Source organism: Arsenicibacter rosenii (assembly GCF_001870735.1).
Taxonomy (GTDB): domain Bacteria; phylum Bacteroidota; class Bacteroidia; order Cytophagales; family Spirosomataceae; genus Arsenicibacter; species Arsenicibacter rosenii.
Genome location: NZ_MORL01000002.1, coordinates 57672 through 114476 on the forward strand (window position 1 = coordinate 57672; position 56805 = coordinate 114476).

Sequence of the window (56805 nt, forward strand, 5' to 3'; positions counted from 1 at the left end):
GTGGCCACCAACGCTTTTGGCATGGGTATCGACAAACCCGATTGCCGGGTGGTGATTCATGTCGATCCGCCCGACACGCTGGAAGCTTACTATCAGGAGGCTGGCCGGGCAGGGCGCGACGGACAGAAAGCCTATGCTGTGTTGCTATACAATCCCAATGACCTGACAACGCTTATTCACCGGACAGAACAGCAATATCCGTCGATTGATCTGATCCGGCGGGTATATCAGGCCTTGGCCAATTTTTTGGGTGTTCCGGTTGGCAGCGGGCAGTTTACGAGTTATGATTTTGATCTGCAGCAGTTGGTCAGCAAGTTCAACCTGCCGGCTCAGGAAACGCACTATGCCCTGAAACAATTACAACATGAGGGCCTGATCGAACTCAGTGAGGGCTATTACCGGCCGTCGCGGGTGATGATGTCGGTCGATAACCGGCAACTGTATGATTTTCAGTTGAAAAATCCGCATTTCGATTCGTTTATCCGGCTGTTGATGCGGATGTATGGCGGAGAGCTGTTCACCGATTTTATGACAATTTCAGAAGGAGCCCTGGCGCGGGCCTTTCTCATTTCGGAGCAGGAGGTGACCAATGTGCTGGAGCAACTCAATCAGCGGGCGATTCTGGTCTATGAAAAACAGAAAGATAAACCGCAGCTGACCTACCTGACGCCCCGCATCAATGCCGAGCAACTGGTTATCGATGCCGCAGCCCTTGCCGGGCGTAAGCACCGGGCGCTGTCGAAGGTAAAGGCGGCTATTGACTATATACAGCACCCGCAGCAATGCCGTACCCGCTTATTACAGACTTATTTCGGTGAATTACCGGATGAGGCATGCGGCGTATGTGATAACTGCCTGAAGCTAAAGAATAAACAGCACAGTGTTGATACCATCCGGGAGCAGGTGCGGGCTTACATCGTACAGGCTGCGACACGCGGCGTATCGCCCAGGCAGCTGGCCGACCAGTTTGCGGCAATGGATACTGATTTACTGGCCCAGGCCGTCCGGCAACTGTTGGCCGATGAACAGATCGGGTATAATGAAGGTGGGAATCTGGTGGTATTAACTCACTGAAAATGGCCCGAAGGCCGGCGATCTTAACTGTACGAAGTCGTCAGAATCGCCGGCCGGTCTGGTTGGTAGAGCGGGCGTTCCTGCTCTTCCTGCCATTTACGGAGCCAGAAACGGTATTTTTTACGGCCATAGTCAATAAAACCGGGAATCGATGTGGCATCGATCGCAAAGAGCCGGTAGGGCTTCTGTTTCATTACCCCGACGAAAATAAACCGGAACCGGCGCGTATCTACCCACGAGCGCACGCCCGCATCAGCGTGGCGCAGACTGTCCAGATAAAAAGCGGCCTGCCGGTCATAATCGTAGGTATAACAGCTTTCCAGAAACTGGGCCTGTGTCCGGGCCGAAGTGGTTTTAAAGTCCAGAATCAGGGCATTTTGTCGTTTGGGGCTCGTATACACCAAATCCAGCCTTGCCTTACAATCAACCTGACTGACCGGATCGGTAAACAGAACAACGTATTCGCGCAGGGCTTCGCCCATGTGCGCACGCCGTTTTCGGGCCTGTTGCAGGTAGCGTTTGCAGAAACTATCGTTATAAATCGTTTCCATGAGCGTACTCAGTTGCCGGGTTTCGTTCGGAGCAATGTCGGGCAGCAGCTCACCCATAACATCGCCGATGGTTTCCGGTTCGAGCAGGTGCTGGTGGAAAGCCCGCCCGAAGGCTTTTGCTTTTTCCGACGAAAACTGCGCGGAGGGTAGCGAACCGTAGCCCAGATGTTCTTCTTTCAGCCGTGTCAGGTCTGAGTTGGAGACCCGTGGCAATGCCCGGTAATCGGCAGATGTGCCGGTAAATACGGGTGAACTATCAAATTTACTAAGCATGGCGTTTTGATGAGGGTACAAAAAAGTGCTGCCCGGCCGGTTAGGCCGGTTCAGGCAGCACAGGATGGGTGAACCGGATTAATTGCCCGTTGTTACCGGAATCTGGATGGCGTCGGTTTCATCGCCGAGGTTGGCAAAGGGATTGTAATAATTAAATGCCGTTTTGATGTTGGCAATATCGGTCAGTGTTTCCTGCCGGAAGATTTTGTGCTCCTGCGCAAACTGCTTTAGTTCGGCCGTACGCTCAGGTGTACCGAGTTTATAGGAGAACGTAGCAATATGGTAAATGCCTTTCGGCTGGATCTTGTTATTCTCTTTCTTCTCTGCTACCGCCGTAATCACCACATCGGCCAGTGTCAGGTCGTCGTAATAGAGCGGCTCAATCAAACGGAAAATGTTATCGACGGAATAACCATGGAAGAGGACCGCTGACACACAATTTTTATCATCCACGAAAAAAATTTCTGCCCAGTTTTTTGTCCCCATATTCAGGATATTGTCGGTAAAGATGCGCCACGCAATCGGCTGAAACGTAAGGCTATTTCCCAGTTTTTCGGCCCCGTTGATGTTAAAACCGCCTTCTTTCGCATCGAACCGGTACTGACGCGGATGACCCTCAAGGTATTTAAAGTGACGGTTTTTTTCCGCTGAGACAATTTCTATTGTACCATTTTGAAATTTTTGATAAGGATTTACGGCCTGATCATTTTGATTTGTCTCAATTGTGTTTTTGTTTTGCATGTTCATTAGTATTTGTTGTTTACTGTTCAAGCAGGGGGCCCACGTTGCGGTCCCTTTTGCCTTTTATAGCGGTCTGCTTTGTGATATAAATTTACATAGAAATGTGTAAAAAATCAACGCGTCAGCCAAAGTTTTTCAGGCCGTTAAGGAGGGTGCATTTTTGCGCTTAAAAAGGGCTCATGGGCCATTTTAAGCGGGTTTACAGGAACTATTCCGGAAACTTGTCGGCGAGCCGGCTGATATACATAAATGTGTGTAAGGCTGGTGAATCAATTATGGCGATTGAAACGCGTTTACAGCAGCTTATTGATGCACTGGATCTCAGCGTACTGGAGTTTGCCCGGCATCTGGGCGAACACAGGGGCGAAAAAATATACCATATTCTGCACGGGCGGCTGAAACCGCGCTTTGAAACGCTCGAAAAAATCTTACAGGCTTTCCCGCAAGTCAACGGCGACTGGCTGATCCGGGGCGAAGGACTGATGTTTAAGTCCTACCAGCCATCGCCATCGGCCGCCATCACAACCGAAGAACGAATCCGCAACGTAGAATTCCTGCTCTTCCAGCTCAATGAACGGGTAGCGCTCCTGCAGCAAACGCTCGATGAACTACGCAGGGAATCAAACAAGCCATAGCGTTTGGTAGTTATAGAGAAAACTACCAACGTCATGGAAAACGAAAATAAATCATTTGACCCTCAGGACGTCGATAACGAGTATTACTCAAAAGACCCTTATCAGCACGGCGACTCGGACTATGGCCGGGTAAGCGAAGGTGTTGGCAATAACTCATATAAAAGCGCTACATCCGGCATGGACATGGACACGGAAAATCAGGAGTATATTGCTGAAACACGTGAAGCCAACAAACATGAAGGTAATCCGGCTTTACCAACCGGCGAGACGATCGCTACAGGGACTATGGAGTGGGATGTAGATGCCGAAGCCGTAGAACGCGGGCACAACAAACCCCATCCGGTAATTAGTGACGAGGCCGCTAAGAAATTCAGCGAAATCGCCGAAAACCCGTCAGATGATGCTCTCTTTCACCGGGCCGACGCGACCTATCTGGAACAAGGCGACCACCCGGGCGAAGGCTATGACCCGCATCACATGGGGTATGACGCAGAGAACAAGGACAAAGAGAAAGAATAGGCACAAAGAGCCAATAGATAATTGTTGAACCGATTAAGGCGGCTGGAGAGCGATCTTCAGTCGCCTTTTTTTTGCAGATTTTCGTAAACTTGCTCAATAATTCATTTATACCGCAGCAGAGCGTATCGCAGCAGATTACGGGAGCAGGAGACATCTGTTTTTGTCAGAATGATAGATTTTGCAGGATTATTTAGGCTAAGTTCTTCTATTTCCAATAATAAATTCTGTCAATCCTGTAATCTTGTCAAAATAACGCCTCATCAGGTATATTTACGATTCAAACAAGTACGAACTTGATTATCGAGACCCGCGCCTATGCCCGAGCAGGGTTACTGGGCAATCCTTCCGACGGTTTTTTTGGTAAGACCATTTCCATTTCTGTCCGCAACTTTGGCGCGTCGATCACGCTATACGCCTCACCGGAACTGATTATTGAACCACAACCGCAGGACACCAACGAATTCAGGAGCGTATATCACCTGCGCGATGCCGTGAGTACCCTGGGTTATCATGGCGGTGTTCCGTTGCTTAAAGCGGCCATCAAGAAGTTTGTCGAATACTGCGAGCAGCAGGATATCCGGCTGCATAACCGTAACTTCTCGATCCGTTATTCAACATCGATCCCCCGTCAGGTAGGGTTGTCGGGTTCCAGTGCAATCATTGCTGCGGCCTTCCGGGCATTAATGCAGTTCTATCAGGTAGAAATTCCGCTTCCGGTACTTCCTAATCTGGTAATGGCCACAGAAACAGACGAGTTAGGGATTACGGCCGGTTTGCAGGACCGCGTGATTCAGTGCTACGAAGGCTGTGTGTACATGGACTTTGACCGGCCGATTATGGAAGCACAGGGGCATGGTAACTACGAGCCGATTAACCCCTCATTGCTGCCGAAACTGTATGTTGCCTATAACACCGATCTGGGCAAGCAATCGGGCCGTGTGCATAACGACGTTAAATCGCGCTGGCTGAAAGGCGAGGAGCTGGTCGTTGCCACTATGGCTGATATTGCGGACGTGGCGCGGCAGGGGCGTGAGGCTATTCTGACTCAGGACATCGAATTGCTGCACCAGCTGATAAACCGCAATTTCGACCTTCGGACAAAGATTTATAACATCAGCGACCGGAATATGTCGCTCATCAATACCGCACGGGCATGCGGCGCGTCGGCCTCCTTTACCGGTTCCGGCGGGTCAATTATCGGTCTCTACCGCGACGATGCGATGCTGAACCGGTTGTTTGTTGAACTGAAAAAAATTAACGCACGCGTTATCAAACCGTACATTAGCTAACGAGTAGGCGGTCAGGCCGCAGGCACTCATTTACGCATAATCATGATAAAAAAAGCTGTAATTCCGGCGGCTGGTTTAGGCACCCGTTTTTTGCCGGCGACCAAAGCACAGCCGAAAGAAATGCTCCCTATTATTGATCGGCCAACGATTCAGTATGTTGTTCAGGAAGCGGTTGACTCGGGGATTGAAGATATCCTGATCATTACGGGCAAGGGAAAACGGGCTATCGAAGACCATTTTGACCGGAACTTTGAGCTGGAAAACCGGCTCGAAGAAAAAGAAGATCAGCTGTTGCTCGACGAAATGCGCCGGTTGTCAGACATGGCGAACCTGCACTATGTCCGCCAGCGCGAGCTCAACGGCTTAGGCGATGCCATCCGGTATGCCCGCCATCATGTCGGGAACGAGCCGTTTGCGGTTCTGCTGGGCGATACCATTATGGATTCGGTCATTCCGGTGACGCAGCAACTGATTGATACCTATGCCCAGTTTGGCGGATCGGTCATTGCCGTTGAAGAAGTGCCACACGACAAAGTAAACCGGTATGGTATCGTAGGTGGGCGGCCGCAAAGTGACCGGATTCTGGAACTGGACACGCTGGTGGAAAAACCATCGGTCAGCGAAGCGCCGTCGAATCTGGCCATTGCCGGGCGTTATATTCTGACACCCGAAATTTTTGATGCCCTGGAGCAGACAGAAATCGGTAAAAACGGCGAAATCCAGCTGACCGATGCCATGCGTATTCTGCTGAAACGCGAAAATATCTATGCACACCGGATTGAGGGTAAACGCCATGATATCGGCAATAAGCTTGATTTCCTGAAAACAACGGTTGAATTTGCCTTAAAACGCCCTGAGTTTGCCAAGCCGTTTATGGCCTATCTGAAGCAGGTTGTCGCACAGGCGGAATAAAGTATATACCAACGGCAGGGTTGCGTTCGTTCTGCCGGAAACGTAACTGAAATAACTCTTCTTAACAATAATCGGTAAATTATGAAAATGTTAAAGTTGACAACCCTTGGTGTGGTTGCTTTGATGCTCAACGTACAGGCAGGAAACGCGCCTGAAAAAGGCAAATGGGAAAAACTGTTTGATGGCAAAACACTCACGGGTTGGCATACGTATCTGAAGGCAGGACAGCCTGTTTCGGACAAGTGGAAAGTAGAAGATAACGCAATTGTACTGACCTCTGGCGGAGCCGGCGATCTGGTAACGGATAAAGAATATGGCGATTTTGAACTGGAAATCGAATGGAAAATTGCTGAAAAAGGCAACAGCGGTGTGATCTTCCACGTCAACGAAGATCCTAAGTATCGGGCAACGTATGCCACCGGCCCTGAAATGCAGGTGCTTGACGATGAGCGCCACCCGGATGCAACAAAAGGCCGTGACGGTAACCACAAAGCCGGTTCGCTATATGACCTGCTGCCCCCATCGGACTTCTCCGTTGTTAAACCAGCCGGTGAATGGAACAAGGCCAAGCTCATCATCAAAGATGGCAAAGCAGAGCAGTATCTGAACGGTAAGAAAGTGGTTGAATACCCGACGACCGGCCCTGAGTGGGACAAAATGGTCGAAAACAGCAAGTTCAAAGGCTGGCCGGGCTTCGGTAAGTTCCAGAAAGGCCACATCGCCCTTCAGGATCACGGCGACAAAGTGTGGTACCGCAACATCCGGATTCGCGAATTATAATTTATTGAGTGAATGAGTGATTGAGCGAATGGGTGATATAATGCCAACAGACGCATTTATATCTTATGTTTCACTCAATCACTCATTCGCTCAATCACTCACTATCATGCAGACAACCCGTCGGAATGCGCTGAAAACCCTGACTGGCAGCGCCCTAACCTTAACCGCTCTCGAAACCCTGGCTTCGGGTATGGAACCTCAAACAAAATTAAAAGGCAATATCCGCCACTCCGTCAGCCGCTGGTGTTACTCAGGCATCCCGCTTGACGAATTGTGCCAGGCCTGTAAGGAAATCGGCATTGAGTCGATCGAACTCACTGGCCCTGATGAATGGCCGACGCTGAAGAAATATGGCCTGACGTCGGCTCTCGGGCAAGGCAACTGGCCAAAAGGAACGGGGTTGCCCAGTTTCTTTAACAACCCGAAGAACCACGATACACTGGTTGATTTCTACACAACCCTGATTCCGCAGGCGGCTGATGCCGGGGTGACTAACCTCATCTGTTTTTCCGGCAACCGCAATGGCCTGAGCGAGTATCAGGGCTTGCTTAACTGCCAGAAAGTACTGAAGCGACTGATGCCGCTGGCTGAAAAAAATAAGGTGACTCTGACCATGGAGCTGCTGAGTTCCCGCCATAGCCACCCTGATTACCAGTGCGATAATGTAGAATGGGGTGCCGTGTTGTGCGAAATGGTGGGTTCAGAACACTTTAAGCTGCTATACGATATTTTCCACATGCAGAGTATGCACGGCGATCATATCCGCAACGTACAACGCTATGGCAAATACATTAGCCATTACCATACGGGTGGGATGCCTGACCGCCGGGAAATTGACGAGCGGCAGGAAATTTACTACCCTGCTATCGTGAAAGCCATCGTGGCGACCGGCTACAAGGGCTTTATCGGGCAGGAGTTTGTGCCGACGCCAAAAGACAAGGAAGGCATGCTGGCTTCACTGAAACAAGGCGTTCTGATCTGCGATGTGTAGGCGGGTTAATAAAAGCAAAAAGGCGGCTGGAATATCCAGGCCGCCTTTTTGCTTATTTATCGTTTGCCAGCTTCTGAATTTCCAGGTTAGTCAGCGGGCGATTGTAGATACGGATGTCGTCGAGCTTACCTTTAAAGAACCATATGTCCGCAATTCCGTCTTCCAGAGCGTCATCGTCCGCGCCGATTAACAATCTTCGCGGATTAAAATATGAAATTGTAGCCGGAACAGTGGAAGTGATTAATAATTCTCCGTTGACAAAAACTTTTGCGCTGGTGCCCTGTTTTGTAAAAACAACATGATCATGTGTTGGGAATGAATGGCCTGCGGCCAAACAGGTAGATACCAGGATAGACATAAGCACTGATGAGCTGCCCATTAAGTTCGCCGTACCCATAATACCATGCATCTTCTGTACTTCCGTTTGCCGGATAACAGGCAATAGTCCCACTAGGCTTATCGACAATTGTTGTCCACGCCGAAAGAGTAAAGTCATTAAACTGAAAGGCAGCGTCTTTCGCAACGTCGATCCAGTCATTAACGCCATCAAATGCATAAGCCTTGTTTGCGTTTCCGAATCGATCGGTTGTCAGCGTTGCGTCATGAACTGTGCCGTGCCGGTTATTTCCGCTTTCGTCGTTGGCATTGCCGTTGAAGGGATAGTAGGCAACAAGGCCGTCGGTTAACGAGGGAGATAACCGGAGAAACGCGCCCGGGTTTGCGAAACGCAGCACCCCTGACTGCTTTATGCGGGAGGCAGAGACGGTCGTGTTTGCCGGAACGGTAACGACATGCCCTTCTGCAATCAGAACGTAATCATCTGCTGTGGGCAGACGATTGCATGACCAGACAGTTGGGTCGGTCCAGAGACCGCTTTTGACCGAGGTAAGACTGGTACATAGAGTAACGGGGATCGAGCTGGTAAACGAAACCGGCTTTGACGGAGTAGCGTGTAAAGGGCCTACGCATACGGTAAACAAAAAGTAAATCAGACGCCAGAGTGTAGATTTACGAAAGCATAGTAGTGAAGATGGCATGTTATGTAATGAATGAATAGTGGAAAATCAAAGGTAAAGATTAGACGTAAAAAAACACATGTGATACACGCAGCCAGTCCTGATGAAACTTTTCCTCACACATGCTCAAAATTTCAAACATTCAGTCCCGGATTTGGTAATTTGGATAGCTATTACAAATCAAAACGCACAGCTATGTTGGAACGACTGGAAGAAATAAGAGAAAATATATTCCGGTATCTCGAGGCTCGTATTGAGTTATTTACCCTCGAAACAAGGGGCAAAATCGAGGACGGCGCAACGAAGGCTATCCACGGTATTATCCTGGGCTTTCTGGCCACGATTACGCTTATCTTTTTATTCAGCTTGCTGGCTGCATGGCTGAATTACGTACTGGACAGCCGCTATCTGGGCTTCCTGATTGTCGCCTCGTTTTTTCTGGTGTTGACGATTATCTGGGCAGTAGCCAAAAATTTCTGGATTAACATGATCCGTGAAATCGCATACAGCGCCATCAAGAAACAACAGGAAACCAAGCAGAAAGAGCGCGCCGAAGCAGTAGAAGAGCTAATGGATAAAACCCGCAATACGTTGAACGAAAGCGGTCGTTACATAAACGAAAACCGGCCAAACGCATAAGATTCTCTACTCAACAGATTTTTTCACTAATTTAGACCTGTAAAACCATGGAAGATCCTAAAGTACCGTTCGCTGACACAACCGCCCGCCGGGCTGAATTACTGGAAGCCACCGAACGGTATAAGTCAACTATCGAAACAAGTGTTCAGTCTCTCAAGGGCGATGCCACTGAGATGGGCAAGACGGTTGCGCTGGTTGCCGGGGTAGCATTGGGGGTTTTCCTGATCACTAATGCTATTCTGCCAAAATCAAAGGCATATCGGTACGCCGAAAAATATGGCGAGCCGGAAGATACTGATTACAGCGAGGTCGACGACGAGGATGAAGAAGACCGGTTTAAGTCGAACCGCCAGTTAATTAAAGAAACTAAGCAGGAGCAAACTAAAAAATCAGCTATCGGCGGGTTAATCGGTGGGTTGGTGACATCGGTACTAACCAATATCGCCCGCGAACAGTTGACCAATGTGTTGACCCGCATCCGTGAGAATAATGCAATCAATCCAACAGCACGAGCTGAAAATAACCAATCCTATCACGAACAAGCCCCGACCGACGCTGTACGCTACTCTTCGTAGCTACCAACAGACCGGACGTAAAGCGCTCGCCGTCCTGCTCGACCCCGACAAGGTGGAGCTGGGCGGCTTTTCCTCTTTTTTGCGCCGGACACTCGAGCATCCGGTTGACTTTTTTCTCGTAGGCGGGAGTTTAGTAACTGAATACACGCATCAGGAAATTGTTCAGACAATCCGGGAACATACCGACACACCGGTGGTGCTCTTTCCCGGAAATAGTTTACACATTGAGCCCTCGGCTGATGGCATCCTGTTGCTCTCGCTCATTTCGGGGCGTAATCCTGATTTTCTGATTGGCCAGCATGTGGTGGCGGCTCCTTTACTCAAAAAGAGTAAACTCGAAATATTGCCAACGGGATACATGCTTGTGGATGGCGGTGCGCAGACGACCGTTTCGTACATCAGCGGTACCATGCCGTTACCACATGATAAACCAAGTGTGGCTGCCTGTACGGCAATGGCCGGTGAGATGCTGGGTATGCGTCTGATGTACCTTGATGCCGGTAGCGGTGCCCGCCGTTGTGTATCTCCGGAAATGATTGCAGCGGTCCGCGAAGCCGTCGATACGCCGTTAATTGTAGGGGGGGGGATAAACTCTGCCCAAAAAGCCGAAGCCGCGCTGCTGGCCGGTGCCGATATGATTGTTGTCGGTAACGGAATTGAAGCCAATCCGGATTTACTGCCTGAACTTTCGGCACTGGTCCGCTTCTGCAACCGGCAGATTGTGGCCGGCAATTAGTTTGCCGGACTGGTCAGTGCTCCCCGCCAGTATTCACGGCTCCATACTCTGCGGAAGGGCCAATGCCGGTTCGCCAGTGCCAGCGGTACATAGGCATGGGCTTCCTTTACCGTTTGCTGCCAGTACTGGTCATCGTCGGTCAGCAAGACACCCTGGTAGGTCTCGCCGGTTTTGATGGTCAGGTCGGCAAAAGGCAGTTCGGAGCGGTAGGCCGGTTCCTGACGGGCCAGCCGGTCTTTCAGCAAAGCACCGGTCCGTAGCCCTTCTACCACACGCGGTCCCGGCCGGAACCCCCGTTCTGATACTTGACGGGCATAGGCAAGATAGGCTTTCAGCAGGCGCGGACCATCGTGGGCCGCCGATTCAACCTGTAGCTGCTCCGGCCACAAGCTCGTAATCACAAAGACCTTCTCCCGGGCCCGGGTAATGGCTACATTCAGCCGGTTTTCGCCGCCTCGTGTGTTCAGGCTCCCGAACTGCATCGCCAGCCGGCCCGCTTCGCCGGTTTCACTGATCCGCGGTGCATAGCCGACGGAGAAAATAATGATGTCACGCTCGTCGCCCTGTACGTTTTCAATATTTTTCACGAAAAGCGATGTTGAGGCGGCCGCAGCACTTTGCGCGTCTCTCGATGCTTGATCAATCAATTCCTGAATCAGTGTTTGCTGCGGATAATTGAACGTCACCACACCGATTGACCGGTCAGGTTGTTCGTGTTGTAAACGAGTAATCAACGCAAGAACGGCCTGTGCTTCGGCAAGATTCGTATTATTGGTCCATGTACCGCCCACATGTTGATAGCTGATAGCCGGTTCTGCCCGATTGATTTCGCGGAAGTCAGGCAACAGAGTCAGGCGGTTCTGGTAAAAATGCTGGTTCGAAAACTGAATCAGATCCAGCGTGCGACTGCGGTAATGACCGGTCAGCGATACCTGCGGTAACCACTGGGCGGCCAGTTCGAGCAGCGATTCTACCTCAAGCGCCGCGGGTACATCGTCCTCCATGGCCGGATCCTCGGGGCGGATCCGGTATAAATCGCTGGGTCTGAGTTGCTGACTGTCACCGGTTACCACAATCTGTTTGCCCCGATAAATGGCCGGAATGCCGTTTTCGGCAAAGCATTGTGACGCTTCATCAAAGATGACAATGTCGAACAATCCTTTTTCCAGCGGAAACATGGCCGATACCGATTCCGGTGAAGCCATCCAGCAGGGGATCAGCCGGAAAACCTCACCGGCATGCTGCTCTATCAATTTACGGACGGGCCAGACATTCCGTTTTTTCGTGGTCTGGTGCAGTAATTCGCGATAGGTTGTCAGGTTATTGAGCCGGTTAAAGGCAAGGTTCCGGTAGGTTTGCTCGCGGAGCCTGACCAGCAGAATATCCCGGCTGAGTGCCTGTTTTTTCTGTACGCTGGCCTGCAATGTGGCTTCCATCTGCTGCATACGCAGGGACGATACTGTCCGCAATTGCGGGTAGAGCCGCTCAATATGGTGGAGCCATGCCAGCCGCAACGCACCCATGAACTGATCCACAGATCCGCCGGCCAGTTTCTGAAGCACGGCTTGCCCCGTCGGTGAAAACTGCTCCCGCAGGCGATCTGCTTCAATCAGAAAATCAATGTCCTGCTGCAAAGAACGCCGGAGCTGGGCCGCAAACGCCTGATCCTGCTGCCAGAGCCGTTCAATCTGCGCATCGGTCAGATAGGTTTGCCAGCTGATACGCTGAAGGTGCAGCTGGCCGACTGTATTCAGAATGGTTTGAATCGTATCGTTAAACGAATGGGCCGTCAGCCAGACAGCGGGGGCAAGCCGTTGCAGAATAGCAAGGTCTGCAAAGCGGGCTGCCAGGCCGTGTGCCAGATGCAACTGCCGGAGTTGCAGGGCTGTTTGTTGCGCTTCGCCGACCGTTCCGGTTTCGCTCAGCAGTGCCTGTACCTGCGGCTTGAGCTGAGCCAGTATTTGCCGGTTAGCCAGTTTCAGGGCCAGTGTCTGCAAATCCTGCCCGCTGTTTGTCAGGCCATTCGCCTGAACAATGCGCTGGAGTTCGTCTTTGCCGGCGTGGGTCAGCTGCCACCAATGCCAGTTGACCCAGGAGGCCCGTGCCTGCCGGGCTTCCCGCAGTAAGGCCGCAAAGGAATTCAACGCTTCGTCAGCCACCCCGACCAGTGGCCCGACACCGGTCAGGGCTGCTTCCCATTGCCGGATCAGCTGACTCAGAGCGTGGTCGGACAACTGGTTGGCCGGATGGTCAGGGTACCCACGCAACCCTTGCGCAATCGTCCAGATCGTGGGGTCGGCCTGTTCATCAATCAGTGTCAGCAGGGCATTCAGCGGCCACGCTTCTTCCTGCCAGACGTCAATGTCTGCTAAAGTAAACGGGCTGTCGAGCCGCTTGTTGAGCTGCTCTCCGGTTTCCCGGGCAATGACCGGTATGGTTACCAGTAGCCGGTCGATGGTGGTTATATCACCGGCTCCGGTCTGACTGAACGAACGCCGGTCATGCCACGGATGGGTGGGCCCCAGCCGTTGCTGGTAGGCGGCATAGTCGGCGAGCTGCCGTTGGAACAGCGTTAGTTTTTCATCGAATGGAAACCGGGTGTAAAGATCACCCAAATCCGGTAGAAGGTCTTGTTCCTGTAGCGGGGCAGATAGATAAAGCTCTCTGGCCGGGATACCACAAACGCTGCTGTCGAAGAGTGCGGTTTTAAAATCGGCCAGTTCCGTTAACAACTGATCAATCTGCCGGCTTTCAGCATCAAAATCGCGTTCGAGCAAGACCGCATCGAGGCTATGATTCTGTTGCCGGTAGGCGTCGATCTGGTCAATTTGCGTCGCGATTTGGTAGTACAATGCCTTGCGGTCGTCCTGAAAATCATGGACCAGGGCGGTAAATGCCGACAGGCCGACTTGCTTCAGCCGTTCATACACCACATCCAGTGCAGCCCGCTTCTGACAGACCAGTAATACCCGCTGGCCCTGAGCGGCGGCATCGGCCATGAGATTGGCAATCAGCTGTGATTTGCCGGTGCCGGGAGGCCCCTGCACCACCAGGGACTCTCCGGTTTTTACGGCCCGGATAGCCTGTTCCTGCGAGGCGTCCATAGGCAAAGGCGTATACAGATGTGCTTCCCGGATTGTCTGGTTCGCCAGTTGCGCAATCCCGCTGAAATCGAAAGGATCGGGTTGTGCCTCTTCGTCTGTGAACTGATCGAGCAGGGTGTCATAATCAGGGACCAGAAACGAACCGGCTTGCGGGAAAATACCCAGCACCGCCTCAGAGTAAAGCTTGAGTTCGCCGGTGCGTTCGAGCTGCTCAAGGCTTTTCGCCGTCAGTTTGTCAAACGCCTGTAAGCGGTCGATAAACAGGTCCTGATTAAAATGGATACGTAATGTACTTTCCTTCAGCCATTCATACAGCTCGTTACGGAACGCCAGAGCCGCCGGTACTTCCTTTAGCCGTTCTACATCATCAAATGCTTTATTGACAACCGGTTCATCGAGTCTGACCTGATTGTAGTGGGCATAGGCCAGCAGCATACTCTGGTTAACCTGAGCCAGTTCATCACCGCGGCGTGTAAGCTTCCATTGATCCTGTTGCTGTTCCAGATGAACCGGAAAGAAAAGCAGAGGGCCATGCACGACGGTACCATCCATAAACTTTCCCCTGACAAATGGCCAGCCAACGTACAGGTCTTCGGAGCCGCGCTCGGCCTCAATAAACCGTTCGGTCCTTGCAATCCGGCGAAGTTTTTTGCTGACCATATTCACCCGCTCATCGCGGGCGTCGAGAATGTCGCAGAGGGGAACCGGACGTTTGCTGCCAATCAGCTGTGCCAGTATATCAAAAGAAGGTTTATTGAGCAGGAAATCCGTTTCGTGCAGGTCCAGAAACTGCTCGGCAGGCAGCCCCGGGAGCAGCAGTGACCGATTGCGGCTGCTGAGATTGGTCAGGCGCCGGCGATAAGTGCGCAAAATACCAGGCGTAAGCATCAGGTAAGCCAGATGGATGGTCTATAAACAGTTCAGGGAAGTGCACCGACTTCCCTGAACTGTTTGCACAATATAACGAATGGACGTTAAATCTGTTCGTCCGGTTTTTTTTCAGGGATAAGCCATGAGGCCAATACACTAACGCCCAGAATGCCGACAATGATATACAGCGAGTATACCGGCTGAAAGCCAATGTGCTCCAGATAAGGCTCGGCCAGCATTTTTACGCCGATGAAGGTCAACAAAACGGCCAGACCGGTTTTCAGGAAGCGGAACTGATCCATGATGCTCGACAGGAAGAAAAACATCGACCGGAGCCCCATAATGGCAAAAACGTTCGAGAAAAAGACAATGTACGGGTCTTTCGTAATCGAGAAGATGGCCGGAATAGAGTCAACGGCAAAGATCAGGTCAGTAAACGCGACCACAATCACAACAATAAACAAGGGTGTGACAAAGAGCTTATGGTCGGTTTTACGGCGGACAAAGAAGTGATCGATTACATTCCGCCGATAGACGTTCAGATACTTGGCCGTAAATTTAACCACCGGGTGGTTTTTGGTGTCCATCTGTTCTTCTTCATCGCCTTCAAAAAAGAGTTTTACACCCGTATACACCAGGAATGCACCAAAGATATAGATGATCCACTCGAAGCGTTGCAGGAGTGCCGATCCTACAAAGATGAAAATGAACCGCAGGATAATCGCTCCCAGAATACCCCAGACCAGGATTTTCTTGTAGAATTTCTCCCGGACACCGAATGATTTGAAAATCAGGATAAAAACAAAAATATTGTCTGCCGAGAGTGAGTATTCGACCAGATAGCCCGTAATGTACTCCAACGCCATATTGGCCTGAAAGCGGGCCAGACTCGCCTCAAAATTACCGGCTATCAGCTCTACATGGTCGGCATAGCGCTTTTTCACCTCCAGCAGCCTGGCCATGTCGGTTATGCCGTGTACCAGATAGCCGAAATTGCGGATAAAGAAGTAAAAGGCAACAGACAGGGCCACCCAGATGGCGCTCCAGAAAGCTGCTTCTTTGAAAGATACAACATGGCTTTTTTGTTTCGTAAAAACGCCGAGGTCAAGGGCCATCACCAACATGACGAAGGCCGCAAAGCATAGAAAGAATAAAGATTCGTTAGTTAGCATAATGTCTTGTATGGTTAACAAGAAAACATGGAGTTATCAGGAAAGTTGATGGACATTCGTTAAAATAAAGCGCAATATCGGGAAAGGAAGTGGTTTGTTTGTGTAAATTTTTGTCACATAGCCGAATAGGCATTAGTTTTGGGCTATGTTTAATGGCAAGAAAGTGATTGTGGTTATGCCGGCCTACCGGGCAGCCCTCACCCTCGAACGTACGTACCGTGAAATTCCCTTCGATATCGTCGATGATGTAATCCTTGTTGACGATGCGAGTCCTGATAATACAGTCGAAGTCGCTACAGCGCTTGGGATTCGTCATGTAATCCGGCATGATAAGAATAAAGGCTATGGCGGTAATCAGAAAACCTGCTACCGGAAAGCACTGGAACTTGGCGGTGATATTGTGGTGATGTTGCACCCTGATTATCAATATACACCGATGCTGCTGACGGCGATCATTTCCATCATCGGCAATGACCTGTACCCGGTAGTATTTGCGTCCCGTATTTTGGGGAAAGGCGCGCTGAAAGGCGGCATGCCCATGTATAAATACGTCGCCAACCGCTTCCTGACGTTTTTCCAGAATCTGGTCATGAACCAGAAGTTATCCGAATACCACACCGGTTATCGGGCGTTCTCGGGTGAGGTCTTACGCAGCCTTGATTTTACGCATAACTCCGACGACTTCATTTTCGACAATGAAATGATTGCTCAGGTATTTTACAAGGGCTTCGAGATTGCCGAGGTAACCTGCCCGACCAAGTACTTCGAAGAAGCGTCGTCGATCAATTTCCGCCGGAGCTCCATCTATGGGCTGGGCGTCTTAAAAGTATCGATCCTGTATCGTCTCACAAAGTGGGGACTGTTTCGCTGGAACGTACTGACGAAGTAAGTAACGGCTCATTGACGTGCGCTTCCAGAATCAGAGACTCCAGCGTGAGTCCCGGACCAAACGCGCAGCTTAAGATATTTTCAGGGGAGGCGGTATCGTTTGAACGCGATGCCGCCTCTTTTTTTATGCCCAGCTCCTGCCAGATTTCGTGCAGCACAAACAGCACCGTAGCCGAAGACATGTTGCCGTACTGCTTTAACACGTGATAGGCATACCGGTTGTCATACCGATCCAGTCCAAGCTGGTTTTCGATTGCTTCCAGAATACGACGCCCGCCGGGATGGAGTGCATAGTAATGAATGTCGCCGATCGTCAGTTCACTCTTTTCCAGAAGCCTCGACAGTAACCGGCCGATGTTTCGCTCGATCACGCCGGGTACTTCCGGTGTCAGGGTCATTTCAAAGCCAAAGTCTGATACGTGCCACGCCATCTCGTCCCGCCCTTCGGCGAGCAGATCGCAGAAGAACGTGCGCATCCGCAGCGATTTATCGGCGCGGGGTTGGCCCTCAACCAGAACGGCTGCTGCACCGTCGGCAAAGAGCGCGTTGGACAGGAGGTAGTCCAGTTCCGGTTTTTTCTGAAAATGGATGGTGCAAAGTTCACTGCATACCAGCAGCACTTTCGCCTCCGGGTTAGCCCGGACAATGGCATCGGCGGTTTTCAGGCCGTTAAACGCACCGTAGCAGCCCATAAAGTTGATCAGAAGCCGGTGAGTAGTTGTTGGCAGTCCCAACGCCTCCACCAGTTCAATGTCGGGGCCCGGGGCATAAAATCCTGTACAACTGACGACAATAACATGGGTGACCGACTGCGGATCAAAATCCGGATAGTCCGCAAAAGCCTTGCGGGCAGCAGCCAACGCCAGTTTCGGCGTTTCTTTTCGGTAAACCGCATTCCTGTCACTGACAGACGGAAAGGGTTCCAGGCCGGGCGTATTAGGATAAAATGTATATTCACCCATCGGCAGGCCATAGTCGGGCAAAACCGAGTGGCGCTGGCCGATCTGTGTCTGACGGTAAATCACGTTCAGTTTACGGCGGTCGGCAACATCCATGTCTAACGCTTCCGCCATAAATTCAGCAATTTTCTGTTGCGGGATAGCGTTTCCGGGAACGGCCGTTCCAAGGGCATTTATATAGCTTTTGTGTTCCTGCTCTTGCATAGTGTTAGTGTTAGCGACGGATGTCCGATGGCACATCAATATAACAATAGCCGACGGAGAAGGTTAGCCAAAGTAACTGCCATTGAAAAAAAACTATTTGTTTACATGACCGCCCGTACTATTTTACTGCATCTGCGTTTACCGTTTTCTGTGTTTCTGTTGCCGGTCTTTCTTTTCGCGCTGACTCAGTCGGCGGCACCGGATGGCTGGCGTGTAGCCGGTGTGTTTTTTATCCTTCATTTTTTGTTGTATCCGGCCAGCAATGCCTACAATAGTTATTTCGACAAGGATGAAGGCAGCATTGGCGGTCTGGAAGCACCGCCACCGGTGGATAAAGAGCTTTTTTACGTTGCCTGGGCACTGGATGTCGCCGCGCTGGGGCTAGGTGCTTATATTGGCTGGCCATTTGTTGTCTATCTGCTGATTTATGGGTTTATCTCCAAGGCCTACAGCCACCCTGCCATCCGGCTGAAAAAATACCCGGTCCTCAGCTGGCTGATCGTTAGTATATTCCAGGGCGGGTTTACCTACATGATGACCTTACAGGCCATTAATGATATACCGGTTGCAGGCCTGTTAACACCGCAGGTCGTACTGGCTTCGGCGCTTTGTACGCTGAATTTACTCGCTCTTTATCCCATCACACAGGTCTACCAGCACGAGGAAGACGCCCGTCGCGGCGATTTAACGATGAGCCGGTTACTGGGTATCCGGGGGACCTTCATTAGTACCGCCGTTATTTTTAGCCTGTCGGCGATTGGGTTTTACGGGTACTTCGGCAACACAACGCCCTTTTATCTGCTTTTGCTGTTTTTGTTTCCGGCAGTCGCCTTTTTTCTGCGCTGGTGTTATCTGGTCTGGCAGGACGAGCGGCGGGCCAATTTCCGGTTCACGATGCAAATGACGCTCATTGCGGGTCTTGGGCTAAACTTTTTTTTCCTGGTTTTATGGTTTCTTCATTTGCCTGTGGTGTAATGAATGAAAGCCTGTGAAAAAAAGCAGAAATTTTTTTGGTCTAAAAGTGGCTCAAAATCAGCCTGTAGGCATTTTTCGGGAGTTTTTAGAGAAAAAAAGTTGCTGTTTTTTTTAGGGTAGCTCTTGACACAAGTCAAAAAAGCGCTACCTTTGCATCCACAATCGCCAATCAAATGGCAAATGCGAAAGTAGCTCAGCTGGTAGAGCGCGACCTTGCCAAGGTCGAGGTCGCGGGTTCGAACCCCGTCTTTCGCTCTACAAACTCAGCCCCGACCCCTCGGGGCTTTTTTGTAAGCAGCGGCACAACCGCGCCGGGATGGCGGAATAGGTAGACGCACAGGACTTAAACTAACTTGAGTGCCCGGTTGGAAACAACCGGAGTAGAACCGCTTAAATTCGGGGAAGCCTTACAGAGAATGTTGGTAATCCCGAGCCAAGTTCCGGATCAAACCGGAAAAGGTGTAGAGACTTAACAGGCGGTACCTTCCTTCGTGGAAGAAGATGGTAAAGAGAAAGTCCAGACCACAAATTTCTGCGCAGGCAGAAAGCAGTGAAAACTGTAGATGGTACGAAAATCCTGCGGGCCGTAAAAGCCCGTGCGGGTTCGATTCCCGCTCCCGGTACAACAAAAAGCATCGCCTTAGCGATGCTTTTTCTGTTTTAGGCCGGTTGCTGGTCCCAGTACGTTTCGGCCAGGTGTCTGAGAAAGCTGGTATAGACCCTTAGTTGGGCCGGCCGGGTAAAGCTATAGAACTGGTCATGGGTGGTGTGAAATGCCATATAAAACAGCCAGAAACCGATAGCCAGATAAGGGACCAATGCCAATTCTTCGTCGCTGATTGAACGATGCGCACGGTAACCCCCCAGAAAACCAGCGTAAGCTTTTTCATAGGCCTGAGGTGTTAGCCGCCCTGCATATACTTCAATGGCCAGATGCTGCCAGAAAGAGACAAGGTCGTAGACAAGCCAGCCATACCCCATAAAATCAAAGTCGAAAAAGGTGACTGTATCCTGGTCAAAATGCATGTTTTTGGGCAGAAAGTCAAAATGGCAATAGCCTGTCGACAAAGTAGACGTATCTGTACCAGCCAGTTTCATTTCAACCAGACGGGCTGCACTTTGTAGCCAGTCAAATTCTTCCGGATTGTCTGAGAACCTGCCTTTTAGCTCTTCCAGTGGCTTGGCAAATGTTGTGCTAAAGTCAAAAAGCCATCGTTCACCCGGCAACCTGATTGTGGATGATACCTCGTGAAAACGGGCCATTTCACGGCCTAAATGGTAGAGCTGACGGTCGTCCGGCATCCGGACAGACTCGCCGGGTGCATAGCTGAATAGTACCGCATACCGGATGCCTTCAACGGCATTAATCGACTGAATGGTTTCACCGGTCCGGTCCGCTACCGGCCAGGATACTGAAACATTTGCCGTTTTTAACGCCAGCAGTAAGGCGACTTCTGCCTGCACATGGGACAGACTTCGGTGCGAAGTCCGGTAAATTCGGAGTACAAACCGGCCTTGCCGGGTCTTAACCAAATAGGTGTCACCGACGCCCCGCGACAAAAAAATACACTGAACATCCTCAAACGGATATGTAAGGACAAGGAATTCGGCTAAGGCATCCGCGCAGAGGGTTGAGTAACTGGCAGGAAACGTCGGTTTCATCTTCATAGCGGTTAAATCAGTTAGTCGAAGCGTTATCCCACCTTCACCGTTTCAGCATATACCTTACCGAATGGGTCGGTTGCCCGGACGGTAATCTCTCTGGCACCAGCCGATGGCGTGAAAAAGAAAAGGTGATCGGTAAGCGTTGGATCAACGAACGTATGCTTTTTCGGCAAGTCAGGCCCGGCATACAGCTCAGTAGCCCATGGATCGTATGCGATACGGTTCTCCGGTTTTCCTTTCAATACACCATCTTGCAGCCACTCCACGGTCCAGGACGGGTCCCAGTTCCAGACGTTAACCGCCATTTGGTCTGGTGTCTCTTTTATCCGGCCTTTCCCGTAAATGCGTAACTGGTGCTCCCGGGGCTTGCCCGTCGATTTGTAATACCAGCGAATATCGTTTCCGTCGGCTTCATAGACACCATAACCCGCTGGTGTACCATCGCTGCAAACCGGCCCCGTCCACCATGCCCCGCAAACCGTACCGTGTATGTGCTCGGTGAGGTTATCGGCATGCCATTTCTCATTAACGTGCGTATGGCCCGACATGATATGGGCCTTAAAGGGCTTCAGCATATCGTATAAGTGCTTGCGGTTGGCAACGGTACCGCTGATTTCTTCTTCTTTGAGTTTGTTGCGGCGGGCATGTCCCGTTTGTGTCGGAATATGCAGACTGACCACTACCGTTGCCCCGGGTTTGATCGTGGCTAAATCCTGTTCAAGCCAGCGGAGCTGGGCTTCGGGCAGATAGCCGATGTATTTTTTCGCGGTGCCGATAAAAAACACATCATCAAGCACAACGTAGTGAATATTGCCCCGGTTAAACGAGTAATACGTTGGTCCGAACTGTTGCCTGAACGTTTTGGCCGAAGCCTCGTCAGAACGCGCTTCCAGATCCAGATCGTGATTACCGATAACATTGAAAAACGGTATTCCGGTTGTTGCGATGGCCTGCCTGTAATCGTCGTATAGCTCGAAATGGTCCCAGACCAGATCGCCGCAGCCAATGCCGTGGAAGAGCGCCCCTTTGGGGTAGGCCGCTACCAGGTCGCGCAGATCGGGCGCCGCGCCGGTCTTCAGCAACTCAGCATCGGCCTTTGAAATCATCTGGGTATCGGCCCAGACAACAAAGTGATGTTTGGTGTCGTCGACCGGTAATTTTTCGAGAACAAAATCGACCGTGACTGGGTCGTTTGTGGCAGAAATCGGCTGGTAAAAACGAGCTGTTCCCTTATCATGTGGAAAGGCATAACCCGCCGGTATACTGATGTATACAAATTCGGCGTGACCGTCGGCAACCAAACTGTATCTTCCGTTTGCATCGGTCTGAACAACGGTGAAGCCATCAGTCACGGAGACGTTGGCTACGCCTTTACCATTGCTGGTCACACGGCCGGACAATCGGGGTGGTGCCGGAGCTGGTTTCGGGGGCCGGGCAATGGCGGCCGGGCTAGCGGAGAGGGCGGCTCCTGACCAGCCAAGGTATTTGAGAAAAAAGCGTCGGTTCAGCATAGAGCAGCTAATGCGGGTTTAGCACGGATTGGTAATCTGTAAAGATAATAGCGTAGTTTCAACCCAATTTTACTGTATTATTATCGAAAAGTTAATGGTCAGGCCCGACAAAATGACTCGCTCCTGATAAGAGGCAATGCAGCCTGATTTTCGTAAATTGCCTGATGATAGACAACAAATCTGAAGGGTAGCAATGGCGGTAAAGTTAAGAAAGCGGGCATTGGCCAGCGGAAAAATCAGCCTGTATCTGGATGCCTATAATGGTGAGGAGCGGACATATGAATTCCTCCGGCTTTATCTCTACAAACGGCCAAAGGACGAACTGGAAAAACAGCATAACAAAGACGTGTTGCAGACGGCCGAACACCTGCGCGCCAAACGTGAGCTGCAGTTAAGTGTCCAGCGTAACGGCCTGACGCCGGTCCTGAAAACGAAAATTAACTTTCTGGCTTATTTCCAGACATTTATCGATACGTACCCGAAAAAAGACGGCCGGATGTTTAAAGGTGCCCTGCGCTATTTAAAGGAGTTTGCTCAGGCAGACTACCTCTCGACGCGGGCACTGACGGAAAGCTTTTGCTTTAATTTTAAAACCTTTCTCGACGGCCACGCCAACCTTAACGGCGAGACCCCTCACGATTACTTTGCCCGTTTCAAGAAAGTGTTGCGGCAGGCCGTGCGTGATAAACTCCTGGAAACAAGTCCGGCCCTTGACGTTACCAATAAGCGGTCGGATAAAAGTTTACAGAAAGATGTGCTGACGACGGACGAGCTGCAATTGTTGGCGCGGACCTCCTGCCCGAATCCGGAAGTAAAGCGGGCTTTTTTATTTGCCTGTAATACGGGCCTGCGCCTGTGTGATGTGAACACCTTACGCTGGACAAACATCCAGCGTGGCATGCTCCGGCTGCAACAGCAGAAAACCCGTCAGATTGTATGGGTGAATCTGAACGCTACGGCGCAGAAACTCCTTGGGCCGGCAGGCCGTAGCGAAGACCCCGTCTTTGCCTTGCCGTCGCACACGTCGGTGCTAAGTGCCCTGCGCCTTTGGAGTGAGCAGGCTGGTCTTGGCAAAAAAGTAACCTTTCATGTTGCGCGGCATTCCTTCGCAACCAATCTGCTTATTCATCAGACTGACCTCAAAACGGTATCGTCCTTGCTTGGGCACACCTCCCTGGCGCATACCCAAAAGTATGTTCGGGTTGTGGAGGCATTGAAGCAAACAGCCGTGAACCGCCTGCCTGAGCTGGACGTAATGCTTCACTAAAAATTATTGTTTTCAACATACAACAAATGTTTGCCTCTCCCTGATGGTTTCAGGTACTAAAACCGCTTGTAAAAAATGTTGTGGATTTGTGACTTAAGTTTTATATACTTCAGAATAAGAGGCGTTTATTTTCTATTTTAGTACCCATTACCGGTACTAAAATAAGAGAAAAGAGTAAAACTGACACAATTCAGCCTTATGGAATTACAGTCTGTTTAGCAGTATAAAATCCAGTCTTTGCTACGTATATTTCTGAAAATATCAGGGTCCTTTCTATGAAATCTTTCTTTTTACGGTCTATTCGCCAGCGGCACATACTCGGCGTATCCGCTGCCGGTTTGCTGGCTGGTGGTCTGCTGATGGGGGCGTATCAACAAACCAATCCGGGGCAGGCATCGCAGGCATTTCTTAATGAATTATTTGCCGGCCTCAGCGATGACGATAAGCATGATCCGAAGTATGCGGTCGGGAGCCTGAATGTGGCGCCTGGCCTGGAAGCAACGCTTTTCGCGGCGGAGCCCATGCTGGTTAACCCGACGAACATCGACGTGGATACGCGCGGAAGGGTCTGGGTATGTGAAGCCTACAACTACCGGCCTGCGATCAATGGCAACCCCACGCACGCAGCAGGCGACCGGATCGTGATTCTGGAAGATACCGACGGCGACGGTAAGGCCGATGCCGGCAAGACGTTTTATCAGGGCCCTGAGGTAGAATCGCCGCTGGGCATCTGGGTACAGGGCAATCAGGTGATTGTGTCAAATAGCCCGAATGTGTTTGTGTTCACAGACGAGAACGGCGATGATAAGGCAGATAAGAAAGAAGTACTCTTTACAGGCATCAGCGGTGATCAGCACGATCACGGCATGCATACATTCGTAGCGGGGCCTGATGGAAAATGGTACTTCAATTTCGGAAACGAAGGCAAGCAACTGAAAGATAAAGACGGTAATCCCATCATCGACAAAGTTACCGGCAAGGCCATCAGCCCGGCTAATTTTAAGCAGGGAATGGTATTCCGCTGCGATCCGGGTGGGAAAAATGTTGAGCTCCTGGGGCATAATTTCCGGAATAACTACGAAGTGGCGGTCGACTCATACGGTACGCTCTGGCAATCGGACAACGACGACGACGGCAACAAAGGCGTTCGGATCAATTATGTAATGGAGTACGGCAACTACGGTTATACTGACGAAATGACCGGCGCGGGCTGGCAGGCTAACCGGACGAATATGGAAACAGACATACCGCTGCGCCACTGGCATCTGAACGACCCTGGTGTGGTGCCGAACCTGCTGCAAACAGGGGCGGGCTCGCCAACCGGCATCATTGTTTATGAAGGTAAGCTGCTGCCACCAGCCTTTCAGAATCAGGTAATTCACTGCGATGCAGGGCCGAATGTCGTGCGTGCTTATCCGGTACAGAACGACGGGGCTGGTTATAAGGCAACTATGCTGCCGGTGCTCGAAGGCGTACGGGATCAGTGGTTCCGGCCGGCCGACGTGTGTGTGGCTCCGGATGGCTCACTGATTATTGCCGACTGGTATGATCCGGGCGTGGGTGGCCACCAGGCCGGTGATCAGGCACGCGGCCGGATTTATCGCGTTGCGCCGCCGAATACACCGTATAAAATGCCGAAGCTGGACCTGACTACTGTAGCCGGTGCCATTGAGGCCTTGCAGAGTCCGAGCATGAACGTTCGTCATCAGGCATGGACCGTGCTGAACGGTATGGGGGCAAAAGCGGAAAAGCCATTGGCATCATTCTACAAAAGCACGACCGACTCGCGGATGAAAGCCCGCGCGTTGTGGCTGCTCAGCAAACTGCCGGAAAACAAGGGGCGTCAGTATGTGGCGGCTGGTCTGAAAGAGGCTGACCCGAACCTGCGGATTACAGCGCTTCGGGCGGCCCGTCAGCTAGGCAGTGAAGAGACGATTAAAGCCGTAAAACAACTGGCGAAAGATACAGATCGTCAGGTGCTTCGTGAGTGCGCGCTTGCGTTGCATCGCAACCCGTCGGCCGAAACACCGGCGCTGTGGGCCGACTTGGCGGCGGCGCATGACGGGAAAGACCGCTGGTATCTGGAGGCGCTGGGCATCGGTGCCGACGGGCAGTGGGATGTCTGTTTCGCTGCCTGGCAGAAACGTACCGGCGAAGCAGCGACGGGCAGTGCGGCCGGCCGCGATATTGTCTGGCGGGCCCGTACGAAAGATGCCGTACCGTTGCTGGCGCGTCTGGCCAATGACCGGAATGTATCACTCAATGAGCGGCTGCGGTATTTCCGCGCGTTCGATTTCAATCCAGGGCTGGCTGAAAAATCCAGTGCTCTGCTGGATATCCTTCAGCAAAACAGCGGCTCGCCGGATATTGCCAAACTGGCGTTCCGGCACCTGGACCCGGCAACGGCTAAAAACAACGCTCAGGCAATGAGTGCCTTGCAGAAACTGCTGAACGATGTGTATGGTACAGCCGAATACATGGATTTGGTAGCCCGCTACGAACCGGTGTCGGAAAACAATCGCCTGCGTCAACTGGCGCTTACAAAATACCTCGAAGGAATGGGCCGCGATGCATCGCGCCAGTTGCTCAAGCAAGGTGGAGAACCGCTGATCTGGGAAACCATCAACGGCAGCGATGCCGAAGCCGCTTCGAAAATGGTGATGGCACTGCGTATGGTTGGCAGTAATCAGTCGCTGGGTATCCTGAAAAACATTGCCCTCGACGAAAAACGTCCGGTATCGCTGCGGAAAGATGCGACCCGCGCCATCGGTGGTAGCGGTAACGGCGAAGACCTGATTCTGGCCCTGCTGAAATCCGGCGATATCAAAAACGAATACAAACCGGCGGCTGTCCAGGGGGTAGCCAATACGTGGCGCAAAAAAGTACGGACCGAAGCTGCCAGCTATCTGGACGGTATTGCCGGTTCATCCGCTAAAAAGACACCGCCGATGAATGAGCTGCTGGCGATGAAAGGCGATGCCAGCCGTGGCATAACGGTTTACAAAAATAACTGTTCAATCTGTCACCAGGTCAACGGCGAAGGCATGGACTTCGGGCCGAAGCTTTCGGAGATCGGCAGCAAGTTGCCGCGCGAAGGGCAGTATCTGGCCATTCTGCATCCCGATGCCGGGATTAGTTTTGGCTTCGAAGGCTGGGATATCAAGTTTAAGGACGGTACCAACATTGCCGGTATTGTTTCCAGCAAAACCGAAACCGATCTACAGGTGAAATTTCCGGGCGGTGTGGTGCAGAACTACAAAATGGCTGATGTTGTCTCGATGAAAAAAATGGATAGCTCGATGATGCCGGCCGGTCTTCAGGATAATATGAGTACACAGGAACTGGTTGATCTGGTCGAATACCTGACGACACTGCGGAAAAAATAACGCCGAAGCCCTGATTAGAAACAGAAGAGCACTTCATGTGAAGTGCTTTTTTTGTTTTCCGGTTGGGTCAGGCGGTAGTCTGAAGAAATTTTATGGCCAGACAAGGTATGTTCATGCGCAGATACTCTTTTTGAGAAAGAAACGTGAAACTACCAAACAAACACTCGAACGTATGATTCGTCGCGATTTTGTGAAGAATACCCTTGCTTCGGCTGGTGCTATGCTGGCCGGTACGTCATCAATCGTGTCTGCGGCTGACCAACCGGCAGGCAGCTCCCCGATGGCCAAAAATAAGTTCAAGCTGATGTATGCACCCCATTTCGGCATGTTCGAAAACAGCGCGGGCAAAGACCTGATAGATCAGCTGAAGTTTATGGCCGATCAGGGATTTACGGCCATTGAGGACAATGGTATGATGGGCCGGCCGGTAGATGTACAGGAAAAAATCGGCAAGGAGCTCGACCGTCTGGGTATGAAAATGGGTGTATTTGTGGTTGATAAGGGAGGCAACTCGCAGAACTCATTGGCGGCCGGTAAGCAGGAGTACATTGATATTTTCCTGAACGGCTGTAAACGTGCCGTAGAGGTCGGTAAGCGGGTCAATGCCAAATGGATGACCGTCGTGCCCGGTGATTTTGAGCGTAACTTGCCGATTGGTATTCAGACCGGCCATGTCATTGATGCGCTGCGGCGCGGGGCAGACATTCTGGCTCCTCACAACATGACGATGGTGCTGGAACCGCTGAGCGACACCCCAAATCTGTTTCTGCGTACGTCAGATCAGACGTATGAAATCTGTCGTGGGGTAAACAGCCCGGCCTGCAAAATCCTGTTTGATATTTATCACATGCAGAAAAACGAAGGGCATATCATTCCACACATCAACTGGTGCTGGAGCGAGATCGGGTATTTTCAGATTGGCGATAATCCGGGTCGTAAAGAGCCTACAACGGGAGAGATCAATTATAAAAATATCTTTAAGCACGTGTACCAGAAAGCTAAAGCCGAAAACAAGGAGTTTATTTTCGGTATGGAGCACGGCAATTCACGACCCGGAAAAGAAGGAGAGGAAGCCTTATTGAAGGCGTATATTGAATCTGACAGCTTTCAGGTATAATATACTTAGGGAAGGCCTGGGTAGGTAAGTTGGTTACTGCCAGGCTTTTCCCGTACTATTGTTCCATTACAGTACAACAACACAGTTATCCTCTGCCGATACGCCGCTGTTCACATATTTGTCGGCCGTATCGTCATTCAGCCATTGCTCACCATCGATCAGATACCGGAATTGGTATTCGCTGCCAACCGGTAACTCAACCGTCGTTTTGTACGAACCGTCTTTCTGTTTTTTCAACGGAGCCGCTTCTGCATTCCATTCGTTAAATTCACCTACAAGCGCTACCGACTTGGCGCCATTGATCGTCTCAGGCGTTACAGAGAAGGTAACTTTGCAAACAGGCTTGCTTTTTAAGAATTGCTTGGCTAGTGCCATACAGTTTAGTAAAGTTTGGTTCCAGAATCAAATTTATATAACAATAAATACAAAGCAATGTCAATCAATGGGTTGTAGATTGAAATTCTTTGTTTAGTCATATATTGTACCTGCTGATTAACAAAACCCCTGTAAAAAAGTCGATTATTGAGACGAATCGGTTACGAGGTCTTGCTGATACTCTTTTGTCCAGTGCCATGCGCCCTGCAAGGCAATCAGGCAAAAGATACCGTATTCAAATGCGACCAGTTTAACTCCTTTAACATAGTAGATATACGTCAGAATGATGTCGATCAGGAGCCATACATACCAGCACTCGACCTTCTTCTGAATCATCATGAAGGTTGCCACAATACTCATGGTTGTGGTAAATGAATCGAGGTACGGGAATGCGCTTGGTTTACTAAACAGGGCCGGAAACCAGGTGTTCAAATTCTGAGCGAACGACCCCAGTACCAGCGTTGCCACCACGCCGGCCAGCGACCATGTCAGGGTTTGCCGGGGCGTTAACCGAGTAATTTTCAGTTCCTGATTCAGATTCGCTTCGTTTGCCTTCGGGTGCGTCCAGCGCCACCAGCCCTGTAGGTTGGTTACGAAGAAAAAGACCTGCAGAAACATATCGGGGTAGAGCTGAATCTGGTAAAACAGGAAAAAGAACAAGGCAACGCTGATTGCCCCGATGGGCCAGCTCCAGACGTTAGCACGGGCCGACAGCCAGACGGCGACGGCTCCCGTGAGCGCCCCGAAAAACTCCAGGTAGCTCATCGGATACCCCCAAACGGTAAAGAAAATTGTGTTAATATCGAAAAAGTCAGGCATTGCTAGTAGGAAGTCTGCGCGGCTTGATTTTGACAGTACAGCAGGCCGCTCGTTTCGACTGCAAAAAACGGAAGAATACCCGAAAGGCCATGCGCAAACACTAAACCCTGTTCATTATGCAAAAAATAGCCATGCTCGGAGGCGGTTTCATCGGCCGCTTCTATGCCGAATCGCTGCACGGACAGCGGAGCCGCGACCGTGTGGTTGCCATATATGCCCGCCGCGAAGAAACTGCCCAAAAGTTTGCGGCCGATTACGGCTGCGACTTCTGGTCAACAGAAATGGAAGCCGTGATCGCAAACCCTGAGGTAACGATGGTCTGCATTGCGTTGCCCAACAACCTGCATGAACCGGCGGTCATGCTGTGTGCTAAGCACAAAAAGAATGTTGTCTGTACCAAGCCGCTGGGCCGGAATGCTGAAGAAGCCCTGCGCATGATGCGGGCTGTCGAAGAGGCTGGAATCTTTGGCGGCTACCTGGAAGATCTGTGTTATACCCCGAAATTTCTGAAGGCGCTCGAAAGTGTAAAGCGGGGGGCACTGGGCCGGATTTTATGGGCTAAATCCAGAGAAACTCATCCCGGGCCGCATTCCGACTGGTTCTGGGATAAGGAACAGGCCGGTGGTGGCTGCATGCTCGATTTAGGCTGTCACTGTGTGGAAATAGCCCGGAGTTTTATCGGGAAAGAGGTGAAGCCGGTTGAGGTAATGTGCTGGGCTGCTACGCAGGTAAAACCGATTGATGCCGAAGACCATGCCATTGCGCTGGTGAAATACGAAAACGGCGCCATCGGCCAGTTTGAGGTCAGCTGGACATTCAGGGGCGGCATGGATCTTCGGGATGAAGTAATGGGTACCGAAGGAACGATATGGATTAACAACTTCCTGCGGACAGGCTTTGAAATGTTTACAACGGGTGAAGGAGAGGGCGAAGACTACGTGGCCGAAAAAGCGGAATCCAATACGGGCTGGCTCTTTCCGGTGGGTGACGAAGTGAACGATCTGGGGTATAATCACATGTTTACCGACATGTTCAGTGCCTGCGAAGCGGGCCGCGAGCCGGTCGAAACGTTTTATGACGGCTATGTGGTGAATGCCATTCTGGATGCTGCCTACCGCTCAGCTACCTCAAAGCAGTGGGAGCCGGTGGCGTTACCGGTCTGGCGGGGGCAGGAGGGGCTTTCGGCACAAACGACGCTCACGGAATACGATGCCGATCACTACCTGATCAAAAAAGAAGTAACCCACGATGGTCGCCACAAAATTATTCTGAAAGAAAAGCAAAGCGGAAAAATTATTGAGCGCGATGTTAGCTAAGCCCGGGCCGGATGCGGGCCGAACTGGCTGCATCCGGCTTTTGTTGATTAATTTTGGCATTACTATAAAACGTTTACTATCATGCCAACAGAGAAATTAATTTTGGCTCAGCTGCATTGTTTACCTGAGCATTTAAAACTTGAGGTATTGCACTACATCGCTTTTCTGCAGAAAGAAGTGGCGCAGAAAGACCAACCTGCCGAAATAAGAAAGCGGAGATTTGGCAGTGCAGAAAACAAATATAAACTGACCGCAGATTTTGATGCGCCGTTAGATGACTTTAAGGAGTATATGTGATGCAATACTTAATAGACACACATACGTTCTTATGGTTCGTCGCAAAATCAGATGAGCTAAGTACAACTGCACGTGATTTGCTTGAAAGTGACCATAATGAAATCTTTTTGAGTATTGCCAGTCTTTGGGAAATATCGATCAAGAACTCGCTGGGTAAATTAGCCATTGAAGGAGGATACGAAACGGTAATCGATGATGTTATAGAAAATGACATAACTATTTTGCCGGTTAACTTTGCACATACCGTTTTACAAAACAAACTGCCTCTATTTCATAGAGACCCTTTTGATCGGATCATTGTCTCTCAGTCGATTGTAGAAGGATTTAATATAATTAGCCGGGATTTATTACACGACCCTTATCTGGAAGAACAAACGGTATACCGTATCTGGTAGCCTGTTGACTCATTTTACACAATGGCAGAAACACTCATCATACCGCAAACCACCAGCCGGGCTGAAGTATATGCATCCCTGGTGCCGCAGATTGACGCGCTCATCAGTGGCGAAACTGACCTGACGGCGAATCTCGCCAATATTGCCGCCGCACTGAAAGAAGCATTCGGCTTTTTCTGGGTTGGGTTTTATGTAAAAAAAGAAAACCAGCTGGTACTGGGGCCCTTTCAGGGACCGATTGCCTGCACCCGTATCCGGTTCGATAAAGGTGTGTGCGGCGCTGCCTACACACGGCAGGAAACGATTCTGGTGCCCGACGTGGAACAGTTTCCGGGGCATATTGCCTGTAGCTCGGCATCGAAATCAGAGGTAGTCGTGCCTGTTTTTGATCGGTCAGGAGCCGTTGCCATGGTGCTGGACGTTGACAGTGATCAGCTGGATGACTTTACGCAGGATGACGTTCACGGGCTGGAGCAAATCGCCCGGCTGATTACCGGATTGTTGTAAATTCTGGCGCTGACTTAATCAGAAAAGTGTTATATTCATGAAAAAGCCGATCTATGGAGGCAATTCGGAAAGTTGTTAAACGCCAGGGAAATATAATTACAGTAGAGTTGCCGGCTAGCTTTGTTGCAGAGTTAGTTGAGCTCATCGTATTACCGGTAGAAGCTGAAGACCAGGGTGAAAGAAACAAAGATCAGAGTCAGGGAGCGCTTTTGACGGATCTGCAACAGCACTTACTGAGTTGGCCTGTTATGTCCGATGAAGAATATAAACTTTATCAGGAAAAACAACAAGGGTTTGAATTATGGTCAAGGCAATCGGCCTAAGCAAACATAACTAGAATGTCAATATCTGTCACCGAAGGACATGCCCAAATGGTCCATATACCGGTAGAAACGATACTTATAGATACCGATATTCCCATTAAACACTGTAGAGCGCTTGACAAGAAATAGACAAGGTTGTTTATCTTAGCAGGTCGTTATCAATTTGCTATTTTGGCAATAACAGTCTTCGAGTTAACAAAAGGAGAGGGTTTGTCTGCTGAAAGGCAATTTTGGCAGGCTTTTTTTAGCCAGATCCAAAGACTTTCGTTTGATAAAGAGGCTGCAGAAATAGCTGCTCAGGATTTGTTGTTGTTAAGAAAAGAAGGCAAGGAGCTAGGGAATAAGTTTAATGATCTTTTCATTGCTGCAACGGCTAAACGGCATAACCTGCGTCTGGCAACAGATAATTTGAAAGATTTTAGCCGTTACCTGATCTGAGTCTTGTAAATCACGAATGACCGACCAACACAAGGATGCACTGCGCAAGGCCGCTTCGTTTTGCGCCTATCAGGAACGAACCCAGCAGGAAGTCCGCGAGCGGCTGGCCGATTGGGGCGTTTGGGGGGATGATGCCGAAGCCGTTATTGCTGACCTGATTGAACAGAACTACCTGAACGAAGAGCGGTTTGCTAAAACATTTGCCGGCGGGAAGTTCCGCGTCAAAAACTGGGGGAAGCGTAAAATCAAGCAACATCTTCAGCAGCGTGGCATTACCGGATACAATCTGGAACAGGCCATGAAGGAAATTGAACCGGCTGATTACCGGCAAACGTTGCGGACTCTGCTGGATAAAAAACGCCAGAGCCTGCGCGACGACAGCCCCCTCATCATTAAGCAGAAACTAGTTCGGTTTGCCCTCAGCCGTGGTTACGAATCGGACCTGATCTGGAGCGTGCTGGGCGAAGAAGGCGGGCAGGAGGATGAATGACGGCAAATTGTTTGTTCTCGTGCAACCCTTTTTGCCGGTCTGTTGTCTCTACAGCTATAGACCAGGATGATAATGTACGGATGAAGCGGCTAACCAACTATGTATACTGGCTTAATGTGGGGTTAATTGGGTTGGCTTCCTGTGACCGGGTGAGCATTGACCTGATGCCGGCTGCTGACCCCATCTCAGAAGATAATCAGTTTGTAGCCCTGGTTGATCAGCAGTTGGCTATTGATCTAAAAAAAATCCCCGGCCTCACCACAACCACTACCTTCCGGATACAGAAACAGCCGGATTGGGGCGATGCCCGCTTTACGGCTCAGGGGCTGCTGGTCTACACCCCAAAATCTGAATTTGTTGCCGGTGACGATGAAGTGGTCCTGACGGCTGATCAGCAGACGGGTGCCGGCGTTATCTCCTCGCTGCCTTTGCTGATAACAATGGCGACTGCCGACGATCCGTTGCCTTGTCAGCTTGGCGCCGTGTCTGATAAAGCAGAGACGGTGATGGGCACGGCTGTCTCATTGTCGGTACTCCAGAATGATGTATTTTGCCAGGGGACGGTAGATGCCGCTTCACTGACTATTGAATCGCTGCCTGAAAACGGTACAGTTCAGCCAGGTAGCAATGGTACCGTATTGTATACCCCCAAGGCAGGTTATAAAGGCCGAGACTCGTTTATCTACAAAGTGTGTAACACGGGTACACCGGAAAAAAACTGCTCAGTTGCGGCGGTCACGGTAACAGTTATCGATCCTGCTCAAGCCTGCTCCATATCGCTTGAAGACAACGTAGTGGTTTTTAAGCCTGTTTTTGCAGGCGATTCCATCCGGATTCCGGTCTTGGCAAACGATATATTGTGCCGGAGTAATAAAGCCATTCCCATCAGTTTGGCACTGCCTCCTGTTTTTGGTTCGGCCTATATTAACAAAAATAATGTCATTGTTTATAAAGCCCGTGTCGCTGCCGGATCCGATGAACTGACCTATCGCCGCTGTGACGGTGCGTGCCTGGATGCAGTGGTTGTTATTCAGAGCCGGCCCCCGATGGTAAACTGTACAATGACGGCCGCCAGTGATTCACGGACAATTACGCTTGCAAATCTGTCGGAAGAAATACGTACGAACGGTATCTATTTATCCATTCTGGCCAATGACACGGTCTGTAACTTGCTTAAATCAATTACCATAAAGGAGAATCCCTCAAATCTGAAACTGGAGGTACAGCGGGACGGTAGTTTGCTGTACCGGATGGACACAACGCCCAAAACCGGGACCTTTAGTTTTGTGTATGAGCTGACCGATGTAAACGATAATAAGGCGTCGGCAGAAATGAAAATAATTGTAAAGTAAGTACGATTGAGGGGGCGGTACGTGAAAGTTTCACGATTTCTGCGTCCTTTGTGATTATGACAGAACAGGAGTTGTTACGCGGGTGTCAGCAAAAAGATCCACGTGCTCAAACCGCTTTATATGAGCGGTATAGGGCACGGTTGATGGGTCTTTGCCGGCGGTATGCACGTAACCTCCCTGAAGCCGAAGATATGTTTCAGGAAGGCTTTACCCGCATCTTTCAGCAACTCCACACGCTCGAACAGGCCGATAAATTTTTACACTGGATGAAACGGGTGATGGTCAATACCGCCATTAATCTGTACCACAAAAATCAGAAACAGGGTAGCGAAACAGATTACGAAGCTGCCTGGGATTATGGGTCTCAGGAGCATATGGATATACTGGCCCGTATTTCAACCGACGAATTGCTGTTATTGATTGAAGAGCTTCCCGACGGCTACCGGCTGGTATTTAACCTCTATGTGATTGATGGATATACGCATCCCGAAATCGGGGAGATGCTGAGTATCTCAGAAGGAACATCGAAATCGCAGCTGGCGAGGGCCAAACTGGTATTGCAGAAGAAACTGAAATTACGCGGCATTGTAAAATATGAGAACTCCTGACCAAACCGATCCGTGGGAAGACGAGTTCCGGAAACGGTTTGAGCATTTTAACGCTGAACCACCGGCAGATGCATTGGCCCGTATTCTGATGCAGGCAAATGCTCCTGTACCCCCGCCGCCAACCGGCCGGCGTTGGTGGAAATATGGTACCATGGCGCTTATCGGCTTATTACTGAGCGTAACCGGATACCTGGCTCTGGATAAACAGGATGCACCGGTCGTAACGCAAATCAGGCCCGGTAACGGCGAATACGCAGAAACGGTTGTCGTTGCCGGAAAAAAGAAGGGCCGGACACTGACTGCTTCGGCAAGGCAAAACAGGAATGCTACGGAAAAGGAGGGACGGCAGTCAATTACGGATAAAGCACCTGAGAGCGCAGCCTTGAGTACTGTAGAGACTGACGCTGATTCGCCGGAGGCAGAGCATACGGTCAGGAATGGCAAACGGTCAGCGGTTGCCGGCTACAAACCGGCTACCAATCCCCGGACGTCTTTGCCAGGATCAAGTGCCGTAGCGGGATCACCCGTTACGGCTACAGCGGGCAGGAAAGAGAATATTCTTGATCATCAGCTGGTTACCAGAAAATACCGCGCTGGTAAACGGCATAGTGGTCCAGACCGTAACAACACGTTGCCGGTGACAGCAGCGGCGGACTTTACCGATCAAAGGCCCTTCTTACCAGACAACGCGCGCTCACCGATAGAAGCGATAGCCTGGCGTAATCCGGCAGTAGCCGTGACGATGCTGTCTGGAAAAGGGTTTCAGATAAGCAAGCGGATGGTACAGTTGCCCCGCCTTCAGGCTTCCGTTTCAGCAGAGCCTGCTCAATCAAAACCGCGTCAGCGACCGGTCTGGTTTGTGTCGTTCATGCCTTGGTATACATTCCGGCAGATCAGCCCGAATACCACCGATGATGTATATATCCGTCAGATCAAAACGGACAACGGTTTATCGGGCGACCGGGTGGGCTGGCGGATGCAGGCCGGCGGCGAATGGCGTCTGACCAACCGGGTGAGTCTGCGGCTTGGGCTTAATTACGGACAATTCCGGCAAACGGTGCAGTACAGTGTCGGAGCCGCTAAACCCGATTCGGTTACAGTCAGTCTGATTGATGACCGGACCCTGCAACTGACGCCGGTAAGCCGCGATATAGTTAAAACGCAGACTACTAACTGGCAGTATGCCGGTATCAGCGCCGATGCCGTCTGGCACCTGGGGGCTGGTAAACACTGGACGTATTATGCCACAACGGGAGCGTCGGTAGGCGGTTATATTGGCCCGATCCGCCGGTTTTCGGGGTTTTATCAGGGCTCATTCGGCGTTGAGCGGCCATTGACCAACTCATTATGGCTACGGGTGGAACCAACCGTACAATACGGCTGGAACGCAGTTTCGGATCACAAGAGTCTGTTTCTGATCCGCCCCTATATGTACGGACTGAACGTGAGTTTACGCTACTGAGCGCCGGACCGTTCCCTCATTATCACAAACTTCCGCATTTTCTGGCTGTTAGTCTAATAAACAAGTAAAACTATAGACAAACCAGCTAATATGAAAAAGCTAGTAGTAGTAGGAGCCATGCTGGTAGCCGGCCTGACCCTCAGCGCACAGGCGCAAACAACCAATCCGACGCAGCAAGGAACGACCAACCCGACACAGCAAGGAACGACCAATCCGACGCAGCAAGGAACAACCAACCCGACACAGCAAGGAACGTCGACAACGACGGGGACATATAACAATAACACAGGGAGCAACACACAAACCGGGGCACAGGTACCAACTGTAAACCCGCCGGTGGGTACGATGCAGACCAACCCGCAGAACGGTACCATCCAGACCAACCCGCAGAATAGCAACACAGGTAATTACAACACGCAGGGGACATCGCAAACGGGTACGACAGGAAACACAACCTATCCGACCCAGCAGGACCGCACGATGCAGCAAGGCAGAACGCGTGACCGTAACCTGAACCGTTCGACGGATCGTACGACCAATCAGATGGATTCAACGCGGCCAACACGCCGGGAAATGAACCGTCAGGACCGCCGCTCGCGCCAGAATCAGATGCGCCGGGATTCGCTGCGGTAGACCATTGTCAGACAGCTAAATGTGAACGCGGAGTTTACCGTCAGCATGTTTTCGGCATTAGCCGGAACGGCAACCGGTAAACTCCTTTTTATTTCTAAACGACATGAAAACCAGCACCATTTGTCTACTTCTGTTGAGCATCGGCCTGGCATGGCCGGTAGCCGCCCAAAACCAGTCGCCGGTTATGCAGGAGTCTACCTCAACAACCCAAAAGCGGGGTATGAACCAGACTAAAAAACAAAGCCAGCGCGAAGCCTTGCGCAAACAGCAGGCACTGAAAGATACGCCGATGACGAAACCACGCCCGTTGCGGCCGGATTCGTTACGCCGTGGCGGTGCTACGCGCGTAGATACGCTCCGGTAAGCGGCAAAATGTGTATCTTGACGAGCGAACCTAACTGCGCTGTCAATCATGATTAAAAAAGCATTTTTATGCCTGACGCTGGCTTTCCTGGGGGGCTGCGGCCAGGTGATGGCCCAATCGGCTGCCGACCGGAAAGCAATTCTGGGTATCCTGAGCCGTCAGGAGGGCGACTGGAACGCCGGCCGGGTCGAGTCATTCATGAAAGGGTACTGGCCCTCTGATTCGCTGACGTTTATCGGCAAGGTAGGCGTTACGAAAGGGTATCAGGCAACGCTGGAGAACTACAAAAAACGGTACCCGAACCGGGCGTCGATGGGTACGCTGAAGTTCTCGATCCTGAAGCTTGAATTCTTGGCGCCCGACGCAGCCTATGTCATTGGCCGATGGCACCTGACCCGGCCCGAAGTGGGTGATGCAGGCGGGCACTTCACGCTGCTTTGGCGCAAAATCAAAGGCGAATGGCTGATTGTGAGCGACCATTCAAGTTAAAGAGGGAAAGAGCGATAGGGTGAAAGAGCGGCCTGAAATCACTCTATCGCTCTTTCATTCTTTCGCTCTTTAGACTTGTTTCGGTTCTTTTGGGGTCAGGCGGTCGCGGAGATTGGTCATGGGCTTTTCGTAGAAACGGTAAAGCAGGGTAGACAGCAGGATGGTCAAGGCCCAGAATAAGCCGATTTTTCCATATCCGACGGCAAGAGATGTGGTGGGTATTCGTTCGATGACCTGGGCCATAAGCGGCGACAGGTTGAGCAGGTACATCGAGTATGAAATCAGGCTGATGTGCGTGACTGCACCCGCAAGCCAGCCGTGGCTCGTGCGCCAGTTGTCCATGCGTGGTAGCAGCAGCATGGTGCTCAGCCCAATGGCCGTGAAATAAAATGAACGCTTATAGAACACATAGGCAGGATAAACACCAGTGCTCACATAATACTTTAAAATGAAAATGGAGGCGGTGAATGCCAGAAAAATCGTTATCGTAAGACCCAGCCAAAAACCGGTTTTACGGGCCAGCGGGCTTTGCCAGAGCGGCAGATGATATTGCTTGATATAGGCCGCCAGTACGCCATACGAAATTGCATCAAGCCGCGTCAGTACAATTCCCCGGTATCCTAACTCTCCTTCACTGATCGGAATACGGATCGCCTGGATAAGACGTAACGCATTGGTTCCCAGAATTACGGTCAGAATCACGGCCAGCACCACATACCGGCGTGGCCACGATTTTGGCGCTACCAGATGCCATACCAGCAGGAGGGTTGGTAAGATCAGGTACGACCATTCTTCGATGGCCAGACTCCACGTTTCGGGGAAAAAATCAGGTACGTAACTGGAAAAGTTCTGTAGAAAAACAAAGTATTTCGCCAGCGTCCATTTACCGGGCAAAGTATGATGAAGGCCACTACGCCATGCCCTGAACAGATTAATCAGAATCAGTCCGATGAGTACAAAATAGTAGGCGGGCAGGGTCCGGAACCAGCGCCGTGTCCAGAAGTTAAGAATCAGCGGGACGCTCATGGTCTGTTGTTTTTCGTAGATCCGGATCAGGATACCGCCAATCAGAAAGCCGCTGAGTACAAAGAACAGTTCAACCCCATCGGGCAGAAACTGATGAACAAGATTGCTGGTATGAAAGCGCCCGAGGGCAATCGCTGAGTGGGCATCGACTACGATAGTGATCGCAATGGCCCGAAGCAAGTCTAATCCGAAAACCCGGTTGTGTGCGTCAGAACCTAATGAAAATATATCTTTGAGCATAGAGCTGAGAATCTCAGTAAAACGGAAACGGATTGCAAATCTACAGTCCTTTTTGGCATCCGGGAAAGGAAAATAGCTTGTGGTCAGTTAATCCGGCTATGATGTAAAAAAATGGTGGAGATGGTGTACTTTCACGCTTTATTGAACAATTTCTGTTTTTCAGCATGACACCCGAATTTGGTTTAAACGCTGTTCACCGCTATGCGTTCCGCTTTACGCAGGCTGACGTCGACGATTTTGCCCGTGTTACCGGCGATAATAATCCCTTGCATTTAGATCCTGCGTTTGCTGCGCAAACACCGTTTAAGCGCCCGATTATTCACGGTATGCTGGGCGCAAGCGTATTTACGAAAGTACTCGGTACGGAGTTTCCCGGCTACGGGTCGGTCTACATCGGACAGACGTTCCAGTTTCTGCGCCCGATGTTTGTCGACACCGATTATGAAGTGACATTTACGGTTCAGTCTATCAACCCCGACAAGCATATTGCCGAGATTCTGGGTGAAGTCCGCGATGTACAGACGGGCAAGGTAACCACCAAAGGGGTTGCCACACTGATGCACAAAGAGAAGATCTGATACCTGATAAAAACCGGAAAAGCCCGTCTTACACGTATGTAGGACGGGCTTTCTCGTTGATGAAGTTACTATCGCTATAATTAGCTGGCAGTACCATCATTTTTTTTCTCCTGAATTTCGGCACGGATTTCCTGTGCCAGGTTTTTAAGGTCCTGCATTCCCTTACGAACACGGGTACCAGCTGCCTGATTGTTCTTATCATAGAACTTTTCGAAGTCAGCTTCTAAAGACATAATCAGGTTTTTTACTTCATCAAATCGTGCCATAACAGAACGGATGAGGTTTTTTTGTGTGAAAAAACTGCTTAAATCCGCTAAAAACGCGGTTTTGGGCGAAATTTAAGCATTCTTAAACACAGCGCAATAGTTTACCCAAAAAAATATCCAAAAAGTACAACTTTTATAAGTGCTTCTTATTCAATGGCTATTTTTAGGGCAGTTTCGCCTATTCTTCAACCTCAATAGCCACTTTCTGGCGGTAAATCCCGTTTTTGAGCCGCTCCGCAATTTCGCTGAAACAGTTGAGGGTATATTCTACATCTTCGAGGGTATGCGAGGCCGTTGGAATAATCCGCAGCATGATCACATCTTTCGGTACAACCGGATAAACAACGATTGAACAGAAAATACCCATATTTTCGCGCAGGTCGCGTACAAGCGCCGTTGCTTCCGGAATACCGCCTTCATTCTGCAGCAACACCGGCGTAACCGGTGACGTAGTATCGCCGATATGGAAGCCGCGTGAGCGCAGACCCGTTTGCAGGGCATTGACGTTTTCCCACAATTTGGCGCGCAGCTCCGGTTGTGTTTTGATCAGTTCAAGGCGTTTCATCGCACCGGCTACATACGGCATTGGCAGGGCCTTTGCATAGGTCTGCGAGCGCATGTTATACTTGAGGTACATGATGATATCATGATCGGCAGCGATAAAGGCACCGATCGCCGCCATCGACTTCGCAAACGTAGAGAAATACAGGTCAATTCCGTCCTGGCAGTTCAGCATTTCGCCGACACCCGCCCCGGTCTCACCCATTGTTCCGAAGCCGTGCGCATCATCAACGAGCAGGCGGAAGTTGTATTTTTCTTTCAGAGCAACAATTTTGTCCAGGCTACCTACTTTCCCCGACATACCAAACACCCCCTCGGTAATCACCAGGATGGCGCCACCTTTTTCGGCGGCTTTGCGGGTAGCACGCTGGAGATTTTTCTCCAGGCTTTCCATGTCGTTATGGTTGAATTTATAGTATTCGCCCATTTTCGCCTTATGCAGACGGATTCCGTCGATCAGACAGGCATGACACTCGGCGTCGTAGACGATCACGTCGCGGTGATCAACAACCGCTTCAATGGCCGACATCACGCCCTGGTAACCGTAGTTGAGCAGAAAGGCGTCTTCTTTTCCCACAAACTGAGCCAGTTGCTGCTCCAGTTCTTCGTGCAGATCCGAGTTACCGGACATCATGCGGGCACCCATCGGATAGGCCAGTCCCCACCGGGCGGAAGCCTCTGCATCGGCCTGGCGGACTTCGGGATGATTGGCCAGCCCGAGATAGTTATTCAGACTCCAGTTCAGCATCTTACGACCCTGAAATGTCATGTGTGGTCCCAGCTCGCCTTCCAATTTAGGGAAAGCAAAATAATGGTGGCCTTTTAGTTGTTTCGACGATGACCCGATCGGGCCCAGATTCGTGCGCAGTTTCTCAAATAAATCCACTTTTTATAGCTGTTTAGCGGGTTAGACGCTTAATTATTAGGTGAATACGGTGTCAGATATAGAAATAAATGCAAAAATACGCTAAATGTTAACAACAGCCAACATAAATGACGTTTTGGTTACCCGGCGGGACCGGCCAAAATAATGGTTCCGATGGTTGCTGAACCGAAACACAGAAACAATTCAGCAACTCAGAAACAACGCAGAACCATCAGGATCCCGGAACGGATAAAATTCCCGTCTATAATAAATTACCGGATTTTTCCGCGCTTTCGTACGGTAACTCTTCTGCTCTTTTTACATTTGCGCTTATACAAGACTCTTAACGGCCAGATGACTACAATAAAAAAACTACTCGTTGCCAACCGTGGCGAAATTGCCCTGCGGGTGATGCGGACCTGTCGGGAGATGGGTATCAAAACAGTGGCAATTTACTCGGAAGCAGATCGGAATGCATTGCATGTACGCTATGCCGATGAGGCAGTCTGTGTTGGACCGGCGGCCTCGGCGGAGTCATATCTGAAAGGCGATGTCATCATCGATGTATGCAAACGACTGGGTGTCGATGCGATTCATCCCGGATACGGTTTCTTGTCGGAAAATGCCCGCTTCTCGCAGATGGTGAAGGATGCCGGCCTTATTTTCGTCGGACCGTCGCCGGAGAGCATTGAGGTCATGGGTAGTAAGCTGGCCGCAAAAGCCGCCGTAGCTACGTACAATATTCCGATGGTGCCGGGTACGCCCTCGGCCATTGCTGACCGCGAAGAAGCAAAAGTCATTTCAGCTAAAATCGGCTATCCGGTCCTGATTAAAGCCAGTGCCGGTGGTGGCGGGAAAGGCATGCGGGTGGTCGAAAATGAAGCCGAGTTCGACGAGCAGATGGACCGGGCGGTGAGCGAGGCCTTGTCGGCATTCGGCGACGGGTCGGTGTTTATCGAAAAATACGTAACCTCACCGCGGCACATTGAAATTCAGATACTGGGCGATCAGCATGGCAATATCATTCATTTATTCGAACGGGAATGTTCCGTGCAGCGCCGTCACCAGAAAGTGGTCGAAGAGGCTCCATCGGCCATTCTGACGCCCGAAATCCGCGCTGAGATGGGCCGTTGTGCCGTTGATGTAGCAAGAGCATGTGGTTACTACGGCGCCGGTACCGTTGAATTTATCGTCGACGATCAGCTCAATTTCTACTTCCTCGAAATGAATACCCGCTTGCAGGTAGAGCATCCGGTAACGGAACAGATTACCGGCATCGACCTCGTGAAGCAAATGATTTACATTGCCGAGGGCAAACCACTGACCATTCAGCAGGACGACCTGCAGATTAAAGGCCATGCCGTGGAGGTGCGGGTATATGCCGAAGATCCGGCCAATAACTTCCTGCCCGACGTTGGCACGCTCGAAACCTATGTACGTCCGCAAGGAAACGGCGTTCGGGTGGACGACGGCTTTGAACAAGGTATGGAAATTCCGATCTATTACGACCCGATGATCGCCAAGCTGATTACCTACGGGGCCGACCGCGAAGAGGCGATTCAGAAAATGATCCGGGCCATTGACGAATACCAGATTACCGGTTTGCAGACTACGCTGCCTTTCTGCCGGTTTGTGATGGAGCATGATGCGTTCCGTTCGGCAAACTTTGACACCCGCTTTGTCAGCCTGTATTTCTCGCCTGATGTACTGAAGCCTGTAGTTGATCAGGATGAAGAAGAGCTGGCCGCCGTGTTAGGCGCTTTCCTGCTCGATACGCAGAAGCCGGCACAAGAGGCCACCGCTACCACCACGCAGCCGCGCAGCCGCTGGAAAGAAAAGCGCCTGTCCTGACCGTAAAGGTATAGCGAAAGGGGGATGCATGATTCGTGCATCCCCCTTTTTGTTTTTATGCTAAGGTGCTATAAAACAACTTATTGTGTGCTTTGGTGTACTTAAAGTTGACAACCATAAATAATAGTAAAACAAAAGAAATATGATTTAACCTATATATAATTTAAATGCTTTAATTTTATTTTAATTTATGTGTATAAGACGGCATAATATTTTGGTTTTTGTGTTGACAGCGATACTATAGTTGGTATATTTGAGAAGGTGCAACAAAATAATGCTTCCGGTCACAGCCGCAAATGATCTTCAGGAAGCACCCGTAAAACATCGTTCAGACAAGCGGTTATACGTGGAGTATAGCTGAGCGTCTGACCTGATCTCTTGAACCTTTATTGTTTTACCGGAAGCCGTCAGTACGGCTCTCAGGAAAGCTATTGCCTGTTCATTAATAACATTCATAAACAAACGCTATACGATGACCTACCACGCTGCCAGACGCCTGTTTAAGGCGAAGCCTCCGCTTTAATCCTTTCTGTTTTACCGGTTTCTGTTTCGGTCAGGTACGCCGCTGTACGCTGAACAGGATTGCTATTGCCTTTAAAACCATCTGTTTAACCAGTACATATAACCTGTTTTCTACTAGTATGATAAAACGATTACAACCTCTACTCCATGTGCTTGCCATGGTTGCTGCGTTTTGTGCGTTAAGCCTGCTGGCTCCCTCAACGGTTCTGGCACAGACAAAGCGTGTTACCGGTAAAGTGGTAACCAGTATCAATGCAGAGCCTATCCAGGGGGTAAATATCCTGGTAAAAGGAAATTCGCGGAAAGGGGCTATTACCAATAACCTCGGTGAGTTTGCCCTGGATGCCAGTCCGGAAGATATACTGGTTATCAGCTTCATCGGTTTTAAATCAAAAGAAATAAAGGTAGGTGCCAACACGGCAATCAATGTCTCGCTGGATGATGATGTAAGTCAGCTGAGCGAGCTGGTGGTGACAGGTACCCGTAATGTGGGCCGGACAACGCTGGAAACACCGGTGCCGGTCGATGTGATTTCAATTAAGGAAATGATGGGGACCCTGCCGCAGATGGACCTTGCCCAGATGCTGGCTTATGTAGCGCCAAGTTTCAATGCGGTCCGGTCGCAAGGAGGGGATCTCGACTCGCATGTTGACCCGGTGCAGCTGCGGAACATGGCTCCCAACCAGATTCTGGTGCTGGTCAACGGCAAACGCCGGCATACATCGGCTTTGTTGATTACGGGCACCGCCGTGGGGAGCCCTTCGTCGTCGGTCGACCTGATGACCATTCCGGCGGCGGCCATCGACCGGGTTGAAATCCTGCGCGATGGTGCGGCAGCCCAGTATGGTTCGGATGCGGTGGCCGGTGTGGTTAACATTATCCTCAAGAAGGGCACCAACCAACTGACCGGTAACCTGACCGGCGGGGGCTATCTCAACTCCGGCGGCAATGCCGGCGGGCTGACTAAATCCGGCAAGCCGGACGGCTTTAACTATCAGTTTGATGCTAACTACGGCTTCAAAATCGGTGATAAAGGCTATTTGAACCTGTCGGGTCAGGTCACACAACGCCGTCCGACGCTTCGGCCGTTTGTCAATGACTGGCAGATCTACGATGCGACGTATCTGAACAACATGCGTACCGATAAATCCGGGAAGCCGGTGATTACCAATCCTGAACTCATCAATGCTCTGGCGGCCGGGAATACTACGCTGGCAACTTCCCTGAAAACCGAAGCCGGTTTGTTGAGTGCGCGGGGGCTGACACCGGCTGATTTTGCCGTGTATGCCGGTATGCCGGCCATTACCATGGGTAGCACGTTCTATAATGCCGGTTACGAAATCAATCCGAATACCACGCTGTATGCCTTCGGCGGCGCGTCATACAAATACCTGAAAGGCTTCTCGTGTTACTACCGCCGTCCGTCGCAGACTGACCGCTTCAACTATCTGCTCTATCCAAACGGTTTCCGGCCGCAAATGACATCCAATACGTCGGATGTGTCCAACACGGTCGGTATACGCAGCAAAATCGGCGAGTTCAGTGTCGATTTCAGCAATACGTTTGGCCGGAACGCGATGCGCATCGGTATGGTAAATACCATGAACGCGTCTTATGGATCCAATTCGCCGGTAAACATGTATCTGGGCACACACCAGTTTACCCAGAACTCGACCAACCTCGATTTCTCGCGTTATTTCAAAGGCATCATGAAGGGGCTGAACGTCGCGTTCGGTGCCGAAATGCGGATGGAAAACTACAAGATTATGAAGGGGCAGGACGAAAGCTATACCTATGGCGATGCCGGTACGCTGACGGTAACAAAAGCCGGGCTGCTGGTCGGGCCGGATGGAAAACCCTTGCAGAATGCGGCCAGTGTACCTATTCTTGACCCAAGCGGTAATCCGGTATCGGTCTATGCCGGTCAGCAGGTGGTTGTGAAGTCACTGTCGTCAAACTGCCAGTGCTTTGCCGGTTTCGGGCCCAAAAACGAACGGAACGAATACCGGACCACCATGGGCGCCTATCTGGACGCTGAACTGGAAATGACCAAAAAGCTGCTCGTTACCGGTGCCGTGCGTCTGGAAAACTATTCGGATTTCGGCGCCGTATCAATCGGGAAGCTGGCTGCCCGTTACTCACTGGCCAGCAACCTAACGCTTCGTGGCTCTATTGCCTCCGGTTTCCGGGCGCCGTCGCTTCAGGAAATGAACTATACCCATACGGCAACGGCATTTGTGCCGGATGCGAACGGGGTACCACAGCCGCTGGACGTAACGACCTATCCGACCAACAGTACCGCCGCCCGGGTACTGGGTATTAAGAATTTGCAGCAGGAAAACTCGCGTACGTACGGGCTGGGGATGACCTATCAGCCAATGCACGGCTTTGAGGTGACGGTAGATGCGTACCAGATTGATGTGCGGAACCGGATTTTCCGGACCAGCTACTTCAACGCCTCGGAAGTCGGCAACAACTACAACGAAGTAATCGGCGGTGGCGAGGCTCAGTTCTTTGTCAACGGCGCCAATGTACGTTCGCGGGGACTTGAAGTAGTGGGCAACTATACTCACGCCATGTCCGGCAAGCGGAGTCTGACGTTCAGCCTGGCCGCGATCCTCAGTAAAAACACCATCCTGACGCGCAAAACACTGAACCTGAACGTGGCAAACCTGACGCCGGACCAGGTGGTTGAAAAATACCTGAGCCGCGATGTGATCGGTCAGTTCGAGACCGGAACACCGCGTCAGAAGCTGATCGGGTCGGTTATGTACCGCTTCAGCAAGTTTGATGTCATGCTGCGGGGCACCTACTTCGGGTCGGTAACCGAGCGCTCGGTATCGGCGGATGAAAAAGGAAGTTATTACGATCAGACATTTAAAGCGCAGACCGTATTTGACCTGAGCGTTGGCTATAACGTGTCGCGTTCGCTGAAACTGTCCGTGGGTGGCAGCAACATTTTCGATAAATACCCTGAGCTGCTGCGTTCGGAAAACCGTGGCTTCTACCTCTACTCGAACAATCAGCAGGGGTCAAACGGTGCTTACTATTATGGCCGTCTTTCATTCAATCTTTAATCTTACGTTCCGGAGCAACATGAATTATTCATACATCATAAAGAAGCGTCTTTTTTTGCCGGGTCTGGTGCTGATGATGCTGGCCGCGTTTTTCCTGACGGCTTGTGAGCAAACGAATTATGATCCCAATATGAGCGTGGCGCCGGGGGGCGGTACAGTATCAACCTACAAGGCGTATACACTGGCGTCGGCCGACAGCAAAAATATCTATGGCCGTGTGGTGTTCTACAAATACAGCACAGCCGTGACCCTGGTACAGATTGGTTTATACAACACGGCAAGTTCAGCTACCTACACCGCTTCTGTTTTTCAGGGGACGCTGGCGGGTAACCTGGCTACCGTTCTCAAACCGCTGGATACGGTGAGCGGGGCAACGGGCGCTTTTGCTACGAACAAGTACTTCACTATCAGCGAAGCCGGTTTTTACGACAAACTGACTACCTATAACGCCAATGTAAAGGTGCTGGCGGGGACGACGGTAGTGGCAGGCGGCAATATCGGCGCCAATGCCGCTCCGGTTGAGCAGTCGAATTAAGAGAAAGAAGTAAACGTTGTTATTCATAGCCGACCTTCCTGGAAGTTCAAAACTTCCAGGAAGGTCGGCTATGACCCGGCGGCTCGTATCCTCGTTTATTGGCGGGGTGAAAAACTATTTCAGGCGTAGTCGGTTGATAAAGCATCAATCGTCTACAGACAACGTTATGGAACATTTCACTACTGTGACCGAGGCCATGGAGAGCCTCCGTCAACGCGGATACACCTATGAATTTGCGCCGGAAGGAAATCACCTGAAGGCAAACGGCGAAGAGATGCGGGTGCGCAGCAACGAATTTAACGTGGATGAATTTCACCGGTTTGAAGGTACGTCTGATCCGGGTGACGAAATGACCGTTTTCGGCATTACGACCAGCAACGGAAAGAAGGGGATTTTTGTGATGGCGCAGGGAACGTATGCCAACGAAGCGTCATCGGAACTGATGGCTAAATTTTCGATTTCTGACCGTGCCGATGTCAATACAGAAGGCGCTGTACAGCCCATAAATTCGATGCCGGAGAGCGGTAAATAAGTAAAAGTCAAGTTATTCACTGGCAAAGCCCGGAAAGACGAACGGTCTTACGGGTTTTTGTGTATATTTGCGATCTTCACAAAATCGGGTCGGACCGCGTGGGCGGCCCCGCGCCGATGCGTCGAACTGCATAGGCAACCAGCAAGAGAGGTTGCCATACGGTTGATTTTTTGGGTGTAAAAATTCTATGAAGCTATCTGAATTTAAATTTGACTTGCCCGAAAGTCTGATTGCCAAGTACCCTGCGGAACGCGGTGAATCCAGATTAATGGTCGTTCATCGCAAGACGAAAAAAATCGAACACAAAATGTTCGGTGATATCCTCAGTTACTTTGATGACGGGGATGTAATGGTCATTAACAACACCAAGGTATTTCCGGCACGGCTGTACGGTAATAAAGAAAAAACCGGCGCAAAAATAGAAGTCTTCCTGTTGCGTGAACTGAACCGCGACATGAAACTATGGGATGTTCTGGTTGATCCGGCCCGTAAAATCAGGGTAGGAAATAAGCTGTACTTCGGCGATAGCGATCTGGTGGCCGAAGTGATTGATAATACTACATCACGCGGTCGTACAATCCGGTTCCTGTTTGACGGCTCACACGAAGAATTCATGAAAGCCGTTGACGAGCTGGGCGAAACGCCACTGCCCCGTGAGATCAAACGGAAAACAGAAGATGCTGACCGTGAGCGGTATCAGACTGTTTTTGCCGAGCATATCGGTGCGGTTGCTGCCCCGACAGCCGGTACGCACTTCACCAAGGCCATGATGAAGCGCATGGAGATCAAGGGTGTACATTTTGCTCCTGTTACGCTGCACGTTGGTTTAGGTACCTTCCGGCCGGTTGATGTTGAGGATCTGACCAAACACAAAACCGATTCAGAGAATTACCGTATTGAAGATACGGCAGCCCGGATTGTCAATAAGGCGCTCGATGAAACCAAGCGGGTTTGTGCTGTTGGAACTACCTCGCTTAAAGCCCTTGAATCGTCGGTGTCGGCCAATAGCCGCCTGAAAGCGGTTGAAGGCTGGACGGATAAGTTTATCTTCCCGCCTTACGAATTTAAAATTGCCAATTCGCTGCTGACCAACTTCCACCTGCCGGAGTCGATTCTGATCATGATGACGTCGGCATTCGGTGGTTACGATCTGGTGATGGAAGCTTATGAAACCGCCATAAAGGAGAAGTATAAATTCTTCAGCTACGGCGATGCGATGTTAATTTTATAAAGACCAGTATAGACGGGCTGGTGATTAGTGATTAGTTTGCGGAGAAATTCAGAATCCAATGAATCCTCAGCCACTAGCCACTAGTCACCAGCCTCTTTTTTGTATTATTGTTGCCGGCGGCAGCGGTAGCCGGATGAAATCCGACGTGCCCAAGCAGTTTTTGCTCCTGAACGGGAAGCCGATTCTGCAACATACCATTGAACGCTTCTTAGCTTACTCGCCTAACCTCCGGATCATCCTTGTGCTGCCCGCGCGCGACATGAACCGCTGGACGGAGCTTTGCGATCAGCATAATTTTTATCCTCCGATTCAGACGGTGATCGGCGGAGCCAGCCGTTTCCAGTCGGTTCGGAACGGACTGAAGAAAATCTCGGCCAAAGAAGGCCTGGTTGCCGTCCATGATGGTGTCCGGCCGATGATTACGACCGACGTGATTGGTGCCGGTTTTGATACGGCCGCTGAACAAGGCAGCGCCGTAACCTGTGTGGCGGTAAAGGACTCCGTGCGGGTTGTCGAACCCGATGGGACCAGCAAGGCCGTTGACCGGAGCCAGTACCGGTTAATGCAAACCCCGCAGACTTTCCGGCTGAGCGACTTCCGGCAAGCCTTCACTGTAGAGGAACAGCCGTTTTTTACCGATTGCGCCAGTGTGATGGAGTTTGCCGGTTATGCTATAACGCTGGTAGAAGGGACTTACGAAAATATAAAGATCACAACCCCCGAAGACCTGCACTGGGCTGAAAGCGTGCTGGCAGGGCGGGGTGTATAACCAAGACAATGCTCCGGATACTGACCCAGCCATACCCGTCTTCTGATTTACCGGTCAGCCGCCAACTGCTGCGGGCCGGCATCATCGGTGGTTTTGTCGGGTTGTTTTTACTGTTGTTTCAGCCGTTTGGAATGAACATCTGGCGTACCGAAGCCAAAGCGCTGAAAATACTGGGATTCGGGGGGATCACGTTTCTGGTGACGTTTATCCATTTTACGATCTGGCCCAGATTACTTCCGGCCGTTTTTGCCGAACAGCGGTGGACGGTCTGGAAGGAAATTCTGTTTATTCTGCTCAATATCCTGCTGATTGCCCTGGCAAACCGGTTTTACCTGGTTTACCTGACAGACCAGCACGCGAGTCTGCCTAATTTCATCTGGATGCTGCTGGCTACCCTCCTGATCGGTATTTTTCCGACAGTAGGGTCCGTACTGATTAATTACATTGTTCAGCTCCGGAAATACAGCCAGGCTGCTGCTGAGTTGCCGGTTACGCCTCATGAACCAGCGCCGCAGCACCCGCTGCCGGACACTACAGCGCCGACTCACCCGGACGTAATGCCGCTGACATTGGTAGCCGAGAATGAAAAGGATACCCTTACTCTGTTGCCGGCGGAGCTGCTGTTTATCGAGTCGAGCGATAACTATTGTACCGTGCATTTTCTGCGGCAGGGGCAGCCTGCCCAGGTCCTGCTGCGGAGTAGCCTGAGCCGTATGGAGGGACAGCTGCCGCAACAGGTCCATTCGCCGTTTGTACGGTGTCACCGGTCGTATGTGGTCAATCTGGATCAGGTAGTCAAGGTAACCGGTAATGCACAGGGCTATAAACTCCATTTGCAGGCGGGTGAGTACCAGGTGCCGGTGGCCCGGAAGTACAACGATACCCTTGTTGCAGAGCTGAAAGAGGTTGCCAAACGTCCCTAATCCCCCGAAATCGCCCCGATTACCCCAAAAAGTTGCTAAACAGCCCTCTTTTTTGCGGCCATCAGAAAGACCGGCTACGTTTGTTCCATCAATTCGAAAACACAAAAACGATGGAAACGCTCATAAAACTTTCGCTTATCACCCATATTGCTGCCGGTACCATTGCGCTCTTAACCGGTCTGATTCCGATGTTAGCCAAAAAGGGTAGCCGCCTGCATAACCGTGCCGGTCTGCTCTACGTGTACTGCATGATTGCGGTGGCGGCGTCAGCGGTGTTGCTCTGCGTGTTCCAGCCGTTTAAACTATTCCGTCTTTTCCTGGCCGGTATCGCTGTGTTTAGCTTTTACCTGAGTTTTACGGGCTGGCGGGCCACCAAACAGAAAAAGACCGGCCCCGCTTTCGGTGACCGTGTACTGACATTCGTAACGCTGGCCGTCAGTATCGGCATGATCGGGTTTGGCGGCTGGCTGTTGTCGCAGTCGTTCTCGGTGGTGAGTGTGCTATTCACCTTTTTCGGAGTATTGACGATGACGTTTGCCGTCCAGGATGTGCGTCTGATTGGTAAGACACCCGAAGCGCAGCACTGGTTTTTTCAGCACTTTACCCGCATGGGTGGTTCGTATATTTCGGCATTCACGGCCTTTGTGGTCGTTAATATCGGCCGGATCGCCGGTGACCATGTACCGGCCTGGCTGGGTCTGGCCGGCTGGATTGCTCCGTCGCTGATCGGAGGTATGCTGATTGGCCGTACCGTCCGTTACTACAAAATCAAATTCAGCACCCCGAAAAAAGTGGCGGTTGCGGTGTAAAGAACGATTTCCTTTTTGTCATGCTGAGCCTGCGAAGCATCTGTAGCCTTTTACCAGAAAAATCCGATGAGATGCTTCGCAGGCTCAGCATGACAAGCGTTAATCATGTCAAAAAAACTATTGTAACAGTTTCTTCACAACCGGCAGGGCCTGTTCGGCCCAGAGTTTCATCTGCTTGCCGGAATAATGCAGTCCGTCCGACGCAAAATGACTGGTATCCTTTGCGTACTGCCGCGACAGCGGGGTAATGTCGACATAGGCAATGCCCGCCGCCCGGCACTCTTCCTGCGCAACGGCGTTGAAGGCATCAATTTCGGCCCCTACCTTTTGCCGGTCACGACCTTCCGCAAACGGCGATTGCCCCCAGTCCGGGATCGACAGCACAAAAACACGGTTGGGTTTCCCTTTGGCATACCGGACGGCTGTTTGCAGCAATTCGCGGAACCCGGTCCGGTAGGTGGCCAGCGACTGACCGCGATACTGATTATTAACCCCGATCAGCAGCGATACCAGGTCGTAGGTCTTCGTGTTGCCTGAAGCCTTGATCGCGTCCTGTAGTTCACTGGTAGTCCAGCCGGTACGGGCAATGATATCCGGATTACCGACATCCATCCCGCCTTTCCGGAGTAAACCCGCCAGTTGAACACTCCACCGGTCGGCCTCGCCGACGCTTTCGCCGATCGTATAGGAATCACCGAGAGACAGGAAGGAATATGCGGTATTGGGGGATGTTGATGAAACCATCGGATCAGAAGACGTTTGTGTACAGGAAACAAATAATAAAAATACGACACTCAGCCAGGGCGGCAAATAAGCCGGACCGTGGGCGTGTCGTACGGAGGAAGCATGTGTTGAATTCATAAAAAAACATCGGTCTGATTTTATGTACGCCAAACCGATGGCTCTGGATTCAACCGGAAAAGGATGTTTACTGTTCAGGCTGGGAGCTTATAAAGGCTCTTGCCTTGCGGATGTTGGTATTGACGCGGTCGCTTTCAATCAGACCGTCGCGGAGCCGGATGATGCGGTGGGCATATTCGGCAATATCTTCTTCGTGCGTAACCATGATCACGGTATTGCCCTTGCTGTGAATCTGGTCGAACAGGTCCATGATTTCGTACGACGTTTTCGTATCGAGGTTACCGGTCGGTTCATCGGCCAGCAGGATGCTGGGGTCGTTGACGAGGGCACGGGCAACGGCCACCCGCTGGCGCTGACCACCCGACAGTTCGTTGGGTTTGTGGTGCGCGCGGTTTTCGAGTCCTACGTTTTTGAGCGCCTGCATGGCTTTCTCGGTACGATCGGCTTTGCTGTAGCCTGCATAAATCAGGGGCAGCGCCACGTTTTCGAGCGACGACTGGCGGGGCAGCAGGTTAAACGTCTGAAAGACGAAGCCAATCTCTTTATTCCGTACCTCGGCCAGCGCGTTTTCGCCCATGTTGCTGACATCCTGCCCGTTCAGTATGTATTGGCCTGAGGTCGGTGTATCGAGGCACCCCACAATATTCATCAGTGTCGATTTACCGGAGCCCGACGGCCCCATAAAGGCGACGTATTCTCCTTTTTTTACCGAAATCGTGATGGATTTCAAGGCATCAACTATTTCGCTACCCATGATGTAGCGTCTGGCAATGTTGTGGGTTTCAATGATGTTCACGTCGTATTAGGTTTTTAAGGACGGACCGCAGCTGCGTCGGGCAGTTATGGACAGCAAAGCTAACCTATTGACCGAATTTCTCATTCGACTTTTCGATTAATGCCAGCTTTTCCTGATAAGCCGCTAAAAAAGCCTGATAGTCGGCGGGGGTGGTTGTTTGCTGCAGCTGAGCGAGTTCAGTAGCTGCATAATCACGAAGCCCCATGGTCAGGCATAAATCAATGTAGGTCTTGAGTAACTCCGGCTGGTCGCGGTTGAACGGCAGGGCCGCTACTAACGCCTTGTAAGCCGATTGCACCTGCTTTTGCTGACTCCGGAAACGGGCCACGCCGGTAACGATATCGGCGCGGAGAGGAGCCAGCGTCAGTGCTTGGTTGAACCAGTTCTGCGCCTGTGCCGGATTCTTTTTCAGAACATAGGCCTGTGCCAGATAAAAGGCACGGTCGGCTGCATGGTCAGGCAGCATGGGTTCTTTGGCCAGCGCAATGGCGGCATTCCCGTTCCGGCGTGCCACGGCCAGGCGCAGTGCCAGCACGTTTTCAACCGACCGTGCATAGGCTCCCAGCCGGTCTGGTTTGGGTAACTGGCTCAGAATCATCTGGGCATAGAACCACTGTTTTGAGGCAATATACCGGTCAATCAGGCTTTTACCGGCCACGGCCTTGAGGTCGGGTGTGCTGATCTGTTCCCAAAGCTTGCCGCGGTTGAGGTCGTCGGTACGATAGACAACATAGAACGCGCGTTCGATATCGGTTTGGGGGGGGCGCTCGTCATACAATACCTGTTTGATGGCCGTTACGGTTGAATCACGGCGGGCGGCGGCTTCCCACCGCGACTGCGCCAGCGGCAGGTCTCCGGCTTTGGTGTAGGCAATGGCCTGATAATAAAGCGAAACCGTGTCGGTATTCATCTGAAACTGTTCTGCGGCTGACCGGTACAATTGCTGGTCGATCATGAGCAGCCCCAGAATACTCTGGTAATTCAGGGCGTTAGGCTTACGGACAGACGTTCCCTCGGCCAGCTGCCCGATCAGACTGAACGCCGTCAGCGGCTGATGATTGTGGTATTCGGCCATGGCGCGGGCAAACAGCAAATCATCCGTGAAGTCCTGATTATCGGGACGTTCAAGGGCTTTCCGGATGGTGTTGGTCAGGTTATGCACGGGCCTTGCCGCACTGAGTGCATAATTGTACAGACTGGCAAACCGACCGACACTTAAGCCCATATCGGTTTGGCCGGCCGAAAGCCAGGCAGGAGCTTCCGGCAAACTGGTATCCCGGCGCGCCACCAGGCGCAGGGCCAGTGCGTTGGCCTGATACGATTCATAGGTAATGGGTTCGGTATTGGCCAGTGAGGAGTCGGCCGCGAGCACCTGCGGGTTCTTGACATAAAGTGCCAGCAGGTTTGATTTCGGCACGTCAGGTTGCTTGCTGGTTTTGGTGGCGGTATCAAAGTAAAAATACGCAGAATCGGCAACGCTTGTCCGGGCATAAAGAAAGCCGAGGTTGTTGCGGAGCTCCCCGCTTTGCGGAAATGCCTTTATACCCCGTTGCAGAATCTTAACGGCTTCGAAAAACAGGCTGTTCTGCAAATAGGTTTGGCTCAGACTGGCATAGGCCTGCGGGCTTGGCTGTTTCAGCAACGCCTGTGAGAAATAGTAAGCCGCCGTTGGCCGGTCTTCGTCAGTAACGGCGAGGGAGGCCATCGAGTAATTCGATTTGTGGTTCTGGAACTCATGCTCAAGGGCCTGCTGGTAAAAGGCTCTGGCCGACGCCAGCTCGCCGGTAGCGATGTACAGATCGCCGAGGCCGTTGTAATAGCCCGCCACCGATTGCCGGAACGGGAAAAAGTCCTGTAGTCCGATGATCGCAAATACAGCAAAGACCCCCATTACCCGGAACAGGCTCAATTCGAGCCGTTTGGGTTTGTATAGCACGCGGTGAACGGGCAGGCCCTGCTCATAGATGGGCAGAAAATTAATGCCGACATACACCAGAAAGAGTACGCACATTACCAGATGGCTATACACGATGATGTCTTCAAAGGCTTCAATCAACGGGTCGTTGGCCGTACCGAACAGGTAGGCAATGGTCAGTGTGCTTAGCAGGGCCAGACCCGCATACAGAAAGGCGCCCGACTCGCCGAAGGAAAAGGAGGCTTGTTGTTCCGTCAACCGGCGGAAACCCCAGATGCCGACAAGGGCTGACAGCAGGTAAATCACAAACGGGCTGATCGCCAGGAGATCCCAGTCGATAACTTTGGTGTTGCGCAGGGCAATCAACAGCAGGTTGACCAGGTATAGCAGGCTAATGTAGATCAGGTTGTTAAAACCCAGGATTCGTTTTTCGGCCACGTCGGTATTCCCCGAAAAGTTGGCCGAAGTCAGCCAGACCAGCCCCGCCACAATCTCCGCACTGATAAAAAAGATAAAGCCCATGGCCAGGACCAGCAGTGCCGGCATCCCATAGCTGATGGTGGTCAGGGCCGGAAACGGCGTTTGGGCAAAATACCCCAGTACGCCGGCAATGGCAGCAATCAATCCGCCGAAGACCGCCAGCCGGACAGGCATCAGCACATCGGGCCGGAAGGCATGAAAGTAATAGCTGAGCGAAATGAGCAGAAAGGCGATGACCAGAAACAGGTAGCGGCTGTCGGCGCCCAGCCCGTCGAAGCCCGGGACGGCAAGCATCTCAAACCGGAAGGTAGACAGGGCTACCAGAAAAATACCCATCCCGATAAAGTACTTCAGGCGGGGCAGGCGGGTGAGGGCACTCAGCACCATGGTCATGGCGATGCAGACGCCCGTAAGCAGCACTGTGGCCATCCACGGCGCAATGGTCATGGCCGAAGCCACGAACTGCTCGGAAACGGCATAGGTTTTTCCGCGGACCGGAAAATCGAGCAGCCCGTCGCTGAAGGTATAAATCGTTGCCGGCAGGTCGAGCAGTTCACTGAGAACATCCCAGCGGATCATGTTCGCCAATCCCCGCCACCAGACTAAACAAAAGGCAACAACAGCGGCCAGCAGCAGCAACAGCGACAGTAGATATAGTATCCGGTACGACCGGCTCCAGGTTTTCCAGAAGAGCAATGACATGAATGAATGAAAAAGAAGCGATATGCACGCACCAGTCAGTGAGCCTGCTGGTTTTCGGTGTCAAAATTAATGGATGCTAAAGATATGCAACGAATGAACAGGGAGGATAGTGTTCCGGCGGGGCGGAATTCCCGGCGGAACAATGGCCTGCGGGTATTGAAAAGGCCGGAGCGGGATACCGCTGCCGCTAATTTTCCGGCCCCTGTCACCAAAGAAGGAACGGGTGTATATAGTAAAAAATAACCAGTGTCCCGGCGTAGTGCTCAAAAATTGAGCGACTTACTTTTGTACAAATCTCTGCAAATCGCGGTTTGGGTCAGATTTTTGGCCAAAAGCTTGTCAGAAAAACGGTTTTGCTTGTTAGTCAATAATATTTGATTAAAATGATCGTTGCCTTTCCGCTGATTTTCTTCTAATTTTGCGTCCTGAAATACAAGCAACTTCTTTTACACCTATTGATAATCCAATGATTACGGCAACGGCAGTCAATAAGGGCAAGATTACACAGGTGATCGGTCCGGTAGTAGACGTGAGTTTCGAGGGCGAAGG

General features: G+C 51.2%; 56 protein-coding genes and 1 tRNA gene (2 of these 57 running past the window's edge). 40 read left to right on the forward strand and 17 right to left on the reverse strand.

The features are described 5' to 3' along the window. Positions 1–1074, forward strand: partial view of a RecQ family ATP-dependent DNA helicase gene (locus BLX24_RS04155; RefSeq protein ID WP_083421794.1) — the 3' portion only. 852 nt of this gene lie to the left of the window's left edge; 1074 of the gene's 1926 nt are visible here — the last part of the coding sequence; the start codon falls outside the window, past its left edge; it ends in the stop codon at positions 1072–1074. Between the two features lie 23 nt (positions 1075–1097). Here the strand turns inward: BLX24_RS04155 and BLX24_RS04160 are convergent, their stop codons facing one another. Together BLX24_RS04160 and BLX24_RS04165 are read right to left on the reverse strand one after the other, a co-directional pair. After that, the gene (locus tag BLX24_RS04160) at positions 1098–1898 is read right to left on the reverse strand and encodes a PD-(D/E)XK nuclease-like domain-containing protein (protein WP_071501846.1); all 801 of its coding nucleotides are present in this window, start codon (positions 1896–1898) and stop codon (positions 1098–1100) included. Between the two features lie 78 nt (positions 1899–1976). Continuing rightward, positions 1977–2645, reverse strand: a complete 669-nt coding sequence (locus tag BLX24_RS04165) for a hypothetical protein (RefSeq protein ID WP_071501847.1) — start codon at positions 2643–2645, stop codon at positions 1977–1979. 269 nt (positions 2646–2914) lie between these two features. On the opposite strand from BLX24_RS04165, the gene BLX24_RS04170 reads away from it, so the two are divergent. The 6 genes from BLX24_RS04170 (at position 2915) to BLX24_RS04195 (ending at position 7765) form a co-directional block, all read left to right on the forward strand. Continuing rightward, positions 2915–3274, forward strand: a complete 360-nt coding sequence (locus BLX24_RS04170) for a helix-turn-helix domain-containing protein (protein WP_071502295.1) — start codon at positions 2915–2917, stop codon at positions 3272–3274. 33 nt (positions 3275–3307) lie between these two features. Beyond that, positions 3308–3793, forward strand: coding sequence for a hypothetical protein (locus BLX24_RS04175; protein ID WP_071501848.1), 486 nt, complete (start codon positions 3308–3310; stop codon positions 3791–3793). 293 nt (positions 3794–4086) lie between these two features. Continuing rightward, the gene (locus BLX24_RS04180; RefSeq protein ID WP_071501849.1) at positions 4087–5082 is read left to right on the forward strand and encodes a mevalonate kinase family protein; all 996 of its coding nucleotides are present in this window, start codon (positions 4087–4089) and stop codon (positions 5080–5082) included. A 42-nt stretch (positions 5083–5124) separates the two neighbouring features. Continuing rightward, positions 5125–5994, forward strand: coding sequence for a UTP--glucose-1-phosphate uridylyltransferase GalU (galU, locus tag BLX24_RS04185; RefSeq protein ID WP_071501850.1), 870 nt, complete (start codon positions 5125–5127; stop codon positions 5992–5994). A gap of 123 nt (positions 5995–6117) precedes the next feature. Then, positions 6118–6774, forward strand: coding sequence for a 3-keto-disaccharide hydrolase (locus BLX24_RS04190; RefSeq protein WP_374754992.1), 657 nt, complete (start codon positions 6118–6120; stop codon positions 6772–6774). Positions 6775–6880: 106 nt separating this feature from the next. Then, a complete protein-coding gene (locus BLX24_RS04195; RefSeq protein ID WP_071501852.1) occupies positions 6881–7765 on the forward strand; it encodes a hydroxypyruvate isomerase family protein in 885 nt (294 codons plus the stop codon). Between the two features lie 52 nt (positions 7766–7817). Here the strand turns inward: BLX24_RS04195 and BLX24_RS32580 are convergent, their stop codons facing one another. Further along, a complete protein-coding gene (locus BLX24_RS32580) occupies positions 7818–8174 on the reverse strand; it encodes a LamG domain-containing protein (protein ID WP_310590768.1) in 357 nt (118 codons plus the stop codon). Further along, a complete protein-coding gene (locus tag BLX24_RS32585; RefSeq protein WP_177225775.1) occupies positions 8068–8802 on the reverse strand; it encodes a hypothetical protein in 735 nt (244 codons plus the stop codon). The genes BLX24_RS32580 and BLX24_RS32585 overlap by 107 nt, the downstream gene beginning before the upstream one ends. 174 nt (positions 8803–8976) lie before the next feature. Here BLX24_RS32585 and BLX24_RS04205 point away from each other — a divergent pair, with 174 nt between their 5' ends. The 3 genes from BLX24_RS04205 to BLX24_RS04215 are packed head-to-tail and all read left to right on the forward strand — an operon-like array spanning position 8977 to position 10731. Beyond that, on the forward strand, positions 8977–9420 hold the full coding sequence (locus BLX24_RS04205) for a phage holin family protein (protein WP_071501854.1): 444 nt from the start codon (positions 8977–8979) through the stop codon (positions 9418–9420). Between the two features lie 47 nt (positions 9421–9467). Further along, positions 9468–9995 (forward strand): hypothetical protein, encoded by a 528-nt coding sequence (locus tag BLX24_RS04210; protein WP_071501855.1) that lies wholly within the window; start codon positions 9468–9470, stop codon positions 9993–9995. Further along, entirely contained in the window at positions 9910–10731 is an 822-nt protein-coding gene (locus BLX24_RS04215) for a phosphoglycerol geranylgeranyltransferase (protein ID WP_083421796.1), read from the forward strand. Before BLX24_RS04210 ends, BLX24_RS04215 begins: the two co-directional genes overlap by 86 nt. Here BLX24_RS04215 and BLX24_RS04220 read toward each other — a convergent pair. Together BLX24_RS04220 and BLX24_RS04225 are read right to left on the reverse strand one after the other, a co-directional pair. Beyond that, positions 10728–14723 (reverse strand): AAA domain-containing protein, encoded by a 3996-nt coding sequence (locus BLX24_RS04220; protein ID WP_071501856.1) that lies wholly within the window; start codon positions 14721–14723, stop codon positions 10728–10730. The two genes, BLX24_RS04215 and BLX24_RS04220, sit on opposite strands and share 4 nt — an antisense overlap. An 86-nt stretch (positions 14724–14809) precedes the next feature. Beyond that, a complete protein-coding gene (locus tag BLX24_RS04225) occupies positions 14810–15877 on the reverse strand; it encodes a TerC/Alx family metal homeostasis membrane protein (protein WP_071501857.1) in 1068 nt (355 codons plus the stop codon). Between the two features lie 145 nt (positions 15878–16022). Between BLX24_RS04225 and BLX24_RS04230 the strand changes: the two genes are divergently transcribed. Next, entirely contained in the window at positions 16023–16766 is a 744-nt protein-coding gene (locus tag BLX24_RS04230; RefSeq protein ID WP_071501858.1) for a glycosyltransferase family 2 protein, read from the forward strand. On the opposite strand, the gene BLX24_RS04235 is transcribed toward BLX24_RS04230, so the two are convergent. Then, positions 16723–17928: a type III polyketide synthase gene (locus BLX24_RS04235; protein ID WP_071501859.1), complete on the reverse strand. Its 1206-nt coding sequence runs from the start codon at positions 17926–17928 to the stop codon at positions 16723–16725. The genes BLX24_RS04230 and BLX24_RS04235 overlap by 44 nt on opposite strands. Positions 17929–18033: 105 nt before the next feature. On the opposite strand from BLX24_RS04235, the gene BLX24_RS04240 reads away from it, so the two are divergent. Further along, positions 18034–18903 (forward strand): UbiA family prenyltransferase, encoded by an 870-nt coding sequence (locus BLX24_RS04240; RefSeq protein WP_071501860.1) that lies wholly within the window; start codon positions 18034–18036, stop codon positions 18901–18903. A gap of 182 nt (positions 18904–19085) precedes the next feature. Next, positions 19086–19158: transfer RNA gene (locus tag BLX24_RS04245), tRNA-Gly, on the forward strand. A 405-nt stretch (positions 19159–19563) separates the two neighbouring features. Here BLX24_RS04245 and BLX24_RS04250 read toward each other — a convergent pair. Both BLX24_RS04250 and BLX24_RS04255 read right to left on the reverse strand, forming a co-directional pair. Beyond that, on the reverse strand, positions 19564–20565 hold the full coding sequence (locus BLX24_RS04250) for a phosphotransferase enzyme family protein (RefSeq protein WP_177225776.1): 1002 nt from the start codon (positions 20563–20565) through the stop codon (positions 19564–19566). A 32-nt stretch (positions 20566–20597) separates the two neighbouring features. Beyond that, the gene (locus tag BLX24_RS04255) at positions 20598–22079 is read right to left on the reverse strand and encodes a calcineurin-like phosphoesterase C-terminal domain-containing protein (protein WP_071501862.1); all 1482 of its coding nucleotides are present in this window, start codon (positions 22077–22079) and stop codon (positions 20598–20600) included. Between the two features lie 193 nt (positions 22080–22272). Here BLX24_RS04255 and BLX24_RS04260 point away from each other — a divergent pair, with 193 nt between their 5' ends. The 3 genes from BLX24_RS04260 (at position 22273) to BLX24_RS04270 (ending at position 27849) form a co-directional block, all read left to right on the forward strand. Then, the gene (locus BLX24_RS04260) at positions 22273–23346 is read left to right on the forward strand and encodes a site-specific integrase (RefSeq protein ID WP_071501863.1); all 1074 of its coding nucleotides are present in this window, start codon (positions 22273–22275) and stop codon (positions 23344–23346) included. A gap of 275 nt (positions 23347–23621) precedes the next feature. After that, the gene (locus tag BLX24_RS04265; RefSeq protein WP_071501864.1) at positions 23622–26732 is read left to right on the forward strand and encodes a PVC-type heme-binding CxxCH protein; all 3111 of its coding nucleotides are present in this window, start codon (positions 23622–23624) and stop codon (positions 26730–26732) included. 172 nt (positions 26733–26904) lie between these two features. Continuing rightward, on the forward strand, positions 26905–27849 hold the full coding sequence (locus BLX24_RS04270) for a hydroxypyruvate isomerase family protein (RefSeq protein WP_071501865.1): 945 nt from the start codon (positions 26905–26907) through the stop codon (positions 27847–27849). Positions 27850–27915: 66 nt separating this feature from the next. Here BLX24_RS04270 and BLX24_RS04275 read toward each other — a convergent pair whose 3' ends face one another. Both BLX24_RS04275 and pnuC read right to left on the reverse strand, forming a co-directional pair. Continuing rightward, the gene (locus BLX24_RS04275) at positions 27916–28224 is read right to left on the reverse strand and encodes an isoamylase early set domain-containing protein (RefSeq protein WP_071501866.1); all 309 of its coding nucleotides are present in this window, start codon (positions 28222–28224) and stop codon (positions 27916–27918) included. Positions 28225–28368: 144 nt separating this feature from the next. Continuing rightward, positions 28369–29043 (reverse strand): nicotinamide riboside transporter PnuC, encoded by a 675-nt coding sequence (gene pnuC / locus BLX24_RS04280; RefSeq protein ID WP_071501867.1) that lies wholly within the window; start codon positions 29041–29043, stop codon positions 28369–28371. Positions 29044–29159: 116 nt separating this feature from the next. On the opposite strand from pnuC, the gene BLX24_RS04285 reads away from it, so the two are divergent. From BLX24_RS04285 to BLX24_RS04345, 13 genes are all read left to right on the forward strand, one after another. Further along, a complete protein-coding gene (locus BLX24_RS04285) occupies positions 29160–30359 on the forward strand; it encodes a Gfo/Idh/MocA family protein (RefSeq protein ID WP_071501868.1) in 1200 nt (399 codons plus the stop codon). An 81-nt stretch (positions 30360–30440) separates the two neighbouring features. Continuing rightward, the gene (gene vapB / locus BLX24_RS04290; protein WP_071501869.1) at positions 30441–30656 is read left to right on the forward strand and encodes a type II toxin-antitoxin system VapB family antitoxin; all 216 of its coding nucleotides are present in this window, start codon (positions 30441–30443) and stop codon (positions 30654–30656) included. Then, complete coding sequence (locus tag BLX24_RS04295; protein ID WP_071501870.1) at positions 30656–31051, forward strand: type II toxin-antitoxin system VapC family toxin; 396 nt, start codon at positions 30656–30658, stop codon at positions 31049–31051. Before vapB ends, BLX24_RS04295 begins: the two co-directional genes overlap by 1 nt. 21 nt (positions 31052–31072) lie before the next feature. Next, complete coding sequence (msrC, locus tag BLX24_RS04300) at positions 31073–31558, forward strand: free L-methionine (R)-S-oxide reductase MsrC (RefSeq protein ID WP_071501871.1); 486 nt, start codon at positions 31073–31075, stop codon at positions 31556–31558. Positions 31559–31611: 53 nt separating this feature from the next. Continuing rightward, positions 31612–31881 (forward strand): hypothetical protein, encoded by a 270-nt coding sequence (locus BLX24_RS04305; protein WP_071501872.1) that lies wholly within the window; start codon positions 31612–31614, stop codon positions 31879–31881. Positions 31882–32016: 135 nt separating this feature from the next. Continuing rightward, complete coding sequence (locus BLX24_RS04310; RefSeq protein WP_071501873.1) at positions 32017–32319, forward strand: type II toxin-antitoxin system VapC family toxin; 303 nt, start codon at positions 32017–32019, stop codon at positions 32317–32319. Between the two features lie 16 nt (positions 32320–32335). Next, positions 32336–32809, forward strand: coding sequence for a regulatory protein RecX (locus tag BLX24_RS04315; RefSeq protein ID WP_071501874.1), 474 nt, complete (start codon positions 32336–32338; stop codon positions 32807–32809). An 80-nt stretch (positions 32810–32889) separates the two neighbouring features. Further along, positions 32890–34161: an Ig-like domain-containing protein gene (locus BLX24_RS04320; RefSeq protein WP_071501875.1), complete on the forward strand. Its 1272-nt coding sequence runs from the start codon at positions 32890–32892 to the stop codon at positions 34159–34161. Positions 34162–34217: 56 nt separating this feature from the next. Further along, on the forward strand, positions 34218–34769 hold the full coding sequence (locus BLX24_RS04325; RefSeq protein WP_071501876.1) for an RNA polymerase sigma factor: 552 nt from the start codon (positions 34218–34220) through the stop codon (positions 34767–34769). Next, the gene (locus tag BLX24_RS04330) at positions 34756–36231 is read left to right on the forward strand and encodes a BamA/TamA family outer membrane protein (RefSeq protein WP_071501877.1); all 1476 of its coding nucleotides are present in this window, start codon (positions 34756–34758) and stop codon (positions 36229–36231) included. The genes BLX24_RS04325 and BLX24_RS04330 overlap by 14 nt, the downstream gene beginning before the upstream one ends. A gap of 90 nt (positions 36232–36321) precedes the next feature. Further along, entirely contained in the window at positions 36322–36864 is a 543-nt protein-coding gene (locus BLX24_RS04335) for a hypothetical protein (RefSeq protein WP_143092572.1), read from the forward strand. 103 nt (positions 36865–36967) lie between these two features. Beyond that, the gene (locus tag BLX24_RS04340; RefSeq protein ID WP_071501879.1) at positions 36968–37228 is read left to right on the forward strand and encodes a hypothetical protein; all 261 of its coding nucleotides are present in this window, start codon (positions 36968–36970) and stop codon (positions 37226–37228) included. Between the two features lie 108 nt (positions 37229–37336). After that, positions 37337–37717, forward strand: coding sequence for a YybH family protein (locus BLX24_RS04345; RefSeq protein ID WP_229201717.1), 381 nt, complete (start codon positions 37337–37339; stop codon positions 37715–37717). Positions 37718–37786: 69 nt separating this feature from the next. Here the strand turns inward: BLX24_RS04345 and BLX24_RS04350 are convergent, their stop codons facing one another. Next, positions 37787–38983 (reverse strand): acyltransferase family protein, encoded by a 1197-nt coding sequence (locus BLX24_RS04350; protein ID WP_071501880.1) that lies wholly within the window; start codon positions 38981–38983, stop codon positions 37787–37789. 164 nt (positions 38984–39147) lie between these two features. On the opposite strand from BLX24_RS04350, the gene BLX24_RS04355 reads away from it, so the two are divergent. Further along, entirely contained in the window at positions 39148–39561 is a 414-nt protein-coding gene (locus BLX24_RS04355; protein WP_071501881.1) for a MaoC family dehydratase, read from the forward strand. 80 nt (positions 39562–39641) lie between these two features. Here BLX24_RS04355 and BLX24_RS04360 read toward each other — a convergent pair whose 3' ends face one another. Next, positions 39642–39827 carry a BF3379 family histone-like protein gene (locus BLX24_RS04360; protein ID WP_071501882.1) on the reverse strand — a complete coding sequence of 62 codons (186 nt, stop codon included), beginning with the start codon at positions 39825–39827 and terminating at the stop codon, positions 39642–39644. A gap of 178 nt (positions 39828–40005) precedes the next feature. Continuing rightward, complete coding sequence (locus BLX24_RS04365; RefSeq protein ID WP_071501883.1) at positions 40006–41274, reverse strand: aminotransferase class I/II-fold pyridoxal phosphate-dependent enzyme; 1269 nt, start codon at positions 41272–41274, stop codon at positions 40006–40008. A 333-nt stretch (positions 41275–41607) separates the two neighbouring features. Between BLX24_RS04365 and accC the strand changes: the two genes are divergently transcribed. The 8 genes from accC to BLX24_RS04405 all read left to right on the forward strand — a co-directional run bounded on the left by accC (position 41608) and on the right by BLX24_RS04405 (position 51502). After that, positions 41608–43104, forward strand: a complete 1497-nt coding sequence (gene accC / locus BLX24_RS04370; RefSeq protein WP_071501884.1) for an acetyl-CoA carboxylase biotin carboxylase subunit — start codon at positions 41608–41610, stop codon at positions 43102–43104. Positions 43105–43745: 641 nt separating this feature from the next. Further along, positions 43746–46703, forward strand: coding sequence for a TonB-dependent receptor (locus BLX24_RS04375; RefSeq protein WP_071501885.1), 2958 nt, complete (start codon positions 43746–43748; stop codon positions 46701–46703). Positions 46704–46722: 19 nt separating this feature from the next. After that, positions 46723–47238: a hypothetical protein gene (locus BLX24_RS04380; protein ID WP_229201697.1), complete on the forward strand. Its 516-nt coding sequence runs from the start codon at positions 46723–46725 to the stop codon at positions 47236–47238. Positions 47239–47404: 166 nt separating this feature from the next. Further along, positions 47405–47770 carry a hypothetical protein gene (locus BLX24_RS04385; protein WP_071501886.1) on the forward strand — a complete coding sequence of 122 codons (366 nt, stop codon included), beginning with the start codon at positions 47405–47407 and terminating at the stop codon, positions 47768–47770. A gap of 187 nt (positions 47771–47957) precedes the next feature. Then, positions 47958–49001: a tRNA preQ1(34) S-adenosylmethionine ribosyltransferase-isomerase QueA gene (gene queA, locus BLX24_RS04390; protein WP_071501887.1), complete on the forward strand. Its 1044-nt coding sequence runs from the start codon at positions 47958–47960 to the stop codon at positions 48999–49001. 58 nt (positions 49002–49059) lie between these two features. Further along, the gene (locus BLX24_RS04395; RefSeq protein WP_071501888.1) at positions 49060–49770 is read left to right on the forward strand and encodes a 2-C-methyl-D-erythritol 4-phosphate cytidylyltransferase; all 711 of its coding nucleotides are present in this window, start codon (positions 49060–49062) and stop codon (positions 49768–49770) included. Between the two features lie 8 nt (positions 49771–49778). Further along, positions 49779–50693, forward strand: a complete 915-nt coding sequence (locus BLX24_RS04400; protein WP_071501889.1) for a LytTR family DNA-binding domain-containing protein — start codon at positions 49779–49781, stop codon at positions 50691–50693. A gap of 110 nt (positions 50694–50803) precedes the next feature. After that, on the forward strand, positions 50804–51502 hold the full coding sequence (locus BLX24_RS04405; RefSeq protein WP_071501890.1) for a DUF2306 domain-containing protein: 699 nt from the start codon (positions 50804–50806) through the stop codon (positions 51500–51502). A gap of 117 nt (positions 51503–51619) precedes the next feature. Here BLX24_RS04405 and BLX24_RS04410 read toward each other — a convergent pair whose 3' ends face one another. From BLX24_RS04410 to BLX24_RS04420, 3 genes are all read right to left on the reverse strand, one after another. Then, complete coding sequence (locus BLX24_RS04410; protein WP_071501891.1) at positions 51620–52246, reverse strand: SGNH/GDSL hydrolase family protein; 627 nt, start codon at positions 52244–52246, stop codon at positions 51620–51622. Between the two features lie 184 nt (positions 52247–52430). Further along, entirely contained in the window at positions 52431–53159 is a 729-nt protein-coding gene (locus BLX24_RS04415; RefSeq protein ID WP_071501892.1) for an ABC transporter ATP-binding protein, read from the reverse strand. A 64-nt stretch (positions 53160–53223) separates the two neighbouring features. After that, on the reverse strand, positions 53224–56256 hold the full coding sequence (locus tag BLX24_RS04420) for a tetratricopeptide repeat protein (protein WP_071501893.1): 3033 nt from the start codon (positions 56254–56256) through the stop codon (positions 53224–53226). Positions 56257–56340: 84 nt separating this feature from the next. On the opposite strand from BLX24_RS04420, the gene BLX24_RS32590 reads away from it, so the two are divergent. Then, positions 56341–56499: a hypothetical protein gene (locus tag BLX24_RS32590; RefSeq protein WP_218160677.1), complete on the forward strand. Its 159-nt coding sequence runs from the start codon at positions 56341–56343 to the stop codon at positions 56497–56499. Positions 56500–56722: 223 nt separating this feature from the next. Beyond that, on the forward strand, positions 56723–56805 hold the start of the coding sequence (atpD, locus tag BLX24_RS04425; RefSeq protein WP_071501894.1) for a F0F1 ATP synthase subunit beta. It continues 1441 nt past the right edge of the window; 83 of the gene's 1524 nt are visible here — the first part of the coding sequence; the start codon lies at positions 56723–56725; its stop codon lies off the right edge, out of view.

What these genes read in the sequence shown, in the direction of transcription:
- BLX24_RS04380 (WP_229201697.1), top strand. Translation starts at nt 46,723, where the DNA reads ATGAATTATTCATACATCATAAAGAAGCGTCTTTTTTTGCCGGGTCTG.
- BLX24_RS04345 (WP_229201717.1), top strand. Translation starts at nt 37,337, where the DNA reads ATGGCCCAATCGGCTGCCGACCGGAAAGCAATTCTGGGTATCCTGAGC.
- BLX24_RS04250 (WP_177225776.1), bottom strand. Translation starts at nt 20,565, where the DNA reads ATGAAACCGACGTTTCCTGCCAGTTACTCAACCCTCTGCGCGGATGCC.
- vapB (WP_071501869.1), top strand. Translation starts at nt 30,441, where the DNA reads ATGCCAACAGAGAAATTAATTTTGGCTCAGCTGCATTGTTTACCTGAG.
- msrC (WP_071501871.1), top strand. Translation starts at nt 31,073, where the DNA reads ATGGCAGAAACACTCATCATACCGCAAACCACCAGCCGGGCTGAAGTA.
- BLX24_RS04335 (WP_143092572.1), top strand. Translation starts at nt 36,322, where the DNA reads ATGAAAAAGCTAGTAGTAGTAGGAGCCATGCTGGTAGCCGGCCTGACC.
- BLX24_RS04350 (WP_071501880.1), bottom strand. Translation starts at nt 38,983, where the DNA reads ATGCTCAAAGATATATTTTCATTAGGTTCTGACGCACACAACCGGGTT.
- BLX24_RS04175 (WP_071501848.1), top strand. Translation starts at nt 3,308, where the DNA reads ATGGAAAACGAAAATAAATCATTTGACCCTCAGGACGTCGATAACGAG.
- BLX24_RS04375 (WP_071501885.1), top strand. Translation starts at nt 43,746, where the DNA reads ATGATAAAACGATTACAACCTCTACTCCATGTGCTTGCCATGGTTGCT.
- BLX24_RS04265 (WP_071501864.1), top strand. Translation starts at nt 23,622, where the DNA reads ATGAAATCTTTCTTTTTACGGTCTATTCGCCAGCGGCACATACTCGGC.
- BLX24_RS04260 (WP_071501863.1), top strand. Translation starts at nt 22,273, where the DNA reads ATGGCGGTAAAGTTAAGAAAGCGGGCATTGGCCAGCGGAAAAATCAGC.
- queA (WP_071501887.1), top strand. Translation starts at nt 47,958, where the DNA reads ATGAAGCTATCTGAATTTAAATTTGACTTGCCCGAAAGTCTGATTGCC.
- BLX24_RS04395 (WP_071501888.1), top strand. Translation starts at nt 49,060, where the DNA reads ATGAATCCTCAGCCACTAGCCACTAGTCACCAGCCTCTTTTTTGTATT.
- BLX24_RS32590 (WP_218160677.1), top strand. Translation starts at nt 56,341, where the DNA reads ATGCAACGAATGAACAGGGAGGATAGTGTTCCGGCGGGGCGGAATTCC.
- BLX24_RS04275 (WP_071501866.1), bottom strand. Translation starts at nt 28,224, where the DNA reads ATGGCACTAGCCAAGCAATTCTTAAAAAGCAAGCCTGTTTGCAAAGTT.
- BLX24_RS04205 (WP_071501854.1), top strand. Translation starts at nt 8,977, where the DNA reads ATGTTGGAACGACTGGAAGAAATAAGAGAAAATATATTCCGGTATCTC.
- BLX24_RS04355 (WP_071501881.1), top strand. Translation starts at nt 39,148, where the DNA reads ATGACACCCGAATTTGGTTTAAACGCTGTTCACCGCTATGCGTTCCGC.
- BLX24_RS04305 (WP_071501872.1), top strand. Translation starts at nt 31,612, where the DNA reads ATGGAGGCAATTCGGAAAGTTGTTAAACGCCAGGGAAATATAATTACA.
- BLX24_RS04210 (WP_071501855.1), top strand. Translation starts at nt 9,468, where the DNA reads ATGGAAGATCCTAAAGTACCGTTCGCTGACACAACCGCCCGCCGGGCT.
- BLX24_RS04235 (WP_071501859.1), bottom strand. Translation starts at nt 17,928, where the DNA reads ATGCAAGAGCAGGAACACAAAAGCTATATAAATGCCCTTGGAACGGCC.
- BLX24_RS04385 (WP_071501886.1), top strand. Translation starts at nt 47,405, where the DNA reads ATGGAACATTTCACTACTGTGACCGAGGCCATGGAGAGCCTCCGTCAA.
- BLX24_RS04325 (WP_071501876.1), top strand. Translation starts at nt 34,218, where the DNA reads ATGACAGAACAGGAGTTGTTACGCGGGTGTCAGCAAAAAGATCCACGT.
- BLX24_RS04315 (WP_071501874.1), top strand. Translation starts at nt 32,336, where the DNA reads ATGACCGACCAACACAAGGATGCACTGCGCAAGGCCGCTTCGTTTTGC.
- BLX24_RS04270 (WP_071501865.1), top strand. Translation starts at nt 26,905, where the DNA reads ATGATTCGTCGCGATTTTGTGAAGAATACCCTTGCTTCGGCTGGTGCT.
- BLX24_RS04170 (WP_071502295.1), top strand. Translation starts at nt 2,915, where the DNA reads ATGGCGATTGAAACGCGTTTACAGCAGCTTATTGATGCACTGGATCTC.
- BLX24_RS04255 (WP_071501862.1), bottom strand. Translation starts at nt 22,079, where the DNA reads ATGCTGAACCGACGCTTTTTTCTCAAATACCTTGGCTGGTCAGGAGCC.
- pnuC (WP_071501867.1), bottom strand. Translation starts at nt 29,043, where the DNA reads ATGCCTGACTTTTTCGATATTAACACAATTTTCTTTACCGTTTGGGGG.
- BLX24_RS04240 (WP_071501860.1), top strand. Translation starts at nt 18,034, where the DNA reads ATGACCGCCCGTACTATTTTACTGCATCTGCGTTTACCGTTTTCTGTG.
- BLX24_RS04285 (WP_071501868.1), top strand. Translation starts at nt 29,160, where the DNA reads ATGCAAAAAATAGCCATGCTCGGAGGCGGTTTCATCGGCCGCTTCTAT.
- BLX24_RS04190 (WP_374754992.1), top strand. Translation starts at nt 6,118, where the DNA reads ATGCTCAACGTACAGGCAGGAAACGCGCCTGAAAAAGGCAAATGGGAA.
- BLX24_RS04405 (WP_071501890.1), top strand. Translation starts at nt 50,804, where the DNA reads ATGGAAACGCTCATAAAACTTTCGCTTATCACCCATATTGCTGCCGGT.
- BLX24_RS04410 (WP_071501891.1), bottom strand. Translation starts at nt 52,246, where the DNA reads ATGGTTTCATCAACATCCCCCAATACCGCATATTCCTTCCTGTCTCTC.
- BLX24_RS32585 (WP_177225775.1), bottom strand. Translation starts at nt 8,802, where the DNA reads ATGCCATCTTCACTACTATGCTTTCGTAAATCTACACTCTGGCGTCTG.
- BLX24_RS04360 (WP_071501882.1), bottom strand. Translation starts at nt 39,827, where the DNA reads ATGGCACGATTTGATGAAGTAAAAAACCTGATTATGTCTTTAGAAGCT.
- BLX24_RS04165 (WP_071501847.1), bottom strand. Translation starts at nt 2,645, where the DNA reads ATGAACATGCAAAACAAAAACACAATTGAGACAAATCAAAATGATCAG.
- BLX24_RS04195 (WP_071501852.1), top strand. Translation starts at nt 6,881, where the DNA reads ATGCAGACAACCCGTCGGAATGCGCTGAAAACCCTGACTGGCAGCGCC.
- BLX24_RS04320 (WP_071501875.1), top strand. Translation starts at nt 32,890, where the DNA reads ATGAAGCGGCTAACCAACTATGTATACTGGCTTAATGTGGGGTTAATT.
- accC (WP_071501884.1), top strand. Translation starts at nt 41,608, where the DNA reads ATGACTACAATAAAAAAACTACTCGTTGCCAACCGTGGCGAAATTGCC.
- BLX24_RS04340 (WP_071501879.1), top strand. Translation starts at nt 36,968, where the DNA reads ATGAAAACCAGCACCATTTGTCTACTTCTGTTGAGCATCGGCCTGGCA.
- BLX24_RS04215 (WP_083421796.1), top strand. Translation starts at nt 9,910, where the DNA reads ATGCAATCAATCCAACAGCACGAGCTGAAAATAACCAATCCTATCACG.
- BLX24_RS04400 (WP_071501889.1), top strand. Translation starts at nt 49,779, where the DNA reads ATGCTCCGGATACTGACCCAGCCATACCCGTCTTCTGATTTACCGGTC.
- galU (WP_071501850.1), top strand. Translation starts at nt 5,125, where the DNA reads ATGATAAAAAAAGCTGTAATTCCGGCGGCTGGTTTAGGCACCCGTTTT.
- BLX24_RS04330 (WP_071501877.1), top strand. Translation starts at nt 34,756, where the DNA reads ATGAGAACTCCTGACCAAACCGATCCGTGGGAAGACGAGTTCCGGAAA.
- BLX24_RS04160 (WP_071501846.1), bottom strand. Translation starts at nt 1,898, where the DNA reads ATGCTTAGTAAATTTGATAGTTCACCCGTATTTACCGGCACATCTGCC.
- BLX24_RS04220 (WP_071501856.1), bottom strand. Translation starts at nt 14,723, where the DNA reads ATGCTTACGCCTGGTATTTTGCGCACTTATCGCCGGCGCCTGACCAAT.
- BLX24_RS32580 (WP_310590768.1), bottom strand. Translation starts at nt 8,174, where the DNA reads ATGCATGGTATTATGGGTACGGCGAACTTAATGGGCAGCTCATCAGTG.
- BLX24_RS04295 (WP_071501870.1), top strand. Translation starts at nt 30,656, where the DNA reads ATGCAATACTTAATAGACACACATACGTTCTTATGGTTCGTCGCAAAA.
- BLX24_RS04230 (WP_071501858.1), top strand. Translation starts at nt 16,023, where the DNA reads ATGTTTAATGGCAAGAAAGTGATTGTGGTTATGCCGGCCTACCGGGCA.
- BLX24_RS04225 (WP_071501857.1), bottom strand. Translation starts at nt 15,877, where the DNA reads ATGCTAACTAACGAATCTTTATTCTTTCTATGCTTTGCGGCCTTCGTC.
- BLX24_RS04420 (WP_071501893.1), bottom strand. Translation starts at nt 56,256, where the DNA reads ATGTCATTGCTCTTCTGGAAAACCTGGAGCCGGTCGTACCGGATACTA.